The 46174-nt window shown below is 72.7% G+C and carries 45 protein-coding genes and 1 pseudogene (1 of these 46 only partly in view); 18 read left to right on the forward strand and 28 right to left on the reverse strand.

Annotation, left to right across the window (positions count from 1 at the left end; all coding sequences use genetic code 11):
• The 3 genes from AB9M23_RS17850 to AB9M23_RS17860 form a co-directional block, all read right to left on the reverse strand.
• Positions 1-798, reverse strand: partial view of a peptidoglycan L,D-endopeptidase MepK gene (locus AB9M23_RS17850; protein ID WP_372425934.1) — the 5' portion only. 1071 nt of this gene lie to the left of the window's left edge; only the first 798 of its 1869 coding nucleotides appear in the window; it begins with the start codon at positions 796-798; the stop codon falls past the left edge of the window.
• 294 nt (positions 799-1092) lie between these two features.
• The gene (locus tag AB9M23_RS17855; protein WP_372425935.1) at positions 1093-2856 is read right to left on the reverse strand and encodes a L,D-transpeptidase family protein; all 1764 of its coding nucleotides are present in this window, start codon (positions 2854-2856) and stop codon (positions 1093-1095) included.
• 114 nt (positions 2857-2970) lie between these two features.
• A complete protein-coding gene (locus AB9M23_RS17860; protein ID WP_372425936.1) occupies positions 2971-4440 on the reverse strand; it encodes a sigma-54-dependent transcriptional regulator in 1470 nt (489 codons plus the stop codon).
• Positions 4441-4660: 220 nt separating this feature from the next.
• Between AB9M23_RS17860 and AB9M23_RS17865 the strand changes: the two genes are divergently transcribed.
• On the forward strand, positions 4661-6523 hold the full coding sequence (locus AB9M23_RS17865; protein WP_372425937.1) for a M3 family oligoendopeptidase: 1863 nt from the start codon (positions 4661-4663) through the stop codon (positions 6521-6523).
• 20 nt (positions 6524-6543) lie between these two features.
• Here AB9M23_RS17865 and AB9M23_RS17870 read toward each other — a convergent pair whose 3' ends face one another.
• Both AB9M23_RS17870 and AB9M23_RS17875 read right to left on the reverse strand, forming a co-directional pair.
• Positions 6544-8409: an ABC-F family ATP-binding cassette domain-containing protein gene (locus tag AB9M23_RS17870; protein ID WP_372425938.1), complete on the reverse strand. Its 1866-nt coding sequence runs from the start codon at positions 8407-8409 to the stop codon at positions 6544-6546.
• A gap of 186 nt (positions 8410-8595) precedes the next feature.
• Positions 8596-9087 carry a DUF6101 family protein gene (locus AB9M23_RS17875; RefSeq protein ID WP_372425939.1) on the reverse strand — a complete coding sequence of 164 codons (492 nt, stop codon included), beginning with the start codon at positions 9085-9087 and terminating at the stop codon, positions 8596-8598.
• Positions 9088-9369: 282 nt separating this feature from the next.
• On the opposite strand from AB9M23_RS17875, the gene AB9M23_RS17880 reads away from it, so the two are divergent.
• From AB9M23_RS17880 to lpxK, 5 genes are all read left to right on the forward strand, one after another.
• A complete protein-coding gene (locus tag AB9M23_RS17880; RefSeq protein ID WP_372425941.1) occupies positions 9370-10206 on the forward strand; it encodes a 3'(2'),5'-bisphosphate nucleotidase CysQ in 837 nt (278 codons plus the stop codon).
• Between the two features lie 72 nt (positions 10207-10278).
• Entirely contained in the window at positions 10279-10563 is a 285-nt protein-coding gene (locus AB9M23_RS17885; RefSeq protein ID WP_372425942.1) for a DUF4170 domain-containing protein, read from the forward strand.
• A gap of 30 nt (positions 10564-10593) precedes the next feature.
• On the forward strand, positions 10594-11334 hold the full coding sequence (locus AB9M23_RS17890) for a lysophospholipid acyltransferase family protein (RefSeq protein WP_372425943.1): 741 nt from the start codon (positions 10594-10596) through the stop codon (positions 11332-11334).
• The gene (locus AB9M23_RS17895; RefSeq protein ID WP_372425944.1) at positions 11331-12623 is read left to right on the forward strand and encodes a 3-deoxy-D-manno-octulosonic acid transferase; all 1293 of its coding nucleotides are present in this window, start codon (positions 11331-11333) and stop codon (positions 12621-12623) included. Before AB9M23_RS17890 ends, AB9M23_RS17895 begins: the two co-directional genes overlap by 4 nt.
• The gene (gene lpxK, locus AB9M23_RS17900) at positions 12623-13615 is read left to right on the forward strand and encodes a tetraacyldisaccharide 4'-kinase (RefSeq protein ID WP_372425945.1); all 993 of its coding nucleotides are present in this window, start codon (positions 12623-12625) and stop codon (positions 13613-13615) included. The genes AB9M23_RS17895 and lpxK overlap by 1 nt, the downstream gene beginning before the upstream one ends.
• On the opposite strand, the gene AB9M23_RS17905 is transcribed toward lpxK, so the two are convergent.
• From AB9M23_RS17905 to AB9M23_RS17915, 3 genes are all read right to left on the reverse strand, one after another.
• The gene (locus AB9M23_RS17905; protein ID WP_372425946.1) at positions 13612-13839 is read right to left on the reverse strand and encodes a DUF2093 domain-containing protein; all 228 of its coding nucleotides are present in this window, start codon (positions 13837-13839) and stop codon (positions 13612-13614) included. The two genes, lpxK and AB9M23_RS17905, sit on opposite strands and share 4 nt — an antisense overlap.
• 96 nt (positions 13840-13935) lie before the next feature.
• Positions 13936-15048, reverse strand: a complete 1113-nt coding sequence (gene hrcA / locus AB9M23_RS17910) for a heat-inducible transcriptional repressor HrcA (protein ID WP_372425947.1) — start codon at positions 15046-15048, stop codon at positions 13936-13938.
• Between the two features lie 99 nt (positions 15049-15147).
• Positions 15148-15987, reverse strand: a complete 840-nt coding sequence (locus AB9M23_RS17915) for a DUF3108 domain-containing protein (RefSeq protein ID WP_372425948.1) — start codon at positions 15985-15987, stop codon at positions 15148-15150.
• Between the two features lie 282 nt (positions 15988-16269).
• On the opposite strand from AB9M23_RS17915, the gene rpmB reads away from it, so the two are divergent.
• Positions 16270-16569: a 50S ribosomal protein L28 gene (gene rpmB, locus AB9M23_RS17920; RefSeq protein ID WP_372425949.1), complete on the forward strand. Its 300-nt coding sequence runs from the start codon at positions 16270-16272 to the stop codon at positions 16567-16569.
• A 92-nt stretch (positions 16570-16661) separates the two neighbouring features.
• On the forward strand, positions 16662-17297 hold the full coding sequence (locus AB9M23_RS17925) for a queuosine precursor transporter (RefSeq protein WP_372425950.1): 636 nt from the start codon (positions 16662-16664) through the stop codon (positions 17295-17297).
• Positions 17298-17345: 48 nt separating this feature from the next.
• Here AB9M23_RS17925 and AB9M23_RS17930 read toward each other — a convergent pair whose 3' ends face one another.
• The 7 genes from AB9M23_RS17930 to pdxH form a co-directional block, all read right to left on the reverse strand.
• Positions 17346-18749: an amidase gene (locus AB9M23_RS17930; protein ID WP_372425951.1), complete on the reverse strand. Its 1404-nt coding sequence runs from the start codon at positions 18747-18749 to the stop codon at positions 17346-17348.
• Positions 18746-19636 carry an ATP-binding cassette domain-containing protein gene (locus AB9M23_RS17935; RefSeq protein ID WP_372425952.1) on the reverse strand — a complete coding sequence of 297 codons (891 nt, stop codon included), beginning with the start codon at positions 19634-19636 and terminating at the stop codon, positions 18746-18748. Before AB9M23_RS17935 ends, AB9M23_RS17930 begins: the two co-directional genes overlap by 4 nt.
• Positions 19633-20682: an ABC transporter ATP-binding protein gene (locus tag AB9M23_RS17940; RefSeq protein ID WP_372425953.1), complete on the reverse strand. Its 1050-nt coding sequence runs from the start codon at positions 20680-20682 to the stop codon at positions 19633-19635. Before AB9M23_RS17940 ends, AB9M23_RS17935 begins: the two co-directional genes overlap by 4 nt.
• The gene (locus tag AB9M23_RS17945; protein ID WP_372425954.1) at positions 20679-21533 is read right to left on the reverse strand and encodes an ABC transporter permease; all 855 of its coding nucleotides are present in this window, start codon (positions 21531-21533) and stop codon (positions 20679-20681) included. Before AB9M23_RS17945 ends, AB9M23_RS17940 begins: the two co-directional genes overlap by 4 nt.
• On the reverse strand, positions 21530-22483 hold the full coding sequence (locus AB9M23_RS17950) for an ABC transporter permease (protein ID WP_372425955.1): 954 nt from the start codon (positions 22481-22483) through the stop codon (positions 21530-21532). Before AB9M23_RS17950 ends, AB9M23_RS17945 begins: the two co-directional genes overlap by 4 nt.
• A gap of 242 nt (positions 22484-22725) precedes the next feature.
• Complete coding sequence (locus AB9M23_RS17955) at positions 22726-24213, reverse strand: ABC transporter substrate-binding protein (protein WP_372425956.1); 1488 nt, start codon at positions 24211-24213, stop codon at positions 22726-22728.
• A 188-nt stretch (positions 24214-24401) separates the two neighbouring features.
• Positions 24402-25013: a pyridoxamine 5'-phosphate oxidase gene (gene pdxH, locus AB9M23_RS17960; protein WP_372425957.1), complete on the reverse strand. Its 612-nt coding sequence runs from the start codon at positions 25011-25013 to the stop codon at positions 24402-24404.
• A 211-nt stretch (positions 25014-25224) separates the two neighbouring features.
• On the opposite strand from pdxH, the gene AB9M23_RS17965 reads away from it, so the two are divergent.
• A complete protein-coding gene (locus AB9M23_RS17965; protein WP_372425958.1) occupies positions 25225-25734 on the forward strand; it encodes a hypothetical protein in 510 nt (169 codons plus the stop codon).
• A 135-nt stretch (positions 25735-25869) separates the two neighbouring features.
• Positions 25870-26859, forward strand: coding sequence for a DnaJ C-terminal domain-containing protein (locus tag AB9M23_RS17970; RefSeq protein ID WP_372425959.1), 990 nt, complete (start codon positions 25870-25872; stop codon positions 26857-26859).
• A gap of 32 nt (positions 26860-26891) precedes the next feature.
• On the opposite strand, the gene AB9M23_RS17975 is transcribed toward AB9M23_RS17970, so the two are convergent.
• Positions 26892-27761 (reverse strand): DUF1206 domain-containing protein, encoded by an 870-nt coding sequence (locus tag AB9M23_RS17975; RefSeq protein WP_372425960.1) that lies wholly within the window; start codon positions 27759-27761, stop codon positions 26892-26894.
• A gap of 214 nt (positions 27762-27975) precedes the next feature.
• Between AB9M23_RS17975 and AB9M23_RS17980 the strand changes: the two genes are divergently transcribed.
• The gene (locus AB9M23_RS17980; protein ID WP_372425961.1) at positions 27976-28107 is read left to right on the forward strand and encodes a hypothetical protein; all 132 of its coding nucleotides are present in this window, start codon (positions 27976-27978) and stop codon (positions 28105-28107) included.
• Between the two features lie 10 nt (positions 28108-28117).
• Here the strand turns inward: AB9M23_RS17980 and AB9M23_RS17985 are convergent, their stop codons facing one another.
• A complete protein-coding gene (locus AB9M23_RS17985; RefSeq protein ID WP_372425962.1) occupies positions 28118-28714 on the reverse strand; it encodes a septation protein A in 597 nt (198 codons plus the stop codon).
• Between the two features lie 134 nt (positions 28715-28848).
• Between AB9M23_RS17985 and AB9M23_RS17990 the strand changes: the two genes are divergently transcribed.
• Entirely contained in the window at positions 28849-29097 is a 249-nt protein-coding gene (locus AB9M23_RS17990; protein WP_372425963.1) for a FitA-like ribbon-helix-helix domain-containing protein, read from the forward strand.
• A gap of 101 nt (positions 29098-29198) precedes the next feature.
• A pseudogene (locus AB9M23_RS17995) lies at positions 29199-29519 on the forward strand (PIN domain-containing protein); the annotation flags it as partial.
• Between the two features lie 22 nt (positions 29520-29541).
• Here the strand turns inward: AB9M23_RS17995 and AB9M23_RS18000 are convergent.
• The gene (locus AB9M23_RS18000; protein ID WP_372425964.1) at positions 29542-30867 is read right to left on the reverse strand and encodes a bifunctional folylpolyglutamate synthase/dihydrofolate synthase; all 1326 of its coding nucleotides are present in this window, start codon (positions 30865-30867) and stop codon (positions 29542-29544) included.
• Between the two features lie 41 nt (positions 30868-30908).
• Entirely contained in the window at positions 30909-31943 is a 1035-nt protein-coding gene (gene accD, locus AB9M23_RS18005; protein WP_372425965.1) for an acetyl-CoA carboxylase, carboxyltransferase subunit beta, read from the reverse strand.
• Positions 31944-32173: 230 nt separating this feature from the next.
• Between accD and AB9M23_RS18010 the strand changes: the two genes are divergently transcribed.
• Together AB9M23_RS18010 and AB9M23_RS18015 are read left to right on the forward strand one after the other, a co-directional pair.
• Entirely contained in the window at positions 32174-33064 is an 891-nt protein-coding gene (locus AB9M23_RS18010) for a helix-turn-helix transcriptional regulator (RefSeq protein ID WP_372425966.1), read from the forward strand.
• Positions 33065-33224: 160 nt separating this feature from the next.
• A complete protein-coding gene (locus AB9M23_RS18015) occupies positions 33225-33803 on the forward strand; it encodes a DUF1579 family protein (protein WP_372425967.1) in 579 nt (192 codons plus the stop codon).
• Here the strand turns inward: AB9M23_RS18015 and AB9M23_RS18020 are convergent.
• Positions 33790-34713: a LysR family transcriptional regulator gene (locus AB9M23_RS18020; RefSeq protein ID WP_372425968.1), complete on the reverse strand. Its 924-nt coding sequence runs from the start codon at positions 34711-34713 to the stop codon at positions 33790-33792. The two genes, AB9M23_RS18015 and AB9M23_RS18020, sit on opposite strands and share 14 nt — an antisense overlap.
• Positions 34714-34832: 119 nt before the next feature.
• Between AB9M23_RS18020 and AB9M23_RS18025 the strand changes: the two genes are divergently transcribed.
• From AB9M23_RS18025 to AB9M23_RS18035, 3 genes are all read left to right on the forward strand, one after another.
• Positions 34833-35498 (forward strand): SDR family NAD(P)-dependent oxidoreductase, encoded by a 666-nt coding sequence (locus AB9M23_RS18025; protein WP_372425969.1) that lies wholly within the window; start codon positions 34833-34835, stop codon positions 35496-35498.
• 91 nt (positions 35499-35589) lie between these two features.
• Positions 35590-37245: an FAD-dependent oxidoreductase gene (locus AB9M23_RS18030; protein ID WP_372425970.1), complete on the forward strand. Its 1656-nt coding sequence runs from the start codon at positions 35590-35592 to the stop codon at positions 37243-37245.
• 151 nt (positions 37246-37396) lie between these two features.
• Positions 37397-38626, forward strand: a complete 1230-nt coding sequence (locus AB9M23_RS18035; protein ID WP_372425979.1) for a site-specific DNA-methyltransferase — start codon at positions 37397-37399, stop codon at positions 38624-38626.
• Between the two features lie 104 nt (positions 38627-38730).
• Here the strand turns inward: AB9M23_RS18035 and mnhG are convergent, their stop codons facing one another.
• From mnhG to AB9M23_RS18075, 8 genes are all read right to left on the reverse strand, one after another.
• On the reverse strand, positions 38731-39966 hold the full coding sequence (gene mnhG, locus AB9M23_RS18040; protein ID WP_372425971.1) for a monovalent cation/H(+) antiporter subunit G: 1236 nt from the start codon (positions 39964-39966) through the stop codon (positions 38731-38733).
• The gene (locus AB9M23_RS18045; protein WP_372425972.1) at positions 39963-40256 is read right to left on the reverse strand and encodes an MrpF/PhaF family protein; all 294 of its coding nucleotides are present in this window, start codon (positions 40254-40256) and stop codon (positions 39963-39965) included. Before AB9M23_RS18045 ends, mnhG begins: the two co-directional genes overlap by 4 nt.
• Positions 40253-40597: a Na+/H+ antiporter subunit E gene (locus AB9M23_RS18050; RefSeq protein WP_372425973.1), complete on the reverse strand. Its 345-nt coding sequence runs from the start codon at positions 40595-40597 to the stop codon at positions 40253-40255. The genes AB9M23_RS18045 and AB9M23_RS18050 overlap by 4 nt, the downstream gene beginning before the upstream one ends.
• A complete protein-coding gene (locus tag AB9M23_RS18055) occupies positions 40594-42150 on the reverse strand; it encodes a Na+/H+ antiporter subunit D (protein ID WP_372425974.1) in 1557 nt (518 codons plus the stop codon). The genes AB9M23_RS18050 and AB9M23_RS18055 overlap by 4 nt, the downstream gene beginning before the upstream one ends.
• Entirely contained in the window at positions 42143-42559 is a 417-nt protein-coding gene (locus AB9M23_RS18060; protein WP_372425975.1) for an NADH-quinone oxidoreductase subunit K, read from the reverse strand. Before AB9M23_RS18060 ends, AB9M23_RS18055 begins: the two co-directional genes overlap by 8 nt.
• Positions 42556-42963, reverse strand: coding sequence for an MnhB domain-containing protein (locus tag AB9M23_RS18065; RefSeq protein WP_372425976.1), 408 nt, complete (start codon positions 42961-42963; stop codon positions 42556-42558). The genes AB9M23_RS18060 and AB9M23_RS18065 overlap by 4 nt, the downstream gene beginning before the upstream one ends.
• Positions 42964-42966: 3 nt before the next feature.
• The gene (gene mbhE, locus AB9M23_RS18070) at positions 42967-45303 is read right to left on the reverse strand and encodes a hydrogen gas-evolving membrane-bound hydrogenase subunit E (protein WP_372425977.1); all 2337 of its coding nucleotides are present in this window, start codon (positions 45301-45303) and stop codon (positions 42967-42969) included.
• A gap of 224 nt (positions 45304-45527) precedes the next feature.
• Positions 45528-45986 carry a hypothetical protein gene (locus AB9M23_RS18075; RefSeq protein WP_372425978.1) on the reverse strand — a complete coding sequence of 153 codons (459 nt, stop codon included), beginning with the start codon at positions 45984-45986 and terminating at the stop codon, positions 45528-45530.
• Positions 45987-46174 lie beyond the last annotated feature (188 nt).

Genomic DNA, 46174 nt, shown 5'->3' on the forward strand with positions numbered 1-46174 from the left:
GCCCTCGTCGTCGCCGAAAAGGGCGGACCACAGGCTGCGGCGCTGACCGCCGCCGCCCGCCACCGCGGTACCCTGCTCGCCGTGGACGATGCCGCCCGCGGCGAGGATCTGGCGACGGGCGTCGTCGTAGCCCGCGAGCGGGCGCCCGTCCGACGGCAGGTGCACGGTGCGGCCGTCCGGGAAGAGCTGGGCGAGCTGCGAACGCGTCATCCGCGGCCAGTGCCGCACGGAGCCGACGTCGATGTGCACGAAGGGCGTGTTCGCCCGCGGGTAGAAGCCGACGCCGCCGCGCTGGAGCCGCATGCCGATCGTGCGCAGCCGCGAGGCGGGAACGTCCGGCAGGTAGAAGTCCGTCGCGCGGCCCTCGACGTGCTGGCTCGTGCGCGCCACGCCGCGGGAGCGCGAGCGCAGCATCTCGTTGGTCGCCGGCGAGCGATAGGCGGAGACCACGTGAAGCGGCTGGCGCGAGCCGGACTGGCGATGCACCTCCCAGAGCGCGTCGTACAGGCGCGGGTCCATGTCGCGCTTCTGGTCGCGGCGCCAGTCGCGCATGATCCAGTCGAGCTGCCTGAGCGCGTCGCGGTCGTAGCGCCCGTTGCGGCGGAAGGTCACCGTGATCTGCTCGCGGGTGTGCATCTGCTTGACGGACAGGGTGCGGGTGTCGCCGTTGGCGATCGCGTCCTGGGTCCCGGAGGTGCCCGCGACGAGGAGGCCGAGGGTCACGGCGAGGCAGGCGAGCCCATGAGAAAGCCCACGGGAGAGGCCACGACGGATCCGGGAGGGGCGCTGAACGGTCAAGAGCGTCTCGTCTCTCTCATTCGGCGGTTGAAGGGACCGCGGCATCTCGGGTTCCGGCTGGCCGGCGAGGGCGAACTCGCCCGCGACCGCGTCGCATCCGGATGTTTCGAGGCAAACCGTTAAGGGGTCGTGAACCGAGCCGAGCCCGCTGCGCGAAGCAGCGACACCCGACTCGCCGCCTCGCGCGGACCGGGCGCCCCGGATTGGGAGCCGAATGCGGCGACGATGCGGCCGTCGGGAGACGCGCCCGAACGGCGCCGCGGTTTCGCCACCGCCGTGGCTTTCGTGTCACGGCTAGAGCCCGAGCGCCTCCCGCGTCCTGGCGTCGAAGCCGTAGATGTCCTCGTGGGGGACGACGCGCCCGTCCGCGTCGGCCTCGAGCGTGAAGTAGGCGAGATGCACGGGGACGTGCTCGTCGAGGTGCACGTAGCGCTCGCGCGACCCGATCAGCGCCCGCAGGCGCGCCTCCGGCCAGCCCTGCTCGGCGAGCAGCAGGTCGGCCAGCGCGAACGGGTTCTCGACGCGCACGCAGCCGTGCGAGTAGGCGCGGCGCAGCGTGTCGAACAGGCCGCGGCTCGGCGTGTCGTGCAGGTAGACGTGATGCCCGTTGGGAAACATGAACTTGATGTGGCCGAGCGCGTTGCGCGGCCCCGGCGGCTGGCGCACGGTGACGTGGTTGCCGGTGCGGATGACCTCGTACCCCCGCGCGGCGGCGTAGCCCGGATCCGCCCGCAGCCCCGGCAGGATCTCGTTGCGCATGATCGAGGGCGGGATCGTCCAGGACGGGGAGACGACGACGTACTCCATCTCGTCGGAGAAGATCGGCGTCTCCTGCCCCGGTTTGCCGACGATGACGCGCGACTCGTGCACGACCACGCCGGCCTCGCGCACCTCCATGCGGTAGGCGGGCACGTTGACGAAGACGGCCTTCTTCGCGCCGAGCTCCCGCGGCAGCCAGCGCCAGCGTTCCATGTTGGCGACGAGGTCGCCCTCGCGCCGCGTCGGGTCGGCGGAGGCGAGGGCGGCGATGGTCTGGTTGCCGACGATGCCGTCGACGACGAGCCCGTGCTCGCGCTGGAAGCCCTCGACCGCCTCGGCGAGAGCGACGTCGTAGACCCGCTCGTCCGTCTCGGCCGGCGCGTCCATGCCGAAGCGGGCGCGCAGGAGCGGCACGCGCGCGTCGCGGGCGCCGACGCGCAGGACCGGGCCGGGCGGCACGCTCACCATCGGCTCCGCCGGCGCGACGGCGGCGCGCTGCTGCGCCAGCGCCGCGCGCAGGCGGCGATAGCCCTCGTGCGGCGGGTTGTGGTCCGCGAGTGCGGCGGCGGGGTCGGCGGCGGCGGTGAGCCCCGAGAGGACGGCCTCCGCGCCGGGGATGTCGAGCGTCGGCGTGATCAGCCGGTGGAGGCGCGAGGGCTCGAGCCGCCCGCCGCGGGCGTCCTGCGCGTAGCGCACGAGCACGGCCGAGAGCGCGATCTCCGCGTCCGCCGCGCCGGCGGGATCGAGGCCCGGCCCCGCGGGGAGCGCGGGCGCGGGATAGGCCGAGGGGTCGAGACCCTCCGCGGCCGCCGCGGCGAGGACCCTCGTCAGAGCGCGCGCCGCGGGCGTCCAGGCGAAGGTCCCCTCGGGGGCCGGGGCGATCCACGCGGGCGAGAAGCCGCGCGCCTCGTAGAAGGCGCGCAGGCCCGCGACGTCCGCGGCGCCGTGCTCGAGCCCGAGATCGTCCGCGAGCCCGGCGAGCCGCCCGGCGAGCATCGGGCCGACGAGCGCCTCCGCGCCGATCGTCGGCGGCAGCGCGATCTGCGGGATAGAGCCCGTGCGCGGCGGGTATTCCGGCATCGCGTCGAGCGGGGAGGGCACGACGTCGGGGCGCGGCGTCGACACGACCTCGGCGGGCGCCGTGAGAGTCGGCACGGCGAGGGCCGCGAGCCGTGCCGGGCCGTCGTCCGGCTGCGCGTGGGCCGGCGTCGAAAGCCCCGGCGCGGCGGCCAGGAGCGCCGCGAGCGCCAAGGCCGGTGCGGCGGGGTACCGGGGGGGACGTGAGGCGAACGCGTTCATGCGGAGAATCCTGCCAACCTCGGCCGTCGTCATCAATCGCGGCGTGGGGCGCGCACGCGTTTTCCCGCGCGCTGTTGCACCGGCGCCGCAAGCGATCGGGCGCGAGGGCGCCGCTCAGGCGGCGGCCTCGTCCTCGAGCCCGAATTCCTTGAGCTTGCGGTAGAGCGTCGAGCGCCCGATCCCGAGGCGTCGCGAGACCTCGGACATGTGCCCGCGATAATGCCTGAGCGCGAAGCGGATGATCTCGAGCTCGAGCGCCTCCAGCGTGCGCGCCTGCCCGTCCTCGTCGAGGAGGGGCAGTGCGCTCGGGTCCTTCACCTCGACGTGGACGACCTCCCGCACCGGCGCCTGCGCGGTGCCGGTCTCGGCGAAGACGGGGGCCGGGGGGATGCGCACGTCGTAGCCGGCGACCTGGGCGGCGATCTGCGGGAACTCGTCCACCCCGAGCTGGTCGCCGTCGCACAGCACCACCGCGCGGAAGATCGCGTTCTCGAGCTGTCGCACGTTGCCCGGCCAGTCGTAGCGGGTCAGCAGCTCCATCGCCGCGGGTGCGACGCCACGCACGCGCTTGCCCTCCTCCGCCGCCACCCGCGCCACGAAGGAGCGCACGAGGTCGGGGATGTCCTCGCGGCGCGCCCGCAGGGGCGGCAGCGTCATCGGGAAGACGTTGAGGCGGTAGTACAGGTCCTCGCGGAACCTGCCCTGCTTGACGAGCTCTAGCAGGCTCTTGTTCGTCGCCGAGACGAGCCGGATGTCGACGCGCACGGAGCGCTTCGCGCCCACCGGATCGACCTCGCCCTCCTGGATGGCGCGCAAGAGCTTCACCTGCGCGTCGAGGGGCAGCTCGCCGATCTCGTCGAGGAAGAGCGTGCCCCCGCTGGCCTCCACGAACTTGCCCAGATGCCGCTCGGTGGCGCCGGTGAAGGCACCCTTCTCGTGGCCGAAGAGGGTCGATTCGACCAGGCTCTCGGGGATCGCCCCGCAGTTCACGGTGACGAACGGCTTGCCGCGCCGGTCGCCCGAGCCCTGGATGGCGCGCGCCAGCACCTCCTTGCCGACCCCCGATTCGCCCTCGATCAGCACGGGGATGGTCGACTTCGCGGCACGCTCGGCGAGGCGAATCACCCGCAGCATGTCCGGCGAGCGCGAGGCGAGGTCCTTGAAGCTCAGCGTGCCCTCGGCGCGGCGCTTCATGCGCCGGATCTCGTCCTCGAGCTGGTCGACCCGCAGCGCGTTGGTGAGCGAGACCTGCAGGCGCTCGGCGCCCACGGGCTTGACCACGAAGTCGATCGCGCCGGCGCGCATCGCCTGCACCACGGTCTCGATCGAGCCGTGGGCGGTCTGGACGATCACCGGCGCGTCGAGGCCGGCCTCGCGCATGGCGGCGAGCAGACCCATGCCGTCGAGATCGGGCATGACGAGGTCGAGCACGACGGCGCCGATCCCCGGCTCGGCGCGCAGCGTCTCCAGCGCCTGCGCCCCGCTCTCGGCGACGCGCACCTCGTACCCGAACCGCCGCACCATCGCCTCGAGCAGGCGCCGCTGCACGGGGTCGTCGTCCACGATCAGGATCGTCGAGGTCATTACAGGGCACCTGGATGTGGGCTGGCTCGGGGGATGTGTCGTTTCGGGGCACCTTGGGGCCAAGGGGTTAAGAGGGTGTTGACGCGGCGGCGCATGGTCGTGGACGGCAGCGGCGCCGTGACGCCCGGGGTCGCTCGACGGCGACGGTTGCGCCCGCGCGCCGAGCGGCCAATATGACGGCTCGCGCGTTGCCACCGTTTCCGACGAGGACCCCTCCCGCATGACCATCGATCGCTCGACCGTCCGCACGCTCCCCCGCGCCCCGAAGGCCGCCGCCGGGGGCGCCGCCGGGACGACCGACTTCGGCGCGCTGCCCGAATGGGACCTCACGCATCTCTACCCGGCGATGGACTCCCCCGAACTCGCCCGCGACATGGCCGCGGCCAAGGACGAGTGCGCCGCCTTCGCGCAGGCCTATCGCGGCAGGCTCGCCGGGATCGCGGCCGGGGAGGGGGCGGGGCAGGCGCTGTTCGAGGCCGTCGCCCGCTACGACCGGCTGGAGGACCTGCTCGGCCGGCTGATGTCCTACGCCGGCCTCGTCTATGCCGGCGACACGACGGACCCGAAGCGGGCGAAGTTCTACGGGGACACGCAGGAGCGGCTGACCGCCGCGACCGCGCAGCTCCTGTTCTTCCCCCTCGAGCTCAACCGGCTCGACGACGCGCGGGTCGACGCGCTCGTCGCGCAGGCGCCGCTGTCGCACTACGGGCCCTGGCTCGAGGACCTGCGCAAGGACAAGCCCTTCCAGCTCGAGGACCGGATCGAGGAGCTGTTCCACGAGAAGTCCGTGACCGGCCGCGGCGCCTGGAACCGTCTGTTCGACGAGACCATCGCCGCCCTCCGATTCACGGTTCGCGGCGAGGAGCTGCCGATCGAGCCGACCCTCAACAAGCTCCAGGACCGCGACGAGACCGTGCGCCGCGACGCGGCGGCGGCACTGGCCGCCACCTTCCGCGAGAACCTGCGCACCTTCACGCTGATCACGAACACCCTCGCCAAGGACAAGGAGATCTCGGATCGCTGGCGCGGCTTCACGGATGTCGCCGACCAGCGCCACCTCGCCAACCGCGTCGAGCGCGAGACGGTGGAGGCGCTCGTCGCGGCCGTGCGCGAGGGCTACCCGCGGCTGTCGCACCGCTACTATGCGCTCAAGGCCAAGTGGTTCGGCAAGCCGGCGCTGGAGTTCTGGGACCGCAACGCGCCGCTTCCCAGTGTCGAGCAGCGCACGATCCGCTGGGAGGACGCCCGCGCCACCGTGCTCGACGCCTATGCCGGCTTCTCGCCCAGGATGGCGGACATCGCGAGGCGCTTCTTCGACGAGGGCTGGATCGACGCGCCGACGCGGCCGGGCAAGGCGCCGGGCGCCTTCGCGCATCCCACGGTCCCCTCGGCGCACCCCTACGTCCTGCTCAACTACCAGGGCAAGCCGCGCGACGTGATGACGCTCGCCCACGAGCTCGGCCACGGCGTCCACCAGGTGCTCGCCGCGCCCCAGGGCGCGCTGATGGCGCAGACGCCGCTGACGCTCGCCGAGACCGCGAGCGTCTTCGGCGAGATGCTCACCTTCCGCCGCCTGCTCGACCAGACGACGAAGCCGGCCGAGCGCCGCGCCATGCTCGCCGCCAAGGTCGAGGACATGATCAACACGGTCGTGCGCCAGATCGCGTTCTACGAGTTCGAGCGCAAGGTCCACGTCGCGCGCCGCGAGGGCGAGCTGACGACCGAGGACCTGAACGCCGCATGGATGTCGGTGCAGGCGGATTCGCTCGGGCCGGCGATCCGGCTCTCGGAAGGGTACGAGACCTACTGGGCCTACATCCCCCACTTCGTCCACTCGCCGTTCTACGTCTACGCCTACGCCTTCGGCGACTGCCTGGTGAACTCGCTCTACGGCGTCTACGAGAACGCGTCGGACGGCTTCGTCGACCGCTATTTCGAGCTCCTCGCGGCGGGTGGCACGAAGCACTACGGCGCGCTCCTCGAGCCCTTCGGTCTCGACGCGACGACGCCGGAATTCTGGAAGATCGGCCTGTCGATGATCGAGCGGCTGATCGGCGAGCTCGAGGCGATGGAGGAGGGCTGACGCGGGGGAGGTGCGGGCGCTCAGGCGCCGCCTCGGCCGTCGAGCTCCTCGCGCAGCATCTCGAGCTCGAGCCAGCGCTCCTCGCTCTGCGCGAGCTTCGCCTGGGCGTTGCCCATCAGCGTGGTCAGCTTCTCGAAGCGGGCCGGATCGCGGGCGTAGAGGTCCGGGTCGTCGAGGGCGCCCTGGAGCTTGGCGATGTCGCGCTCCAGCGCGGCCATGAGCCTCGGCAGCGTCTCGAGCTGGTGCTTCTCGCTGCCCGACAGCTTGCGCTTCTTCTCCCGCGGGGCGGCGGTCTCGGCTCCGCCCTCCGGCGCATGCTCGGGCGAATCCTCGGGCGCGCGCTCCTTCACGGAAGCCGTCCTGGGCGCCGGCGAGACCGTGCGTGGGCCTATGCCGTGCCCCCGCTGGGCGACCATGTCCGAGTAGCCGCCGGCATACTCGACGAAGCGCCCGTCGCCCTCCGCCACCAGGGTCGAGGTCACGACCCGGTCGAGGAAGTCGCGGTCGTGGCTGATCAGGATCAGCGTGCCGGCATAGTCCGCGATCAGCTCCTCGAGCAGGTCGAGGGTCTCGAGGTCGAGGTCGTTCGTCGGCTCGTCGAGGACGAGCAGGTTAGAGGGCTGCGCCAGCGCCCGCGCCAGCATCAGCCGCCCGCGCTCTCCGCCGGAGAGCACGCGCAGGGGGGTGCGCACCTGCTCGGGCGAGAACAGGAAGTCCTTCATCCAGCTCGCCACGTGCTTGGGCTGCCCGCCGACCATCACGTAGTCGCCGCGCCCGCCGGTCATCGCCTCGGCGAGCGTCCAGTTCGGGTCGAGGCTCTCGCGGCGCTGGTCGAGGGTGACCATCTCGAGCGTGGCGCCGAGCGTCACCGACCCCGCGTCGGGCGCGAGCGCGCCGGTCAGCATGTTCAGCAGCGTCGTCTTGCCCGCCCCGTTGGGGCCGACGATGCCCAGCCGGTCGCCCCGCGCGATGCGGATCGAGACGTCCTTCACCACGTCGCGGCCGCCATAGGCCTTGGAGACGCCCTTCGCCTCGATCACGATCTTCGAGGAGGTCTCGCCTTCGGACGCCGTCATCTGCACCTGGCCGACGGCGCGGCGCTCCTCGCGCAGCCGCCGGCGCATGTCCTGGAGGAGACCGACGCGGCGCATGTTGCGCTTGCGCCGCGCGGTGACGCCGTAGCGCATCCAGTCCTCTTCCGCCGCGATCTTGCGGGCGAGCTTCTGCCGGTCGCGCGCCTCCTCCTCCAGCACGGAGTCGCGCCAGGCCTCGAAGCCGGAGAAGCCCTCCTCCATGCGCCGGGTGACGCCCCGGTCGAGCCAGACGGTGGCCTTCGACAGCGTCTCGAGGAAGCGCCGGTCGTGGCTGATCAGCACCAGCGCCCCGCGCAGCGCCTTCAACTCGGTCTCCAGCCATTCGATGGCGGGCAGGTCGAGGTGGTTCGTCGGCTCGTCGAGGAGCAGGATGTCGGGGGAGGGGGCGAGCGTGCGGGCGAGCGCCGCGCGGCGCGATTCGCCTCCCGACAGGCTCGCGGTGGGCTCCTCGCCGCCGAGGCCGAGCTCCTCCAGCAGATACCGTGCGCGATAGGGGTCGTCGCCCTCCGCGAGGCCGGCCTCGACGTAGCCGAGCACGGTCTCGAAGCCCGAGAAGTCCGGTTCCTGGGGCAGGTAGCGGATCGTGGCGCCCGGCTGCACGAAGCGCCGCCCCGCGTCCGCCTCGATCAGCCCCGCCGCGATCTTCAGGAGGGTCGACTTGCCCGACCCGTTGCGCCCGACGAGCGCCACGCGCTCGCCGGCCGCGACGGACAGCTCCGCCTTCGTGATCAGCGGCGTGCCGCCGAAGGTGAGGGCGACGTCTTGGAGGGTGAGCAGGGGAGGGAGCGCCATTGGCGGGATGTATGGGGTTTTGCGGCGTGGGTGAAGGGGGCACCTGTGGACGAGGACCCCGTGCCGCCGACGGACGCCGCGCCCGTCTCCCTGCCCATCTCCCACCCCGACCCCGACCGGAAGACCCTCTACGACGCCATCGCCGGCGGGCGCATGCGCGAGGGCCGACGCTCGGCGCGGCCGGACTCAGCCGCGGCCCGCGGCGATCTCGCGCTCGCGGAAGACGAGGGGGCGCGCCGTCGGGCGGCCGGTCTTGCGGCGGGTGAGGAAGCGCGGCCGGCGGCCCGAGAGGAGCCCGTGGCGGCGGCGCTGGCGGACCTCGCCGAGCGCCAGCGGCCCGATCTGCGGGTAGGGCGCGCTCAGGCTGCCGTCGGGGTTCTGGATCATCAGCGGCAGGCCGCTCTCCTGGCCGAGCCGGCGCCACACGGCGACGATCTCTTCCTCGTCGAAGCGGCCGAGCACGGTCGCGATCTCGCCCGTGCGGGCGATCGCCGCGATCTCGAAGGCCGGCGCGCCGGCGTGCTCGTCCGCGCCGCGCTCGGCGATGCGCATGGCGAGCCCCGCGAGCCGGCCCGGGGGCACGCACAGGCCCAGCGTGTCGCAGGCGCTCTCGTCCCCGTCGTGGAGGCCGGAGCCGTCCAGGTGGACGGCTCCGGCACCGTGTGATCTGTCCGCCATCATGCTCGACGCCCTGTCAGCGTTGGGTGGCCGGCGGCTTGTTCTTGGATGATCGCCGCTCGTTCCATGAGCCGATCATGCGGATGCTTCGCGTTCGGGGGCTTAAGCTTTTCGGTTAAAAGACGCTCAATCCCGGCGATGCTGAACGAATGCTTGCGGCGTTTGTGGAAAAGCGCGGCATCGACGCCGCCACGCTGGTCGCGGCGCTTGCGCCGGCCCCCCGTGGTCCCTACCTTCGTCCGGAGCGGACGTGCCGTCGCGGCCGCCGCGGACGAGACCCCGATGCCCCTTTCCCCACAGACCCGCGCCGATCTCGCCTCCGCGCTGGAGGAGGCCGCCCGCGAGGCGGGCGACATCGCCCGCGGCTGGTTCCGCGAAGGCGACAAGACCACCGCGCGGGTCTGGAACAAGGCCGGCGGCTCGCCGGTGACCGAGGCGGACGTCTCCGTCGACGCCTTCCTCAAGGTGCGGCTCTCGCAGATCCTTCCCGAGGCCGGCTGGCTCTCCGAGGAGACCCGCGACGATCCGGCGCGCCTCGACAGCCGCCTCGTCTGGATCGTCGACCCGATCGACGGCACCCGCGCCTTTCTCAACGGCATTCCGGACTGGTCGGTGGCGATCGCGCTCCTCGTCGACGGCGTGCCGACGCTGGGCGTGGTGCACGCCCCGGCGCGGGAGGGCTTCTACGAGGCGCAGGCCGGCGCCGGCGCGCGGCTCAACGGCACGCCGATCGCGACGGGGACCCGACAGGCGCTCGCGGGTGCGAACGTCGCGGGTCCCAAGACCATGGTCGACGCGCTCGCCCGCCGCAGCGGCCCCTTCGGCGCCGTCACCAAGGTGCCCTCCCTCGCCCTGCGGATCGCCCGGGTCGCGTCCGGCGAGCACGACCTCGCCCTCGTGACCGCCAATGCGCGCGATTGGGATCTCGCCGCCGCCGACCTCGTTCTCGCCGAGGCGGGGGGAACGCTGTCGGATTCCGCGGGCGCCGCGCCGCTCTACAATCGGCCGGAGCCGGTGCACGGGGTCCTCGTCGCGGCCTCGCGCGCCTTGCATCCGCGCCTCGTTGAGGCCATGACGAGCGACGATACCGACGGGCGGCGGCCCGCCGCCGCGGGCTGAGCCCGCGATCGCGGCACGCCCCGTGCTTCCCGACGACCGCGAGGCCCCGTTCCCGAGCGCAACGAGAGCAGCATGACCGAGATCGACACCCGCGCACCCACGCCCGCCCAGGCCGCGTCGCAGAGCGCCGCCGGCAAGGACGCGCAGCTCCTCCACCTGGTCTTCGGCGGCGAGCTGGACGCCCCCGAGCACGTCCGCTTCCGCGACCTCGACGGGCTCGACATCGTCGGCATCTACCCCGACTATGCGACGGCCTTCGCCGCCTGGAAGGGGAAGGCACAGGCGACCGTCGACAACGCGCACATGCGCTACTTCATCGTCCATCTGCATCGCCTGCTCGAGCCGCCGGTCGGCTGAACGACGGGCGGGCCGGGAAAAGTCACGGGCATGTCCCTCCTCAAGCGCATCGGCAGGCATCCGCGTGTCCAAGCCGCGGCGGGCTTCGCCTTCGCGCGCTATCTCGGGCTCGTGCGCCTGACCAACCGCTTCACGATGGACCCGCCGGACGCGCACGCGCGCGTCGGGCCGTTGATGCCCGTCATCGCGGCGATGTGGCACGGCCAGCACTTCCTGGTGCACCTCGCCAGGCGGCCGCAGGACCCGACCGCCTGCCTCGTCTCGCGCTCCGGCGACGGCGAACTGAACGCGATCGCGCTCGAGCATCTGGGCGTGCGGCCGATTCGCGGCTCGGGCGATCGTGGGCGCGGGCGGGTGCGCGAGAAGGGCGGCGCGCAGGCCATGCGCGCCATGCTGCGCGCGCTCGCGGGCGGCGAGAGCGTGGTGATGACCGCCGACGTTCCGAAGATCGCGCGCCGGGCGGGCGAGGGCATCGTCACCCTGGCGCGGCTCTCGGGCCGGCCGATCGTCCCCGTCGCGGTGGTGACGAGCCGGCGCAAGGTCTTCGACAGCTGGGACCGCGCGGCGCTCGGCCTCCCCTTCGGGCGCGGGGCCATCGTCATCGGCGACCCCGTCTACGTGGCGCGCGACGCCGGGCCGGATGCGATCGAGGCCGCGCGGCGCGCCGTGGAGGCGGGCCTCGACGGAGTCCACGCCCGCGCCTACGCGCTGATCGGTGCGGCGGACCCGGGCGGCGCGTTGCGCGCGGAGCCCTCGGGAGGCGGCGCATGAAGCGAGGCTCTCCGCTGCTGGCGGGTTACCGCCTGGGCGTGTCGCTGCTGACGCCCGCGGCCGCGGGGCTGCTGCTGTGGCGGCGCGGCAAGGGCAAGGAGGACCCCGAGCGCCTCGGCGAGCGGCGCGGCCATCCCGGTCGCTCGCGGCCCGAAGGCCCGCTCGCCTGGCTCCACGGCGCCTCGATCGGCGAGACGCTGGCGATCCTCCCCCTCGTCGAGCGGCTGACGCGCCGCGGCGTCGCCGTCCTCGTGACCTCGGGCACGCGGACCTCGGCGCAGCTCGTGGCGCGGCGCCTGCCGCCGGGCGCGATCCATCAGTTCGTGCCCCTCGACGTGCCGCTCTACGTCAAGCGCTTCCTCGACCATTGGCGGCCCGATCTCGCGCTCTTCGCCGAATCGGAGCTGTGGCCGAACTTCGTCCATGCGCTCGATCGGCGCGGCATCCCCCTCGTCCTGGTCAACGGGCGGCTCTCCGAGCGCTCCTTCCGGCGCTGGATGCGTGCGCCGAAGGCGGCGGAGGCGATCCTGTCGCGCTTCGCCTTCTGCCTCGCGCAGACGCAGGCGGACGCGGAGCGCCTGGCGCGGCTCGGCGCGCCGCGGGTCGCGGTTGCGGGGAACCTCAAGTTCGATTCGCCCGCGCCGCCCGCGGATCCGCGCACGGTGGCGAGCCTCCAGGCGCTCACCGCCGGGCGTCCGATCTGGATGGCGGCCTCGACGCATCCGGGCGAGGAGGAGATGGCGATCGCGGTGCACCGCGCGCTGTCCAAGCGCTACCCGAGCCTCCTGACCATCGTGGCGCCGCGCCATCCCGACCGCGGTCCGGACATCGCGGCGACGGCGCTCGAATCGGGCCTCGTCGCCGTGCGGCGGGCGGACGGGATGCAGCCGGACCGGTCGGTGGATCTCTACGTCGCCGACACGATCGGCGAGCTCGGCCTGTTCTATCGCCTCGCGCCGGTCGTGTTCATGGGCGGCTCGCTCGTGCCGCACGGGGGGCAGAACCCGATCGAGCCGGCGAAGCTCGGCGCGGCGATCCTGCACGGAACGCACGTGCACAACTTCACCGACGTGTACGCCGCAATCGACCGCGCCCGCGGCGCGCTGCCGGTCGAGGACGCGCGCGCGCTCGCGGCGGCGCTGGTCCAGCTCCTGTCGGACCCGGGGCGCATGCGCACGATGGGGCGCGCCGGCACGGCGGCGGTCGATGCCCTCGGCGGGGCGCTGGAGCGCACGATTCGGGCGATCGACCCGTTCCTCGTCGATCTGCGCGCGGGCGCGTCCGGCTGATGCGGGCGCCGGGCTTCTGGACGGCGGGCACGCCGAGCCTCCCCGCCCGCCTGCTGGCGCCCGCCGGCGCCCTGTACGGTGCCGTCGCCGCCCGGCGGATGGCGCGGGACGGTGCGCGCGCGGGCCTCCTTGTGATCTGCGTGGGCAACTTCACCGCGGGCGGCGCCGGCAAGACGCCGACCGCCGTGGCCCTCGCCGCCCTCCTCGTCGAGAACGGCTTCTCGCCGGCCTTCCTGACGCGCGGGCACGGCGGGCGGGCGCGCGCGCCGCTCCTCGTCGATCCCGCCCGCCACGACCATCGCGCGGTGGGCGACGAGGCGTTGCTCCTCGCCCGCGCCCGGCCGACGATCGTCTCGCCGGACCGCGTCGTCGGCGCCGCGATGGCCGCCGAGGCGGGGGCCGACGCGATCGTCATGGACGACGGCCTGCAGAATCCCGCGCTCGCCAAGGACCTCGCCTTCGCCGTCGTGGACGGCGAGACCGGAGTCGGCAACGGGCTGTGCCTGCCCGCGGGGCCGCTGCGCGCGCCGCTCGCCGCGCAATGGCCGCGGGTCGACGCGCTCGTGCTGATGGGTCGCGGCGCGGCCGGTGCACGGCTGGCGGAGGAGGCCCGCGCACGTGGCAAGCCCGTCTTCCAGGCGCGACTCGCTCCGGACCCGGTGGTGGGCGAGCGGCTCGACGGTGCGCGCGTCCTCGCCTTCGCCGGGATAGGCCGGCCGGAGAAGTTCTTCCGAACGCTCGAGGATTGCGGCGCGAGCGTCGTCGAGCGCGTCGCCCTTCCCGACCACCATGTCTACCGCCGCGGCGAGGCGGAGGCGCTCCTCGACCATGCCCGCGCCCGCGGGCTGGTGCCGATCACGACCGAGAAGGACGCGGCTCGCCTCCCGGCGCTGGAGGGGCTCCTCGCGCTGCCGGTCGCGGCGCGGTTCGAGGACGTCGAGGGCGTACGGGCGCTGCTCGCCGCGCGCCTGCGCGTCGCGACGTCGGTCTAGCCCTCCGCCGGGGGGGCGTTCTTCGCGTAGCCGAGACGCACCAGCGCCGCCTGAGGGCTCGCGTAGGCTTCCTGGCGCGGGACGCTCCAGTAGCGCAGCCGCTCGAGCGGGATCGCCTCTCCGGTCACGCCGCAGCGCACGAAGGTACCGGGCTTCACCACGCGGAAGCTCGAATCCAGGTACTCGACCTCCGCCTCGCCGCCCGGCCGCTCGATCTTGTTCATCGCGTCATCCGTTCCGCGGGCGGGGGGGCCCGCCGCTCCTCGGAGCAATAGCGGAAACCCGGGTGCGGGTTCAACTCGGCGCCGCAGGCGGGCGGACTACCTCCCGCCACCCTCCAGCATCCGCGAGAGCACCTTGGCCGTGTAGTCGACCATCGGCACGATGCGCGCGTAGTTGAGCCGCGTCGGGCCGATGACGCCGAGCACGCCGACGATCTTCTGCCCGCCGTCGCGGAAGGGCGCGGCGACGAGGGAGGAGCCCGACAGCGAGAACAGCTTGTTCTCCGAGCCGATGAAGATGCGCACGCCCTCGCCCGCCTCGGCGCGGCCGAGCAGGTCGATCACGTCGGTCTGGGTCTCGAGGTCCTCGAACAGGAGACGGATGCGCTCCAGGTCCTCGAGCGCCTGCAGGTCGGCGAGCAGGTTCGCCTGGCCGCGCACGATCAGGTGGCGCTCGACGGCGCCCTCCGTGGGCAGCGCCACGCCCGCCTCGATCAGCCGGGCGGTGAGCGCGTCGAGCTCGCGCTCCATCGCCTCGCGCAGGGCGCGGGTCTCGTCGCGGACCTCCGCGAGCGTCTTGCCGCGGATGCGCGCGTTGAGGAAGTTCGCGGCCTCGGTCAGGGCCGAGGCCGGCAGGCCCGGGGGCAGGTCGAGCAGGCGGTTCTCGACCGAGCCGTCCTCCGAGACCAGGACGACGAGGGCGCGGGCGGGGTCGAGGCGCACGAACTCGATGTGCTTGAGCCGCGGGTCCTGCTTCGAGGTGACGACGACGCCCGCCCCGCGCGAGAGGCCCGAGAGCATGGCGGAGGCTTCCGCGAGCGCGCTCTCGAAGTCGCGCGCCTGCGCGGCCGCGCGCATCTGCGCCTCGATGTTGCCGCGCTCCTCGAGCGAGAGGTCGCCGAGTTCGAGCATGGCGTCGACGAAGAAGCGCAGGCCCGTCTCCGTCGGCAGCCGCCCGGCGGAGGTGTGCGGCGCGAAGATCAGGCCGGCCTGCTCGAGGTCGGCCATCACGTTGCGCACGGAGGCCGGCGAGAGCGGCGCGTGGAGAAGCTTGGAGATGTTGCGCGAGCCCACCGGCTCGCCGGTGGCGAGGTAGCTCTCGACGATCTGCCGGAAGATCTCGCGCGAGCGCTCGTTGAGTTCGGTCAGCGCCTGCGCCTGGCCGGGAGGACGGCCGACGAGGTCGGCGCGGGATGGGCTCTCGCCTGTCATCGCGAGTGATCTTGCATCTGATCGTGCATGGTGTCGGTCATGCACGATTATGTGACCCGCCCCTCGCCCATGCGCAAGCGGCGGATCGGCGCGGTCGCGTCAGTTCGAGGCGCGCCGTGCCACCCCACCGCCGTCGATCGACACCCGCGAGGCCTCGATGATGCTCATGCCGATCTGCGTGCGCACCTCGATTCGCATCGGCAGCAGCACGCCCCCCGCGTCCACCGGGGCGAGCCAGACCGCCATGTCGCGGTTGTCCTCCATGAAGCGCACGGCCTCCTTGCCCTGGCGATGGCCCGAGACGGCGCGGAAGCGCGCCGTGCAGATCAGCACGGGGCCGGAATAGCCCGGCTTGTCGAGGTCGCGCGTGCCGCCGTAGCTCAGCACGATGTCGAAGCGCGAGGCGCCGTCGAACACCGGCAGGGTGCGCTCGCACTGGCCCGGGTCGGTCGGCGCGAGTCGCCCGCGCGCGGGGAAGAGAAAGGCGCTCACCGGGTCGACCACGCCGCGGCGATGGGCGGAGCGCACCGGCACCCGGTCGGGGTGCTCGGGGAGCGGGGGCAGGATCTCGACCGCCGAGACCGCGCCGCCGGAGAGGCCCATGCGCACGGTCCGGCTCGCGCGGCTCGACGCCGAATTCACCGCGAAGCTCGCGGGCGTCACCCGCTCGCCGTCGACGCGGCCCGTCGCGGTGGCCGCCCCGCGCCCGTCGGTGATCAGGCCCGCGAGCCCGACCAGGCGGGCCTGGACGGAAATCTCGTAGCGTCGCCCGTCGGAGGCGGACGTGACGTCCGCCTCGCCGATGGGAAATCCCGCGAGCCAGATGCCGTAGGTGGCGTCGAAGGACGAGCCGCTCGCGGCGGCCCCGCCCGGTGACGCGGCGAGGGCCGCCCCGAAGGCGGCGGCGAGCAGGGCTTGTGCGAGGCGGCGCGCGCGCATGGCGTTTCCTTGGGTCCCGTCGGGTCCCGTCGGCGCCGGGAGCCGGCGCACGACGTCGTCGTGAGAGGCTCCCCGGCGAATCGGGCGTTGTCGAGGCGATCTCGACCATCGAGCCGGAAGGTTAACGCTCTCCTATCCTTGACGCGCCGGGGGCTTTGCGCCTATAGGCTCCAACCTTCCAGGGACACCGGTGTCCGGTCGCCCCGCATCGGCGCGCGTCGCGCGCGGGAGCGTGGGGGAGAGACGCGGCCGCACCTCATCGACGATAGGACGTAAGAGATCATGTCGCGCCGTTGCGAACTGACCGGCAAGGCCGTTCTGACCGGCCACCTCGTGAGCCACTCGAACCGCAAGACGAAGCGCCGCTTCCTGCCCAACCTCGTCAACGTGACGCTCCAGTCCGACGCGCTGGGCCGCTCGGTGCGCATGCGCATCTCGGCCGCCGCGCTGCGCACGGTCGAGCATCGCGGCGGGCTCGACGCCTTCCTCGCCAAGGCGAAGGACGTGGAGCTGTCGCAGACGGCGCTCGGCGTGAAGCGCGAGATCGCGAAGAAGCAGATGGCGGACGCCGCCGCCGGCTGACCCGCGGCCCACGTTCCATCTCTCGCCGAGACGACATCGACGGGCGGCCTCGCGGTCGCCCTTCGCCGTTTCCAGCATCCGAAGGCCCGCCCATGTCCGCCCTGCGCAGCGACGACCGCAGCCCGATGCTCCTCGCCGTCGCGGCGATGGCGCTCGTGGTGGTCGCCTCGAACATCCTCGTGCAGCACCCGATCCAGGCCTTCGGCCTGCAGGACTGGCTGACCTGGGGCGCCTTCACCTATCCCTTCGCCTTCCTGGTGACCGACCTCGCCAACCGCCGCTTCGGCCCCGCCGGCGCACGCCGGGTGGTCTATGCCGGCTTCGCGCTGGCGGTGGCGCTGTCGATCTATTTCGCGACGCCGCGGATCGCGATCGCGTCGGGCGTCGCCTTCCTCTCGGCCCAGCTCCTCGACGTGGCGATCTTCAACGGGCTGCGCGCAAAGGCCTGGTGGATCGCGCCGCTCACCTCCTCGGTGCTGGCATCGGCGCTCGACACGGCGATCTTCTTCTCCCTCGCCTTCCATTGCGGGCCCGTCCTCGGCGACACGACGATCACCGGGATGCTCGGCGTCGTCGGTATCGCCGACGACTGCATCGCGCTGCCCTGGCAGACGCTGGCGCTCGCCGACTGGACGGTGAAGCTCGCCGTCGCCGCGGTCGCGCTCGTGCCCTACGGCGCGCTCGTCTCGCGCATGCGCCGGTGGGAGGACGTCCACGGCGCGGCGTGAGGCGCCACCTCCCCACTGGTCCCCGCGGGGAGGAAGCAGCGCGGGCGTTCACCCCACCGTCGGCCAGGCCCGCTGCGGCCCGCGCAGGCGCTCGAACGCCGCCGCGGCGCGCAGCACGGCCGTGTCCGCGAAGCGCGCGCCGGCGATCTGGAGGCCGATGGGCAGGCCGCTCGCCGTGTAGCCGCAGTTCACCGAGATCGCCGGCTGCTCGGACATGTTGAAGCCCACCGTGAAGCCGATGTGCTCGAAGGGGCGCCGCCAGTCGTTGGTCGGCGAGGCCCAGTCCGCCGGGTAGGTCGGCATCGGGGCCGTCGGCGAGATCACGAGGTCGTAGGGCGCGCTGGCGGAAAGCGTCGCCTTGCGCATGGCGTCGATCTGCGAGAAGCCGCGATAGACCGCCTCGCCCGACAGCTCCGCGCCGCTCTGCGCCCAGGCGTGGATGTAGGGCAGGATCGCCGCGCGCTTCTCCTCCGGCAGGCCGGCGATGTCCGCCCACGCCCGAGCGCGCCAGAAGCGGTCGAGGCCGTCGAGCATCTCGCGGGTCAGGAACGGCCCCGCCTCCTCGACGATCGCTCCCGCCTCGGCGAGGGCGGACGCGGCCCGCTCCACCGCCGCGCGCACCTCCGGCTCCACCGCGGCGCCCACCCCGCAATCCAGCACCAGGCCGATCCGCAGGCCCGCCACGCCGTGGTCGAGGTCGAGCCAGGGCAGGTCCGCCGGCGGCAGGCACATGGCGTCGCGCACGTCCGGGCGCGCGAGGACGCTCATGTAGAGGGCGGTGTCGGCGACCGTGCGGGTCATCGGCCCGGCGACGCGGCCGAGGAAGGGCGGGTCGATCGGCACGCGCCCGAAGCTCGGCTTGAAGCCGACGACGCCGCACCAGCCCGCAGGCAGACGGATCGAGCCGCCGATGTCGGTGCCGATGTGGAGCGGCCCGTAGCCCGCCGCCGCCGCGGCGCCGGCACCGGCCGACGAGCCTCCGGGGTTCAGGTCCGTGTTCCAGGGGTTGCGCGCGAGCGCGTGGAAGCTCGACAGGCCCGACGACAGCATGCCGTAGTCCGGCATGGTGGTCCGCGCCAGGATCACGCCGCCCGCCTCCCGGGTGCGCGCCGCCGGCGGCGCGTCGACGGCGGAGGGCACGATGTCGCGTGCGGCGGTGCCGAGCGGCATGCCGAGCCCCTTGGTCGCGATGTTCTCCTTGATCGTGACGGGCACGCCGTCGATCGGCCCCGCCGGCTCGCCCCTGGCCCAGCGCGACTCGGACGCCTTCGCCGCCTCCCGCGCCGCCTGCGGGTCGAAGGCCCAGAGCGCGTGCAGGGTGGGCTCCGACGCCTCGATGCGCGCGATCACGGCGTCGGTCACCTCGACGGGGGACAGGCGCTTTCCCTCGTAGGCGGCGACGAGGTCGCAGGCCGAGAGGTCGGCGAGGTCGGTGGCGGCGGCGGCGGTCATCGGAGCTCGTCCTTCTGGGTGGGTCGTCCGGTCGCCCGCGCCCGTCCTCCCGCGCGGGCGCGGCGATGGCGGCCCGGGACGGCGTCGAGGAGCGTGCGGGTGTAGTCGTGGGCGGGCGCGTCGAAGACGGCGTCGGTCGCCCCCTCCTCCACGATCCGGCCGGCCTGCATGACGCAGACCCGGTCCGTGATCACGCGCACGACCGAGAGGTCGTGGCTGATGAAGAGGTAGGCGAGGCCCAGCTCCTCCTGCAGGTCCATCATCAGGTTGAGCACCTGCGCCTGCACCGAGACGTCGAGCGCCGAGACCGGCTCGTCGCAGACGATCAGCGCGGGGCGGGTGACCAGCGCCCGCGCGATGGCGATGCGCTGGCGCTGGCCGCCGGAGAACTCGTGCGGGTACTTCTCCGCGGCGGATGCGGGCAGGCCCACCTGGTCGAGCGCCTCGCGCACGCGCCGCTCCCGCGCCGCGCCGTCGACGCCGTGCTCGAGCGAGCGGATCGGCTCGGCGACGATGCGACCCACGGAATGGCGCGGGTCGAGCGAGCCGTAGGGATCCTGGAAGATGGCCTGGAAGTGCCGGCGCTCGGCCCGCAGCTCGCCGCGCGAGAGCGCGAAGAGGTCGCGCCCGCGAAAGCGCACGCTGCCCTCCTGCGGCGTCTCCAGCGCCATGACGGTGCGCGCCAGCGTGGACTTGCCGCAGCCCGATTCGCCGACGATGCCGAGGCTCTCGCCGGGTCGGAGCGTCAGGCTCACCCCGTGGAGCGCGGTGAAGGTCGGTGCCGGCTCGAGCAGCGTGCGCCGGGGAAGGCGGTAGCGGCGCACGAGGTCGCGCACCTCGACGAGGGGCGCCGTCTCCTCGATCTCGCCGATGGCGGGGACGGTCATCGCGCGGCCTCCGGGGCCGCATGCCCGACGTCCGGCGCCGCCGCCGGCGGGTGCGGATGCAGGCACGCGGCGGCGTGGTCCGCGCGGTCGGGCCCGCCGAGCGGAACGAGCGGCGGCGGCGCCGCGCGGCAATCGTCCTGCGCGCGCGGGCAACGCGGGGCGAAAGCGCAGCCCGGCGGGCGATGGCGCGGATCGGGCACCTGGCCCGGGATCGCGGCGAGGCGGCGTTTGCGCCCGCTCGCGTCGCGCGCGCTGGTCAGGAGCGCCGAGCGCGGCGAGGCGGCGAAGAGCCCGCGGGTGTAGGGATGCGCCATGTGGGCGAACACGTCGTCCGTGCGCCCGCTCTCCACGACGCGCCCGGCATACATCACCATCATCCGCTCGCAGGTCTCCTCCACGACGCCGAGATCGTGGGTGATCAGGACGAGGGCCATGCCCATCTCGGCGACGAGATCCTCCAGCAGGTCGAGGATCTGCGCCTGGATCGTCACGTCGAGCGCCGTGGTCGGCTCGTCGGCGATGAGCACGTCGGGCCCACAGGCGAGCGCGATGGCGATGACCACGCGCTGGCGCTGCCCGCCCGAGAGCTGGTGCGGATAGAGGTCCAGCGAGAAGCGCGGGCCGGGCAGCCCGACGCGGTCGAGCAGCGCCCGGGCGCGCTCGGCGGCCTGCGCCTTCGAGAGGCGCAGGTGCAGGATCACGCTCTCGGCGATCTGCGCGCCGATGGTCTTCACCGGGTTGAGCGCCGTCATCGGCTCCTGGAAGACCATGGCGATCCGCCGCCCGCGGATCGCCTGCATCTCGCGCTCGGCGGCCGCCAGCAGGTCGCGCCCGTCGAGGCGGATCGCGCCCGACGCCCGTGCCGCGCCGGGCAGGAGCCCCATGATGGCGAGCGCCGTCATCGACTTGCCGCAGCCCGATTCGCCGACGATGCCGAGCTTCTCGCCCCGGTCGAGGGCGAGGTCGACGCCCTCCAGGATCGGTGCCGCGCCGGCGAGCGCGGGGATTTCGACGCGCAGGTTCTCGATCTCGAGGAGCCGGCTCATCGCGCACGCCTCACCTTGGGGTCCAGCGCGTCGCGCAGGCCGTCCCCGAGCAGGTTGAGGCCGAGAACCGCGATCGTGATGGCGAGGCCGGGAAAGATGGCGAGCCAGGGTGCGGAATAGATGTAGGTCTGCGCGTCGAACAGCATCTTGCCCCAGGACGGCTGCGGCGGCTGCACGCCGAGGCCCACGTAGGAGAGCCCCGCCTCGGCGACGATGGCGAGCGCGAATTGGATCGTCGCCTGCACCACGAGCACCGCCGTGCAGTTCGGCAGCACGTGCTCGATGGTGATGGCGAGATCGCTCTTGCCGGCGCAGCGCGCGGCGAGCACGAAGTCGCGCTTCCACAGCCCGAGCGCGGCGCCGCGGGTGAGGCGCGCGAAGACGGGGATGTTGAAGATGCCGATCGCCACGATCGCGTTCACCGCGCCCGGCCCGGCGAGCGCGGTGATGATGACGGCGGTCAGGAGGGCCGGGAAGGCGAAGGCGAGATCCGTCGAGCGCATGACGACGTCGTCGACGAGCCCGCCCCGCGCGGCGGCGAGCGCGCCGAGCGGCACCCCGATGCCGGCGCCGACCAGCACCGCGACCACCGCCACGACGATGGAGACCTGCGCGCCCGCCATGATCTGCGAGAGCACGTCGCGCCCGAAGAAGTCGGTGCCCAGCGGATGGGCGAGCGAGGGGGGCTTCAGCTTGTTCAGGATGTTCAGCGCCGTCGGCTCCCAGGGCGTCCAGACGAGCGAGAGGAGCGCCATGCCGACGAAGATCGCGGTGACGACGAGGCCCACGACGAGGCTCGGGCTCGCCGCCGGGACGAGCCGCGCGCGGGGTTTCCGAATCGCGCCGCTCATCGCGCGCCTCCCCGCGAGAGCCGCGGATCGAGGGCGGCGTAGGCGAGATCGACCACGAAGTTCACGACGATGACCGAGACGGCGAGCAGGGTGACGAGGCTCTGCACCGTGACGAGGTCGCGCTGGGCGATGGCCTGGAACACGAGGCGCCCGAGGCCCGGCAGCGTGAAGACGTTCTCGATGATGATCGTCCCCGCGAGCAGGAAGGAGAATTGCAGGCCCATGATGGTGACGACGGGAATGAGCGCGTTGGGCACCGCGTGGCGCCAAAGCGCCGCCTCGCCCGAGAGGCCCTTGGCCCGCGCCGTGCGGATGAAGTCCTCGCCCAGCGTCTCGATGACGGCGGAGCGCGTCACCCGCGCGAGGATCGCCGCCTGCGGCAGCGCCAGCGCGAAGGCGGGCAGGATCAGCGCCTCGAGCCCGGCGACGAGCCCCGCCTCCCAGCCGGGGAAGCCCGAGGCCGGCAGCCAGCCGAGCGTCAGCGAGAACAGGATGACGAGCATGAGCCCCAGCCAGAAGTTCGGCACCGCGACGCCCACCTGTGCCACGCCCATCGTCGCGATATCCCCGGTGCGCCCGCGCCGCGAGGCGGCGTAGACGCCGACGGGAATCGCGATCAGCGTGGAGAGGACGAGGGCGAGCACCGCGAGCGGCAGGCTCACCGCGACGCGCTGGGCCACCAGATCGGCGACGGGGACGGAGTACGTGTAGCTCGTGCCGAGATCGCCGACGAGGAAGCCGCCGATCCACTCCAGGTAGCGCCACGCGACCGGCTGATCGAGCCCCATCTCGGCCCTCAGCGCGGCGAGCGTGTCGGGCCGCGCGCCGGTGCCGAGGATGATCGCGGCCGGATCGCCGGGCAGCACGGCCATGGCGACGAACACGACGAGGCTCGCCGCGAAGGCGGTGAGCACGAGCGCGATCGTGCGGCCGAGGAGATAGCGGGGCACGGGGTGTCGATCCTCTCCAAGGATGTCATCCCGGACGCCGAAGGCGATCCGGGACCCCAACAGAACCGCAGGTGCCCGATGGAGCGGCGTGCCGACGTCGCGGCCACCGAGCGCCTGCATCGGCCTCACGTGGACGGACGCGCTCCCGCGCGCCCTGAGCCGAGCGGCACGTGTTCCGGGTCACGGCCTTGCTTCGCAATCCGCGATCACGTGCGGCGCCCTCCGAGGACTGCCGATCGGCATCACTGCGTCCAGCGCGCCTCGGTGACGTCGTTCGCCGGGATCGGCTGGTTGGTCCACAGGCCTTCCAGGCCCGCGCGCCAGACGCCGATCTTCGGCAGCACGTAGAGGAATACCGCCGGCTGGTCCTCCGAGAGGATGCGCTGGAGCTCGCCGGCGATCGCGGCCTGCTCGTCCGGATCTGTGGCGGCGAGGTAGCGCTGGTAGGTCTCCTTGTACTCCGCGCTGTCGTAGTTGAAGTAGTAGTCGTCGCGGGCGAAGATATCGAGATCGCGCGGCTCGGTGTGCGCGATGATCGTCGCATCGAAATCGTAGCCGCGGAAGACCTGCTCCAGCCACTGCGCCCACTCGATCGGCACGAGATCGACGTTCAGGCCGACCTGCTGGAGGTAGGCCGCGGCCACCTCGCCGCCACGCCGCGCGTAGGCCGGCGGCGGCAGGTGGATCGTGATCGAGGCGCCAGCCGCGCCGGCCTCCTCGAGCAGCGCGCGGGCGCGCTCGGGATCGAAGGGATAGGCGTCGGCGAGGTCGACATAGCCCGGGCTCGCCGGCGTCGAGAACGAGCCGATCGGCGTGCCGAGCCCGTTCTGCACGGCGTCCACCATGGCGTTCTTGTCGATGGCGTGGGCGAGCGCCCGGCGCACGCGCACATCGTCGAAGGGCGCGCGGGAGTTGTTGAGGGAGAGGATCACCTCGCCCTGCGTGGCGCCGATCGCCACCGTGAAGCGGTCGTCGTTCTCGAACTGGGCCAGCGCCTCCGGCGCGGGGAAGTTCGGAAAGGCGTCGAGATCGCCGGCGAGCATCGCCGCCGTGGCGGCGGAGGGGTCGGAGATGAAGCGGACGACGAGGGTCTCGATCGCGGGCGCGTCGCCCCAGTAGCCGTCGTAGCGCGTCATCTCCACCCGGTCGCCCTGCACCCAGCGCGCGAAGCGGTAGGGACCGGTGCCGATCGGGGTCGTCTTGTTGGTCTCGGCCGTGCCCGGCGCCACCATCACGGCGTCGCCCCAGGCCATGTTGAACAGGAAGCGCGAGGACGGCTGGCTCAGGGTCACCACCGCCGTGTTGGGATCGGGGCACTCGGTCGAGGCGATCGGCTCGAACAGCCCCTTCTGCGCGTTCGTCGACTCGGGCGCCACCGCCCGCTCGTAGGAGAACTGCACGATCGCGCAGTCGAACGGCGTGCCGTCGTGGAAGGTGACGCCCTCGCGCAGATCGAACGTGTAGACGAGCCCGTCCTCGGAGATGTCCCAGCTCTCCGCCAGCGCCGGTACCACCGAGCCGTCGCCGGCGATCCGGACGAGGCCCTCGAAAATGTTGGCGTAGGTCACCTCGCGGATCGCCGCGGCGGCGCCGGCGGTCGGGTCGAGCATCGGCGGCTCGAGCTGCATGCCGAGCCGCAGCGTATCGCGATCCTGCGCCGGCGCGCCGCCGGCGCCGAGCGCCAGCAGGCTCGCGGCGAGGGCGAGGGTGTTGAGACGCGAGGAACGCATCGGCCGATCTCCTTCCCGAGTTCGTTTGCCCGTTTTCGTCGGCCGGCAAGGGGCCGGCTGTGGCGGCGATCCGCCGAGGCTGCATCGACAATGCCCGAACCGCGGCCGTTCAAGCTAGCCGTCCGGCTCGTGCAGCCGCGCCCGATCATCCTGCGCGTCGCGCCACGGACGTCAATCGGGCGCTCCCCTCACGGATACAGCCGCTCCCGTGTCCAGCCCCCTCCCTCCACCGGCGTGAACACCACCCGATCGTGGAGGCGGAACGGGCGGTCGGCCCAGAACTCGATGCGCATGGGCAGGATGCGGAAGCCCGTCCAGTGCGGCGGGCGGGGGATCTCGCCCACCGCGTACCGCGCCGCGTTGGTCGCCACCGCCTTCTCCAGCGCGAATCGGCTCTCGAGCGGGCGCGACTGGCGGCTCGCCCAGGCGCCGATACGGCTCTGGCGCGGTCGCGAGGCGAAGTAGGCGTCCGCCTCCGCATCGGTCACCCGCTCGACGGCGCCGCGCACGCGCACCTGCCGGCGCAGGCTCTTCCAGTGCAGGCACAGCGCCGCCTGCGGGTTGGCGGCGAGCTCCTGCCCCTTCTGCGACTCGGTGTTCGTGTAGAACACGAAGCCGCGCGCGTCCCACCCCTTGAGGAGCACCATGCGCACGTTGGGCAGGCCGCTCGCGTCCGCGGTGGCGAGCGCGATGGCGTTGGGGTCCTCCGGCTCGGAGGCCGTCGCCTCGGAGAACCAGGTCTCGAACAGGGCGTAGGGCTCTTCCGTCTGCGTGAAGTCACCAGCCGTTAACTCGTCCACGGTTCACTCTCCAAGCCAGGAGCATCGTTCCGGCGGGCCGTCGCGGCCGCCTGGGGAACGATGCGGGACACGGGCATCCGGCGCGGCGCGCCGGCCGGCCGCGCGAGAAGGACCCGACATGCCCCTCCCGCACGGGGTCTCGTGCCGACATGATAGGGCGAAAGCGCGCCGTGGCACAGGCGCCGCGCGCGTCCTCGCGGTCGCGGGGACGTTGTGGCTCGGCGCCTGTGCCGGCCAGGGGCCGCTCGCGACGCTCGCGCCCGGCCTGCTGCCCGGCGAGCCGCTGACGACCGGCTCGCTCGCCGCGCCTCCGTCGGGGCGCGACCTCGCGCTCGGGCTCCGCGGCGGCGCCTTCGCCCGGGCGAGCCTCGCGCTCGCGGACGCGCTCGACCCGATGGGTGGCGGCGAGGTCGTCTCCTGGAACGATCCCGAGAGCGGCGCGCGCGGCACGATCGCCGCGGCGGGGCCGCCGGGCGTCGAGGGTGCGCTCGTCTGCCGGCGCTTCGACGCGCGCACGCTGGCTCCGGGTGGCGTCGCACCGACTCCGCGAGCCGTCCGCCACGAGGGTCGCGCCTGCCGCGTCGCCGCGCGGAGCTGGCGCATCGAGGAAGCCGTCCGGGCCGACGACGCCGACGACGTCGACGGTGCGCACGCGGACGCGGCGCCGGCGGGCCCGCCGATCGATCTGCAGATCGATCTCCCGCAGCGTCCGTCCGGGTGAGTGCGCAGGCGTGCGCGGCGACAGTTGCGTGCGCGCAACACCTCTCCCATATCGTCCCGCAGGGCGGGGCCGCGCGGGCCGCGCCCGCGAGACAGTCTCGACCCGAGCCGCACGAACCACCACCAGGCAAGAGCGATGCGCGATCCCTACGACGTCCTCGGCGTGTCACGCCAGGCGAGCGAGGCCGATGTCAAGAAGGCCTTCCGCAAGCTCGCCAAGCAGCATCACCCCGACCAGAGCAAGGACCCCAAGGCGGGGGCCAAGTTCGCCGAGCTGAACGCCGCCTACGAGATCCTCGGCGACGCGGACAAGCGCAAGCAGTTCGACCGCGGCGAGATCGACGCCGAGGGCAAGCCGCGCTTCCGCGGCTTCGAGGGCTTCGGCGGCGGCGCCCGCGGCCCCGGCGCGGGCGCGGGCGCTCACGGCTTCGAGGGGTTCGAGGGCTTCGCGCGGGCGCGCGGCGCCGGGGCGGGGGCGGGCGACGACCTGTTCTCGCAGATCTTCGGCGAGGCCTTCCGCCAGGCGGAGGCGCGGGGCGCGGGCGCCGGGCCGGGAGGCTTCGGCGGCTTCGCGGGCGGGCGGGGACCGGGGGCGGGCGCCGGAGCGGGCCGGCGCACGGCCGCCAAGGGCGAGGATCTCGAGGCCACGATGAGCGTCACGCTCGAGGAGATCGCGGCGGGTGCGACCAAGCGCGTGAAGCTCCCCACCGGTCGCGAGGTCGAGGTGATGGTGCCCAAGGGCGTCGCCGACGGCCAGGTGATTCGCCTGCGCGGGCTCGGCCGCGCGAGCCCGATGGGCGAGCCGGGAGACGTGATGCTCACCGTCGAGATCGCCCCGCACGAGCGTTTCTCCATGGAGGGTGCCGACCTGCGCGTGCGCATCCCCGTCCCTCTGGAGGACGCCATCCTCGGCGCCGCGGTGCGCGTGCCGACGCTGACGGGTGCCGTCGAGATGAAGATCCCCGCGATGTCGTCGGGCGGCCGCACCTTCCGCCTGCGCGGCAAGGGCCTGCCGACGAAGACCGGCACCGGCGACCTGCTGGCCGTGCTGGAGATCCGCCTGCCGGAGGAGCCCGACGAGGCGCTGATGGAGTACGCCCGCAGGAAGCGGGGGGTGAAGGCGTGAGCCCGGTGAGCGCGTAGAGACGTGCGTCGGCGTCAGCCGATCTTCCGTGCCCCGCGCTGCGCCGCGCGCTTCGCCTCGCCGGCCGCGTCGTCGACGTCCGGCGCGTCGATGTGCCGGTAGACCGCCTGGACGACGCCGAAGGCGCCGAAGGCGAACAGGCCGGCGGCGACGAGGCCCAGGAGCACCCAGCCGTAGGGCTGCTCCTGGAGCGTTCGCAGCGCCCCGCCGAGGCCCCGCGCCTCGCTCGACTGCGCCTGCCAGCCGGCCAGGACGAGAAAGCCGCCGATGATCAGGAACACCACGCCGCGCGCCGCGAAGCCCGCGCGCCCCAGCGGCACGACCCAGCCGCGCTGCTCGGGCGCGTAGCGCAGGTGCTTCGTCACGTCGCCCTTCCAGGCCCGACCGAGGAAGCCGATCCCCACGCCGGCGACGACGAGCCCGACGAGGCCGAGCAGCCAGCGGCCGAAGGGCTGCGCCAGGAGCCAGGCGGACCAGCCCTGCGCGCCTTCGTCGCCCGAGCCGCCGCCCGAGCCGCCGCCCGTCGCCCAGCCGAAGGCGAGGCCGGCGGCGTAGACCGCGAGCGAGAGGTAGGCGAACCCGCTGATCACGTGCGCACCGCGGATCGCGAGCCCCTTTCCGGACGAGCCGCGGTGATCCGCGTCGCTCACCGCCGCGACCTCCCGCCAGACGGCGAAGGCGAGGAGGCCGAGCGCGATCACGGCGAGCAGCACCTTGCCATAGGGCTCGTCGAGAAGGCTCGCGAGCGCGTCGCGGCTGCCGCCGGTGTCGCCGCCGGCGCCGACGGCCGCCATCAGGGCGAGCCCGCCGACGAGCATGTAGACGATTCCGCGGGCGGCGTAGCCGACCCGGGCCGTGGTCTCGAGCGTGTTCGTGTTCGCCATCGCGGCCTCCCCTGCGTCGCTTCGCCGAGAAGGAAGTCCGCGGCCGCGCGGCGGTTCCGGGCGCGGTGGGTCCCCGGCGGCGGACGCGACGACATCTTCCGGCCACGGCGGCGCCGCAACCGTCGACGACCTCGTGCGCGCGGGGCCTCGAACCCGATCGCGGCGCGTACCGACGAACCGGCAGGCGCACCCGTCGCCTGTGGGAGAGACGTCCATGAAGAATGGCGCGAACGATCGTCTGGAACTCTTCATCGGCGCCTGCGCCACGACCATCGGCGCCGCGTCCTACGCGATCCTCTTCACGCCGCCATGGCTGGAGCGGCTGGTGAGCGCGGTCGTCGGCTGAGGTTTCGGCTTCACGCCGCGCTCTCGCCGTCGCCGCTCTTGTCCTCGTGGCGCATGATCAGCGGCGTCTGGGCGAGCGCGAAGGCGAGCGTGATCGGCATGATGCCGAAGACCTTGAAGCTCACCCAGAAGTCGGTCGTCTGCGTGCGCCAGACCACCTCGTTGATCGCGGCGAGCACGAAGAAGAACAGTCCCCAGCGGAAGGTGAGCTTGCGCCAGCCCTCCTCGGTGAGCTTGAAGACGGAATCGAGCACGATCGTCAGCAGCGACTTGCCGAAGAAGAGTCCCCCGAGCAGCACCGCGCCGAAGAGGGAATTCACGATCGTCGGCTTGAGCTTGATGAACAGCTCGTCGGCGAGGATCAGCGTCAGGGCGCCGAAGACGACGACCACCACGCCCGAGACGAGGGGCATCATCGGCAGGCGCTTCACCAGCGCGTAGTGGATCGCCAGCGCGATCACCGTCGCCACCACGAAGACCGCGGTCGCCGTCATGATGTCCCAGCGCTGGTTGGCGAAGAAGAACAGCCCGAGCGGCCCGAGCTCCAGAGCGAGCTTGGCGATCGGGTTCAGGTGCGCCGGGTGGGCGGGATCCTCGGTCTTCAGCATGGCCCGGAACCTACGCGGCGCGGGCGCGCGGGGCAAGCGCCCCGAGGGTCGCGAACCCGAGACCGGCCGCGTTGCTCGCACAGCCGACGCGATCTATCTTGGTGAGGCCCGAGTGAACGAGGAAGGAGGCGCCGATGACGACCCTGACCCTCCACGACATTCCCGACGAAGAGACGCGGGCGCTCAGCGCGCGCGCCGCGCGCAACGGTCGCTCGCTCGAGGCCGAGGTCCGGGCGATCCTGCGCGAGGCCGCGCGGGGCGAGCCGAAGCCGGACGAAGGAGGGCTGGCGACGGCGATACGCCGCCGCTTCGCGCCTTACGGGGGTGTCGAACTGTCGTTGCCGACGCGATCGGAAGCGCGTGAGCCCCCGAGCTTCGAGTGATTATTCTCGATACGAACGTCGTCTCTGAGCTGATGCGGCCTGAGCCGGCTTCTGCAGTGTTCGCATTCGTCGACGCGTGATCCCGATCATCGCTCTTCACGACGACGATCGTGCAGGCGGAGATCCTCTCGGGCATCGCATTCATGCCGAGAGGGCGGCGGCGGGCTTCACTCCATGCCGACGCACAGAAGCTCTTTTCCTTCGATTTCGCGGAGCGAGTGCTTCCTTTCGACGACGCTGCCGCCGTTCATTTCGCGGAATTGCGCGCGCGACGTCGCGCGCAGGGCCGCCCCTTGATCGGTTTCGACGGGCTCATCGCAGCGGTCGCCCGCTCTCGCGGTGCAATCGTGGCGACCCGTAACGTCCGCGATTTCGAGGCCTGCGGGATCGATGTGATCGATCCGTGGACCCCCGCCGGCTGAATGTGCCGCATCGCCACCCTCTTCAAGCCGGCAGCGACCCGTTCGCCGCCAGCACGCTCCCCGCGAGATACAGCGACCCGCAGATCAGCACCCGCGGCGGCGCCTCCCACACCGTTTCGTTGAGGACGGCGAGCGCCGCCTCGACGCTCGGCGCGGTCGAGGTGACGAGGCCCACCGAGGCGGCGATGGCGGCGACCTCCTCCGGCGGGCGCGCGGCCATCTGCGAGGGGATGGGCACGCAGATCACCTCGCGCGCGAGGCCCGCGAAGTTCTCGAGGAAGCCGGCCGCGTCCTTGGTGCCCAGCATGCCGACGATCATCACGAGCGGCGCGTCCGCGCGCTCGGCCCGGTCGGCCATGGCGGCGGCGACGGCGCGGCCGCCGTCGGGGTTGTGGCCGCCGTCGACCCAGACCTCCGCGCCCTCCGGCGCGAGCGCCGGCAGCACGCCGCGGGTGAGGCGCTGGAGGCGCCCGGGCCATTCGACCGCGACCATCCCGCGCTCGAAGGCCTCCGTCGGCAGGCGTGCGAAGCCGGCCGCGCGCAGGCCGGCGATGGCGGCGCCGGCGTTGACGAACTGGTGCGCGCCGGGCAGCCGCGGCATCGGCAGGTCGAGGAGCCCGTCGTCGTCCTCGTAGACGAGCCGGCCGCCCTCCTCGTGAGTCGAGAAATCCTGCCCGCCGACGCGGATGCGCGAGGCCCGCGCGCGCTCGGCGGCGGCCACGAGCGTGCGCTCGGCCGCCTCGTGGTCCTGATGCGCGATCACCGCCGGGCAGCCGCGCTTGAAGATGCCCGCCTTCTCGCCGGCGATCTTCTCGATCGTGTCGCCGAGATACTCCGCGTGATCGAGGCCGATCGAGGTGACGATCGCCGCCGCCGGCTCGGCGATCACGTTGGTCGCGTCGAGCCGCCCGCCGAGGCCGACCTCGAGCAGGAGCACATCCGCCGGCTCCTCGGCGAACAGCGCCAGCGCGGCGGCGGTGGTGATCTCGAAGACGGTGATCGGCTCGCCCTCGTTCGCCGCCTCGCAGGCACGCAGCGTCTCGACGAGCCGCTCCTCCGGCACGAAGACGCCGCCGCCGGGACGACCGAGCCGGATGCGCTCGTGGAAGCGCACGAGATGCGGCGAGGTGTAGACGTGCACGACGAGCCCCGCCGCCTCCAGGATCGCGCGCATGAAGGCGATGGTCGAGCCCTTGCCGTTCGTGCCCGCGACGTGGATCGTCGGCGGCAGGCGCTTCTCCGGGTGCCCGAGCCGCGCGAGGAGCCGCTCGATGCGCACGAGCGAGAAGTCGATCGACTTCGGGTGAAGCGCGAGAAAGCGCGCGAGGATGGCGTCCGACGACTCCATGGGCGGCGGCCTGTGTCAGCGTTGGGGGTGCGGCGCGCGCGTCAGCCGCGCGCGGTCTCGGGTGCGGCGGGCTCGGGACGGCTCTCGGCGAGGCGCTCGACCCGGCCCTCCGCGTCCGCCGCATCCGTCTCGCCCGCATCGCCCTGCGGCCGCTCGATGGCGAGCGGCGCGTCGCCCGCGCGCTTCTCGAGCGACACGGCCTGCGGCGCGGCGGCGGTCGCCGCCTCGAGCGCGGGCGCCTTGGTGAGGAGGCGCAGGAGCGTGACGAGCGTGCCCTTCAGCTCGCGCCGGTCGACGACCATGTCGACCATGCCGTGCTCCTTGAGGTACTCGGCCCGCTGGAAGCCCTCCGGCAGCTTCTCGCGGATCGTCTGCTCGATCACGCGCGCGCCCGCGAAGCCGATCACGGCGCCGGGCTCGGCGATGTGGATGTCGCCGAGCATGGCGTAGGAGGCCGAGACGCCGCCGGTCGTCGGGTGGGTGAGCACCACGACGTAGGGCAGGCGCGCCTCCTTGAGGCGGCGCAGCGCCACCGTCGTGCGCGGCATCTGCATCAGCGACAGGATTCCTTCCTGCATGCGCGCGCCGCCCGACGCCACGAACAGCACGAAGGGCGTCCTGCGGGCATGGGCGGTCTCGGCGGCGGTGACGATCGCCTCGCCCGCCGCCATGCCCAGCGACCCGCCCATGAAGGCGAAGTCCTGCACCGCGACCGTGGTGTCGAGCCCGCCCACCGCACCGACGGCGACGCGCACGGCGTCGGGCATTCCGGTCTTGGCGCGGTTCTCCTTGAGCCGGTCGACGTAGCGCTTCTCGTCGCGGAACTTGAGCGGGTCGGTCGCGACCTCGGGCAGCGCGATCTCCTCCCAGGCTCCGTCGAAGACGCTGGCGAGCCGGTCGCGCGCGCCCATGCGCAGATGATGGTTCGACCCGGGAATGACCCAGAGATTGGCTTCGACGTCCTTGTGGAAGACCATCTGCCCGGTATCCGGGCACTTGATCCAGAGGTTGTCGGGCGTCTCGCGCTTGAACAGCGTCTTGATGCGCGGACGAACGACGTCGGAGATCCAGTTCATGGGCGGCTTTCCTCGCGCGCACGGTCGGGCGCGGTGGGCAGGGCGCTATGGGGTTGGTGCGCGGCTGGCGCCTCTCATAGTCCAAATGGCGGAGGGATGCCAATCCGAGCAGGCGCGGACCCGTGTGGCGAATCTTGCGGTGCCGCACGGATCCCGCGGCGCCCATGGTTGTGACGCATGGGAATTCTGGCACACTCCATGCCTCGCCGCGGCGGAGGAGGCCCGGACGAATGCAGGGCGCAGCCTACGACAGCCTGGAGGCCTTCTACCGGGCCGCCTACGGCGAGACGCTCGTCGAGGTGGCGGCGCCGGTGGCGCTCGGCACGACGCTGATCGCGGCGCGCCAGGGCGCAGGCGACTATTCCGACGCCCCCGTGCCGGACCTCGTCATCACCCGAGGGCTGTCGCGCCTCATTCCCTGCACGCTCGACGTGGGCAGCGGCCGTTTCCGGTCGACCGTGCCCCGCAACGGGTTCGTGGTGGTCCCGCCCGAAACGCGGACGACGATCCTGCTGGATCGGCCGAACATGATCGAGTTCCTGGCCATTCCCTACGCGCCACTGCGCGCGCTCTGCGCGGAGCACCCGCTGCCGGCGGACGGGCATTTCGGCGGGCTTCACAGCCGCGCGCTGGAGAGCCCCGCCTTCACCGCCGCCTTCGTGCGGATCACCACCGAGATCCGCGCGGGCAATCTCAACGGCCCGATGTTCGTGGAGGGGCTGCTCATGCAGATCGTCGCCATGATGATGGCGACGGCCGATCGCCCCCTGCCGATCCCACGCGGCGGGCTCGCACCCTGGCAGCTCGGGCGTGCGACGGACTACCTGCGGGAGCATCATGCCGAGGCGGTCTCGCTGCGCGAGCTCGCGACCCTCGTCGACCTCTCGGTCTTCCACTTCGCCCGCGCCTTCAAGATCTCGACCGGCTTGCCGCCCCACCGCTACCAGACGGCGATCCGCATGGAGCGGGCGCGGCTCCTGCTGGCGACGACGAGCGCGCCCGTGACCGAAATCGCCTTCGCGCTCGGCTACGACAGCTCCCAGAGCTTCGCGCGCGCCTTCCGCGGCGCGCATGCGATCTCGCCGACGCGCTTCCGGCAGGCGCGGGCACGCGTCGGCTGATCGCCGGAGCCCGCCTTCGTCGCACCCCTCCCGTCGTCTCGGGCGCGCGATGCGCGCCGATTTGCGCAAGCGCCGCCACCTCGCGCAATCCGCGGAACGACAGGGGCGCCCGGCATGCCACAGGGTCGGGGCGTCCGATGGACGGACCTGGAGACCTGTCATGAAAGCCCTCTTCGCCGGCGTCGCCCTCGCGACGCTCCTCGCCGTCTCGACGCCCACCGTCGCGGCCGACGACCTCTCCGCCAGCGCCCGCCTCGCCATGCCCGGACCGAGCCATGCCTTGCTCGAGCCGTTGATCGGCACGTGGAACGTCGAAATGCGCGTCTATCCCGGCCCGGGCGCCGAGCCCTTCGTGGCGCAGGGCCTCAGCGCCACGCGGGAATGGATCCTCGGCGGTCGCTATCTCCAGGAGCATCTCTCCGGCGACGTCTTCGGCGTGCCGTCCGAGCGCATCGCGATCCTCGGCTACAACAATCTCGAGCAGCGCTTCGAGCTCGCCACCTTCGACACGTTCGAGCCGGGATCGATGATCTACCAGGGCGCCGCGATGCGCGACGGGACGATCAGCGTCCTCGGCGACAGCACCGAGGCGGGCATGGGCGCGGAGCCGACCGGGCGCAAGCGCACCATCCGCTTCGAATTCGAGATGACGGAGGCGGGCTCGGTGGAGCGCATCTTCGTGCGCTATCCGGGCGGGGAGGAATTTCTGTTCGTGGAGCAGATCTTCACGGCGGGCTGACGGGCGTCACCGGGCGCGCGCTCGGCAGCGCGGCGCAGATCTCGACGATCCGCGCCCGCAGCCAGGCCTGCGCCCGGTCGCTTCTGGCGAACGGCGACCAGAGCATCTGCAGCCGCCAGGGCGCCAGCGCCGGAAGCGGCAGCGCGAAGACCCCGAGCCCCGCGCCGAAGCGCGCCGCCGCGCAGGAGGGGACGGCGGCCACGAGATCGCTCGCGCGCAGGATCTCGGGCAGCGCCATCAGGTGCGGGAGCGCGAGCCGCACCCGTCGCGACAGGCCCTGCGCGGCGAGCAGCTCGTCGACGATCCCGGTGGCGTCGCGCCCCTGCGTCACGAGCACGTGGTCGAGCGCGGCGAAGCCCGTCGTGTCGAGCGGGGTGCGCAGGACGGGGTGGCCGGCGCGGGCGACGCCGACGAGCCGCTCCGTGAGGAGCCCGGTGACCACCGTGCGCTCCGGCGGCTCTCCGAAGACACCGATGGCGACGTCGACCGCGCCGCGATCGATCAGGGCGCCGACCTCGCGCTTCTCGTAGCCGACGATGCGGAGATCGGCGCCGGGTGCGGCGTCGGCGAGGCGGGCGACGAGGGCGGGGGCGACGACGGCGCTGCCGTAGTCCGTCATGGCGACGGTGAAGACCGATGCGGTGGTCGCGGGGTCGAACGGGCGCTCCTCGTCGATCGCCCCGCGCAGGTCCGCGAGCGCGGAGAGGATCGTGGGCGCGAGGCGTCGCGCCTTCGGCGTCGGCTCCATGCGCCGGCCGACATAGGAGAAGAGCTCGTCGTCGAACTCCCGACGCAGCCGCCCGAGGGCGGCGCTCGTCGCCGGCTGGCTGAGCCCCAGCATCCGCGCCGCCGCCGACACGCTGCGGGTCTTGTCGAGGGCCTCGAAGGCGAGGAGCAGGTTCAGGTCCATCGGCTCGTCTATCCATGAAGTAGATAGATGCTATTCGACTGAACGAATTGCCGCCAGTCCGGCCCCGCCACATCTGCGCTCCATCGGCGGCACGAGCCGCTCCATCGGAGATCAGACCCATGACCACAACCCCCCTCGCCATCGTCGCCGGCGTCGGTCCCGGCGTCGGCGCCGCCGTCGCCCGCCGCTTCGCTCGCGACGGCTTCCGCGTCGCGCTCGTCGCCCGCGACGAGGCGCGCCTCGCCGACCTCGCGGCGCAGGTCACGAATGCCGGCGGCGTCGCCGCCTCGTATTCCGCCGACCTGTCCGACCACGTCGAGATCCGTCGCGTGATCGCGGCGATCCTGCGCGACCATGGCCGTCCGAGCGTGCTCGTCTGGAACGCCGCGGTGTGGGCGGAAAGCCCCGTGATGGCGCTCGAAGCCGATGCCTTCGACCGCGAGTTGCGGCTCGGTCTCACCGGCGCGGCGACCGCGATGCGCGCGGTCGCGCCCGCGATGAGCGCGGGCGGGGGCACGATCCTCGCGACCGGCGGCGGGCTCGCGCTCGTGCCGCAGTACGGCGGCGCCGTTCCGGCGCTGACCGCGGTGAAGTCCGGCCTGCGCGGCTTCGTCCACGCCGCCGCACCGGAATTCGCCGCGATGGGCATCCGGCTCGCCACCGTGACCATCGCCGGGCAGGTCGCGCCGGGCGGGCCGTTCGATCCGGACCGGATCGCCGAGGCCTTCTTCGCGGCACACGCGGCCCCGACGGCCGAGGTCGAGACGGTCTTCTCGGGCGCCTGACGCGCCCGTTCCGCGCCGGGGGAGCAAGCCGCGCCACGCGGCCGGCCCCGGCGCGCCCCATACAGAGCCTGCACGCCGTGAGGACATCGCCATGGTCACCCTTCCCGACACGATCGCCGCGCGCCGGCAGGCGCAGATGTTCCCGACCTTGACCGAGGAGGAGATGTCCCGCGCCGAGCGCTTCGGCGCGCGGGTCGCCTTCGCCGACGGGGAGCGCCTGTTCACGGCGGGCGAGCCCGGGGCGGGGCTCTACCTGCTCACGAGCGGGCGCGTGCGGATCACCCGCCGCGACGGGCTCGGCCACGTCGCCCTCATCGTCGAGCACGGGCCGGGCGCCTTCGTCGCCGAGGTGGGCCAGCTCTCGGGCCGCGCCGCCCTCGTCGACGGGCACGCGGTCGGACCCGTCGAGGCGGTGCTGCTGGCACCGGAGCGGCTGCGCGCGCTGATGGTGGCGGAGGCCGCGCTCGGCGAGCGCATCATGCGCAGCCTCATCCTGCGGCGTTCGAGCCTGATCGAGACCGGCGACGGCGGGCCGCTCTTCATCGGCCGGAAGGATTCCTCGGACACGGCGCGGCTCGCGAGCTTCGTCTCGCGCAACGGCTATCCCTATCGCATGCTCGACCCCGCCGACGACGAGGACGCGGCCCAGCTCGTCGCGCGCTACGCGCCGCAGCCCGCCGAGCTGCCGCTCGTCGTCACCGCGGACGGGAGCGTCCTGCGCAATCCGAGCGAGGGCGACCTCGCGCGCGCGCTCGGCATGATCGGCTCCCCGGAGGCCGGGCGCGTGTTCGACGTCGCGGTGGTCGGCGCGGGGCCCGCGGGGCTCGCCACCGCCGTCTACGCGGCCTCCGAGGGGCTCTCCGTCGTCGTGCTCGACGCCCGCGCCTTCGGCGGGCAGGCGGGGGCGAGCGCACGGATCGAGAACTACTTCGGCTTCCCCACCGGGATCACGGGCCAGGCGCTCGCCGCGCGCGCCTTCGTGCAGGCGCAGAAGTTCGGCGCGGAGATCGCCATTCCCGCGCGCGTCGAGCGCCTCGTCTGCGGCGCGGGCGAGGCCCCGCACCGGCTCGAGCTCGAGGGCGGCGGCGCCTATCTCGCGCGCACCGTGGTGATCGCGAGCGGGGCGCGCTATCGCCGTCCGCGGCTCGAGAACCTCGCGCACTACGAGAGCCGGGGCGTCTGGTACTGGGCCTCGCCCGTCGAGGCGCGCGTCTGCGCCGGGGCCGAGGTCGTCCTCGTCGGCGGCGGCAATTCCGCCGGGCAGGCGGCGGTGTTCCTGTCCGGCCACGCGGCGCGCGTGCGCGTGATGGTGCGCGGACCGTCGCTCGAGGCGTCGATGTCGCGCTACCTCATCGACCGGATCGAGGCGACGCCCAACATCGCGGTCATGACCCGCACCGAGCTCGTCGCTCTCGTGGGCAGCGACGCCGGGCTCGAGCGCGTGCGCTGGCGCGGCCCCGAGGGCGAGGCCGAGGCGGCGATCCGGCACGTGTTCCTGTTCGTCGGCGCCGAGCCCGCCAGCGAATGGCTCGCGGGTTGCGCCGTCGCGCTCGACGACAAGGGGTTCGTGGTCACGGGTCCGGACGGCGCGCCCACGCTCGCGACGAGCCGGCCGGGGATCTTCGCGGTGGGCGACGTGCGCTCGGGCTCCGTGAAGCGGGTGGGCGGCGCCATCGGCGAAGGCGCGGCCGTCGTCGCGCAGATCCACGCGCACCTCGCGGCTCTCGCCGACGAGCGCCCGGCCTAACGCGCGTAAACCAAGAAAATCGTTCGAAATCAATTGCTAGGCAATATCTGCAGCCCCAATCCGAGACGCATTTTCTGCGTCCCGCAAACGCGATCTTTACCCTGACGGCCGCATCCTCCGATCCGTTCAGTCGAGTACACGGTGCATGGCCATGGGTACCTCGCGTACCGGGGCCGCCGGCGCCGCCGCCCGGAAACTGGTTTCGCGTACCGGGCGAGCCGCGTCGGCGCCTCGGATGGGGATCACGCATCCCTCGAAGAGTCTCGCAATCCCGGGGCGCATCGCGCACGCAGATCCGCGAGAGGCGATCCGGGACACCATTCACGTCGGCGACTGCATCGCCGCCCTCGAGCGGCTGCCTGCGGAGAGCGTCGACCTCGTCTTCGCCGACCCGCCCTACAACCTCCAGCTCGAGAGCGCCCTCACGCGGCCGGACCAGAGCGTGGTCGACGCCGTCGACGACGACTGGGACAAGTTTGCGAGCTTCGCGGCCTACGACGCCTTCACCCGCGCCTGGCTGAAGGCCGTGCGGCGCGTGATGAAGAAGACCGCGACGCTGTGGGTGATCGGCTCCTACCACAACGTCTTCCGCGTCGGCACGACTCTCCAGGACGAGGGCTTCTGGGTCCTCAACGACATCGTCTGGCGCAAGGCGAACCCGATGCCGAACTTCCGCGGCAAGCGCTTCACCAACGCCCACGAGACCCTGATCTGGGCTGCCAAGGGACCGGACGCGAAGGGCTACACCTTCCACTACGATGCGCTCAAGGGCGGCAACGACGACGTCCAGATGCGCTCGGACTGGTTCATCCCGCTCTGCACCGGCGGCGAGCGTCTCAAGGACGAGAACGGCGACAAGCTCCACCCGACGCAGAAGCCCGAGGCGCTGCTCGCGCGCGTCCTCCTGTCCTCGTCCAACCCGGGCGACGTCGTCCTCGACCCGTTCTTCGGCACCGGCACGACGGGCGCGGTGGCCAGGAAGCTCGGGCGCCACTTCGTCGGCATCGAGCGCGACCCCGGCTACGCCGCGGCGGCGCGGGCGCGGATCGACGCCGTCGAGCCGCTGTCGCCCGACGCGATCGCGGCCGCGCCCGACAAGCGGGCGGAGCCGCGCGTACCCTTCCTCTCCATCGTCGAGAGCGGCTTCGTGCGCCCCGGCGAGCGGCTGATCTGCGGGCGGCGCCGCCACGCGGCGATCGTGCGCCCGGACGGGACGCTGGCGCTGGGCGGCATCGTCGGCTCGATCCACAAGATCGGCGCGCTCGCCCAGGGGCTCCCGGCCTGCAACGGCTGGACCTTCTGGCACGCCGAGCGGGAGCGCGCCCTCGTCGTCATCGACGAGTTCCGTAGCCGGGTACGCGCCACGATGGGCGCCGCCTGACGGGCGGCCGCCGAGAACACCCTGCTTCGAACGCGATACGGGCGGGTCCGGCGAGGACCCGCCCGTCGTGATTCATGCGCCCGCTCGGCGCGGGGGAGAGCGCCTCACACCAGCACGTCCCCGCGCCAGCCCGGGACGATCGCGTCCTGCCAGAACGTGCCGTAGCCGCTCGCGCGCCGGGGCAGCGCCGGCAGAACGATCGCGGCGGCGTCGGCGAAGCGCGCCGGGAGCATCGCGCCCGCGGGCGCCTTGGAGGCGCGAACGTGGCCGACGGCGACGCCGGCGTCCGCGGCGATGGCGGCGAGCGCCTCGACCTGCTCCCTCGTCGCCGAGCCCACGACCGTCACAGCCTCGACCGGCCACAGCCGCGTCGCGAGAGCCCACGCGGCGAGGCTCTGGGCGCGCCGCCCGCCGTCGTGCACGACCACGAGCGGGCCGCCCGCGCCGGCCTCGCAGCCGACGAAGAGGGTCGGCCCCTCGTGGCGGCGCGAGACCTCGAACAGCTTGTCGGCGAGCCGCTCCTCGAAGACCGGCAGCGTCACGCACGCGCCGTGATGGCACCAGCCGTCGGTGGGCAGGACGAGGAGTTCGCGGCTCTCCGGCGAGAGCGCCGGGATCAGCGTGAGCGGATCGCCTTCCTCGTAGGCGAGCGAGAGGGGTTGAGGGCGTTCGCGGGTCTCGCGGCGCATCTCCTCGATGGCCTCCGCGAGCTTCGCGCGGACGACGTCGCGGGCGCCGGGGACGCGGGCGCTCTCGACGCAGTCGCGGTCGATCACGGCGACGGCGGTGAGCCGCCACCGGTGCGTTTCGGCCAGCGCGACGGCGCGGCGCGTGACGAGCCCCGCGTGCGGGGCGATCAACGCGAAACGCACGCCGGAGAAGCCCGGCTCGACGGGCTCGACGGGCTCGTCCACCAACGCCGGGGCGGGCTGCGGCGCGACGGCGGGCGTCGCGGCCCCGGCGACCGGCGCGGGCGCGAGGAAGCCCAGCGCCATGCGCTCCTCGAGCGGATGCCGCGCGCGCGGCAGCACCCCGGCGAGCGCGTCCTCCCGCGAGCGCAGCGGCGCACCCGACACGTAGGCGGCACGGCCGAGCAGGTGGCCCGCCACCGGCATCGTGCCGATGAGGAAGACGAGGGTCAGGAACGCGACGACGGTCGCGTCCGTCGAGCCCTTGGCCAGCATGACGCCGATCAGCACCAGGCCGGCGCCCAGCGTGCCGGCCTTGGTCGCGGCGTGCATGCGCTGGAAGGGGTCCTCGAAGCGCAGGACGCCGACCGTCGCGATGACGAGGAAGCCGGTCCCGACGAGCTTGAAGACGAGGGCGAGGAGCGCGGTCATGACGTTTCCCTCTGCTTCTTCTCGAGGAAGGCCGCGAAGGCGATGGTGGCGACGAAGGCGATCAGCGCGAGGCCGAGCCCGACGTCGAGGAACTCGCGGCGCCCGGTGACGACGGCGGTGAGGCCGCAGGCCGCCACCGCGATGCCGGTGAGCATGTCGAGCGCGACGAAGCGGTCGGCATAGCCCGGCCCGACGACCATGCGGAAGGCGGCACCGGTGATGGCGAGGGCCAGCACGACCGTGAGCGCGAGGGCGACGGTGGTGAGGGCGGCGTCGATCTGCTCGATCATCCTTCGATCCTCCGGATCAGTCTCTCGAACGTGTTCTTGATGTCCGCGGCGACCGCCTCGGCGGAGGGGCTGTCGAGGACGTGGACGTAGAGCGTGTCGCGCCCCTCCGAGATGTGCAGCGACGTCGTGCCGGGGGTCAGCGTCACGAGGTTGGCGAGCGTGGCGATGCCGAGGTCGGTCTTGAGCGCGATCGGCACCGCGACGACGGCGGGGTTCAGCGCCGGGCGTGGCGAGAGCACCGCGATGGCGACGCGCACGGCCGACTTCACGAGCTCCACGACGAAGGTGACGAGGAGCTGGGCGAAGGCGAGGAGCCGCGCGGGGGAGAGGAGGATGCTCATTCGACGGCTCCTTCGGTGGCGATGACGGGGAGGGCCGTTTCGACGGTGCGCACGGGCTCCTCGCCGGGGAAGACGGCGGCGATGTAGTCGGTCGGATCGACGAGGACCGCGGTGGCCGTGCGGGCGTACTCGACGAACGGATCGGCGAAGAGGCCGATCGTCAGCGTCACGGCGCCGAGCAACGCGATCGGCACGACGAAGACCACCGGCACCGTGCGAGGCCGGGCGCGCACGAGTACGGGCTTCTTCCAGAACGCCTCCATCCAGATCTTCGACATCGAGAACAGCGTCAGCGCGCCGACGCCGAGCGCCACGATCGCGAGCCACCAGACCTGCTCGCGCAAGGTCGCGTCGATGACGAGGAACTTCGCCCAGAAGCCCGACAGCGGGGGCAGGCCGGCGAGCGAGAGGGCCGGGATCAGGAACAGCACAGCGAGCCAGGGGTGGGACTTGAGGAGCCCCCCCGCCTTGCGCAGGTCGTCGGTCCCCGCCGCGTGCTTGATCGCGCCCGCGAGCAGGAACAGGTTCGCCTTCACGATGATGTGGTGGACGATGTAGAAGACCGCGCCGGCGATGGCGACGGGGGTCGCGATGGCGAGTCCCATCAGCATGTAGCCGATCTGGCTGATGATGTGGAAGGACAGGATCCGGCGCACGTTCCACTGGATCGCCGCGCCGAGCACGCCCGTGATCATCGTCATGGCGGCGACGACGGCGACGATCTCGCGCAGGGCCCCGCCCTCCATCTCGAACATGAGCGTGAAGACGCGGAAGGCCGCGTAGACGCCCACCTTCGTCAACAGCCCCGCGAAGAGCGCGGCGATGGCGATGGGCGCCGTGTGGTAGCTCGCCGGCAGCCAGAAGAAGAGCGGGAACACGCCCGCCTTGATGCCGAAGGCGGCGAGGAACAGGAGCGCGGACGTGGTCAGCCCGGGCGACATCTCCATCTGCGGAAGGATGCGCGCGAGGTCGGCCATGTTCAGCGTGCCGGTCGCCCCATAGAGGAGCGCCACCGCGATCAGGAAGAGGATCGTGCCGAACAGGTTCATCGCGGCGTACTTGAGCGCGCCGTCGATCTGCGCCTTGCCGCGCTGGACCACGAGCAGGCCCAGCGTGGTGATGAGCATCACCTCGAACCAGACGTACAGGTTGAAGATGTCGCCCGTCAGGAAGGCGCCGTTCACGCCGGCGAGGAGCCCGTGGAACAGCGGGTGGAAGCCCGCGCGCTCGTGGCGCTCCTTGATGTCGCCGAGCGCGAAGATCCCCACCGCGAAGGCGAGGATGCCGGAGATGGCGACCATCGCCGCCGAGAGCGGGTCGGCCACGAAGCCGATGCCGAAGGGCGCGGCCCAGTCGCCGAACTGCTTGGCGATCACGCCCTCGTCGATCACCGCCGCGGTGAGCGCCAGCGAGGCGACGAGGAGCAGCGCGAGGCTCGCGAGCCCGATCCGACGCTGCGCCACCGGTCTGTTCCACAGCGCGGCCGTGAGCGCGGCGGTCGCGATCGGGATCAGGACCGGCCAGAGGACGAGGAGGGTGGCGGCGTCAGCCATGGTTGGTCACCGTCTGGGGGTTGGTCACCGTCCGGGAAGAAGACGGTGCGTCCGGCGCACCGAGCGCCTCGGCGGCCTTCATCTCGCGCACGTCGAGCGTGCCGAGGCTGTGGTAGGCCTTCAGCACCAGCGCGATCGCGAAGGCGGTCAGCGCGAAGCCGATGACGATCGCGGTGAGCACGAGCGCCTGCGGCAGCGCGTTCGCGGCGTCGGCCGCGAGCGCGTCCGCGCCCTGCGGGATCACCGGCGGCGTCGACGAGCCGATGCGGCCCGAGAGGAAGATCAGGAAGATCGCGCCGTTGGTCAGCAGCGCGAGGCCCAGGACCATGCGCACCGCGTGCCGCGAGAGCATCATGTAGAGGCCGCAGCCGACATAGGCGGCGATGGTGATGGCGTAGACGAGAGTCATGCCGCGTCCTCCGCGTAGAGCCGGAACATGAAGGAGAGGACCCCGCCGACGACGACCATGTAGACGCCGACGTCGAAGGCGATCGTCGTGCCGAGCTTCAGGCCCGCGAGCTCGCCCCATTGATGGGTGAGGAACGATGCGTCCGTGACGATCCCGGGCACGCCCGAGAGGAAGGCGATCCCGAGCCCCGCGCCCATCAGCACGACGGGATGGAGCACCAGCGCGCGTCGCGCCGCCTCGACACCGAGCGCGAGCGCCAGCACCGAGAAGCCGGCGGCGCCGACGAGCCCGCCGATGAAGCCGCCGCCGGGCTCGTTGTGGCCGCGCAGGAGGACCCAGAGCGAGCCGAGGAGCATGATGACGAAGAAGATCCGCACGACCGCGGTGAGGATGAGCGAGGGCATGGTTCAGGCTCCCTTGGTCGCGTTCTCGCCGGCGCGGCGGCGCGGCCCGCCCGTGCGCAGCAGCGCCCAGGCGCCGAGCGCCGCGAAGGCGACGACCGCGATCTCGCCGAACGTGTCGAGCGCGCGGAAGTCGACGAGGATGACGTTGACGACGTTGCGGCCGAAGCCCTCCGGCACCGAGGTGATCGCGAAGTACTCGGTCAGCTCCGGGTTGAAGGGCTTGGCGGCGATCCACAGCGTGGCGAGAAGGATGCAGGCCGCGAAGGCGGCCGAGAGCCCGCCGTCCAGCCAGCGCTCGCCCGGCGTGCGCGACGACCTCGCCACGATCGGCATCTTGAGCAGCACCGCCATGACGATGACGACGAACAGCGTCTCGACCGAGAACTGGGTGAGCGCGAGGTCCGGCCCGCCGTTGAGCAGGAAGACGAGGGCGAGCCCGTAGCCCGAGAGACCGACCGCGACGATCGCCGAGACCAGCGAGGGCACCGCGGCCGCGACGAGGCAGCCCGCGGCGATCAGAGCGCACACGACGAGGAGCGACGGCCGCAGCGGCTCGCCGCCGAGGGCGGGAAGCGCCAGGCCGCCGCTGGAGAGGAGACCGTAGGCGAGAAGGCCCGTGACCGTCGCCGACACCACGGCGGCGTAGACCCGCAGGTCGCCGTTCTGCAGCACCTTCGTCGACCAGCGCCCGAGCGCCAGCGTGCGCCCGAGCACGAGGTCGTAGCCGCGGTCGAGGAAGACCTCGTCGAGGGCGCGCCGGCGGCGCATGAACAGGTGGATCGGGTCCCAGAACCAGGCGAGCAGGGAGCCGAGCAGCACGACGAGGGCGGAGAGCGCGAGCATCGGCGTGAAGCCGTGCCAGAGCGAGAACGAGACCTCGATGTGGGCGCCGTAGATCGCGATCGCCGCCGGCTCGACCAGCGAGTAGGCGACGAGCGAGGGCACGAGGCCGAAGGTCACGCCCACCACCGCGAGCAGCAGCGGGCCCGACGTCATGCCCAGGCGCTCGCCGTGCTCGACCGTGAAGGGCTTGCGCGCCCGCCCGAAGAACGGGCGCAGTGCCAGGACGCCCGCGATGGCGACCATCACAGCGTTGACGATCACGCCGACGGCGACAGCGACCGTGTTCAAGGACGCCTCGAGCGACGCCTCGAACAGATACTCCTTCGAGATGAAGCCGATGAACGGCGGCAGGCCGGCCATCGAGAACGAGGCGAGCACGGTCGCCGCCGCGGTGAGCGGCAGGAGCCCGGCGAGCCCGCCCAGCGCGCGCAGGCGCGTCTCGTGCGTCGCGTGGATGACGATGCCGGCGCAGAAGAAGAGCGTCGCCTTGTAGAGCGCGTGCGCCAGGATGAAGCCCACGACCGCCACCGACGAGACGGGCCCGTCGAGCCCGATCAGCATGACGAGCGTGCCGAGCGAGGCCACCGTCGAGTAGGCGAGCACGGCCTTGAGCTCGATCGCGCGCAGCGCCTGCACGGCGGCGATCAGCATGGTGAGCCCGCCGAAGAAGACGAGCGTCGCGCCCACCCAGGGCGCGCCGGCGAAGACCGGATCGAGCCGCGCCAGCAGGTAGACGCCGAGCTTCACCATGGTGGCCGAGTGCAGGTAGGCCGACGCCGGGGTGGGCGCCTTCATGGCGTTGGGCAGCCAGAAGTGGAACGGGAACTGCGCCGACTTGGTGAAGGCGCCGATCAGCACGCAGGCGACGATCGCGGGGAAGAGCGGGCTGTCGAGCACGGGCGCGGGGTTCGCGGTGATCGCCGCGAGCGAGAAGGTGCCGGCCTCGACGCCGATGAGGATGATGCCCGCGAGCAGCGCGAGCCCGCCGCCGGCGGTGACGAGGAGCGACTGCAGCGCGGCCTTGCGCGCCTTGGCGTCCTCGCTCTGGAAGCCCACGAGCAGGAACGAGAGCAGGCTCGTCATCTCCCAGAAGACGAACAGCGCGACGAGGTTGTCGGCGGTGACCGTCGCCAGCATCGCCGTCATGAACATCAGGATGTAGAAGAGGAACTGCGCCCGCGCGAAAGGCGGCTTCGCGCTCATGTAGGACGCGGCGTACAGCACCACGAGTGTGCCGATGCCGGTGATGAGCAGCGCGAAGAGCAGCGAGAAGCCGTCGAGGCGGAACGTCAGGTCGATGCCGAGCGAGGGCACCCAGGGCACGACGTCGACGATCGGGCCGGCGCCGACCGGGCCGATCTGCCCGAAGAACCAGGCGAACAGCGCCGCCGGCAGGGCCGCGGCGAGCGGGCCGCCCAGCGCGCCGGCGCGCGCGACCACGAAGGGCGCGGCGATCGAGCCGGCGAGGGCGACGAGCAGGATGGTCGAGAGGTCCACGAGCAGAGCTCCTCCGTGAAATCGGGGAGGGCTCCGCAAACCGCATGCCAGAGACTTAAACTATTGACGAACCACGCCTATCGGCCGACCGTCCGCGGGTGGCGTCCGGGCTTCCGAACGTGCGGCCCGGCCCTGCGTCCGGATTTCCGAACGCGGGGCCGGCGCGTTCGGAGGTCCGGACGTGGGTCGCATCGCCGGGAGCGCGCGTGCCCGCCAGCGCCCCGTCAGTGTCCGCCTTGGCTCATCCGCGCGTCGCGCGGGGCGCCGAGGATCTCGGCGAGCGACTGGGAGATGTGGCGCGCCTCCTCGTCCTGGAGGCGCAGCATGATCGGCGGCAGCCGGCCGGCACGCAGGGAGACCACGGCGTGGCCGTCCTGGTCCAGGCCGATGTCGATCGTCTGGGAGGTCACGTCGACGACCTCCCCCTCGATCGTCTCGGGGCCGTCCTCGCCGTCCTCCTCCGCGAGCTGCCGGGCGAGCTCCTCGGTCAGCTCCTCGTCGGAGAAGGCCTCCTCCAGCTCGTCCTCGTCGAGCGCCTCGTCCATCACGTCGAGCAACTGCGTCAGCGCCGAGGCGAGCGTGCGCGCGGCGCCCGCGTCCATCACGATCGCGGTCGACTGGTCGTCCTTCTGGAACGAGAGCTGGATCTTGTCGCCTTCGACGGAAAGAGAGATTCCGGCCATGATGCTCCTTTCGGCGGTCGGGCATATATGGGAGCGGTGCAGGGCTCCTGTCCAGAGGGCGACGGAAACAGGCCCCGCTCCGGATCGGAGCGGGGCCTGCGTCGACGTTTCGGTGGCGGTCGCCCGCCGGCCCGCGTCCGCGCCTCAGCGGCCGCGGCGCGGCCGCTGCCCGGTGGGGCCGCCGGCGC

Origin of the sequence: Salinarimonas chemoclinalis, from assembly GCF_041514305.1 — a bacterium.
GTDB classification, from domain to species: Bacteria; Pseudomonadota; Alphaproteobacteria; order Rhizobiales; family Beijerinckiaceae; genus Salinarimonas; species Salinarimonas chemoclinalis.

Excerpts from the sequence above, each read along its gene's own strand:
- AB9M23_RS17870 (WP_372425938.1), bottom strand. The coding sequence starts at position 8,409 with ATGGCGCTCCCTCCCCTGCTCACCCTCCAAGACGTCGCCCTCACCTTC.
- AB9M23_RS18045 (WP_372425972.1), bottom strand. The coding sequence starts at position 40,256 with ATGATCGAGCAGATCGACGCCGCCCTCACCACCGTCGCCCTCGCGCTC.
- AB9M23_RS17980 (WP_372425961.1), top strand. The coding sequence starts at position 27,976 with ATGAAGAATGGCGCGAACGATCGTCTGGAACTCTTCATCGGCGCCTGC.
- accD (WP_372425965.1), bottom strand. The coding sequence starts at position 31,943 with ATGAACTGGATCTCCGACGTCGTTCGTCCGCGCATCAAGACGCTGTTC.
- AB9M23_RS17865 (WP_372425937.1), top strand. The coding sequence starts at position 4,661 with ATGACCATCGATCGCTCGACCGTCCGCACGCTCCCCCGCGCCCCGAAG.
- AB9M23_RS18030 (WP_372425970.1), top strand. The coding sequence starts at position 35,590 with ATGGTCACCCTTCCCGACACGATCGCCGCGCGCCGGCAGGCGCAGATG.
- AB9M23_RS17875 (WP_372425939.1), bottom strand. The coding sequence starts at position 9,087 with ATGGCGGACAGATCACACGGTGCCGGAGCCGTCCACCTGGACGGCTCC.
- AB9M23_RS17905 (WP_372425946.1), bottom strand. The coding sequence starts at position 13,839 with ATGAACAAGATCGAGCGGCCGGGCGGCGAGGCGGAGGTCGAGTACCTG.
- AB9M23_RS17925 (WP_372425950.1), top strand. The coding sequence starts at position 16,662 with ATGTCCGCCCTGCGCAGCGACGACCGCAGCCCGATGCTCCTCGCCGTC.
- AB9M23_RS18020 (WP_372425968.1), bottom strand. The coding sequence starts at position 34,713 with ATGGACCTGAACCTGCTCCTCGCCTTCGAGGCCCTCGACAAGACCCGC.
- rpmB (WP_372425949.1), top strand. The coding sequence starts at position 16,270 with ATGTCGCGCCGTTGCGAACTGACCGGCAAGGCCGTTCTGACCGGCCAC.
- AB9M23_RS17860 (WP_372425936.1), bottom strand. The coding sequence starts at position 4,440 with ATGACCTCGACGATCCTGATCGTGGACGACGACCCCGTGCAGCGGCGC.
- AB9M23_RS17990 (WP_372425963.1), top strand. The coding sequence starts at position 28,849 with ATGACGACCCTGACCCTCCACGACATTCCCGACGAAGAGACGCGGGCG.
- AB9M23_RS17975 (WP_372425960.1), bottom strand. The coding sequence starts at position 27,761 with ATGGCGAACACGAACACGCTCGAGACCACGGCCCGGGTCGGCTACGCC.
- AB9M23_RS17970 (WP_372425959.1), top strand. The coding sequence starts at position 25,870 with ATGCGCGATCCCTACGACGTCCTCGGCGTGTCACGCCAGGCGAGCGAG.
- AB9M23_RS17955 (WP_372425956.1), bottom strand. The coding sequence starts at position 24,213 with ATGCGTTCCTCGCGTCTCAACACCCTCGCCCTCGCCGCGAGCCTGCTG.
- AB9M23_RS18015 (WP_372425967.1), top strand. The coding sequence starts at position 33,225 with ATGAAAGCCCTCTTCGCCGGCGTCGCCCTCGCGACGCTCCTCGCCGTC.
- AB9M23_RS17930 (WP_372425951.1), bottom strand. The coding sequence starts at position 18,749 with ATGACCGCCGCCGCCGCCACCGACCTCGCCGACCTCTCGGCCTGCGAC.
- AB9M23_RS18010 (WP_372425966.1), top strand. The coding sequence starts at position 32,174 with ATGCAGGGCGCAGCCTACGACAGCCTGGAGGCCTTCTACCGGGCCGCC.
- AB9M23_RS18025 (WP_372425969.1), top strand. The coding sequence starts at position 34,833 with ATGACCACAACCCCCCTCGCCATCGTCGCCGGCGTCGGTCCCGGCGTC.
- AB9M23_RS17915 (WP_372425948.1), bottom strand. The coding sequence starts at position 15,987 with ATGCGCGCGCGCCGCCTCGCACAAGCCCTGCTCGCCGCCGCCTTCGGG.
- AB9M23_RS17885 (WP_372425942.1), top strand. The coding sequence starts at position 10,279 with ATGACCGAGATCGACACCCGCGCACCCACGCCCGCCCAGGCCGCGTCG.
- AB9M23_RS18060 (WP_372425975.1), bottom strand. The coding sequence starts at position 42,559 with ATGACTCTCGTCTACGCCATCACCATCGCCGCCTATGTCGGCTGCGGC.
- AB9M23_RS18065 (WP_372425976.1), bottom strand. The coding sequence starts at position 42,963 with ATGCCCTCGCTCATCCTCACCGCGGTCGTGCGGATCTTCTTCGTCATC.
- AB9M23_RS17890 (WP_372425943.1), top strand. The coding sequence starts at position 10,594 with ATGTCCCTCCTCAAGCGCATCGGCAGGCATCCGCGTGTCCAAGCCGCG.
- AB9M23_RS17880 (WP_372425941.1), top strand. The coding sequence starts at position 9,370 with ATGCCCCTTTCCCCACAGACCCGCGCCGATCTCGCCTCCGCGCTGGAG.
- mnhG (WP_372425971.1), bottom strand. The coding sequence starts at position 39,966 with ATGACCGCGCTCCTCGCCCTCGTCTTCAAGCTCGTCGGGACCGGCTTC.
- AB9M23_RS18075 (WP_372425978.1), bottom strand. The coding sequence starts at position 45,986 with ATGGCCGGAATCTCTCTTTCCGTCGAAGGCGACAAGATCCAGCTCTCG.
- AB9M23_RS17985 (WP_372425962.1), bottom strand. The coding sequence starts at position 28,714 with ATGCTGAAGACCGAGGATCCCGCCCACCCGGCGCACCTGAACCCGATC.
- AB9M23_RS18050 (WP_372425973.1), bottom strand. The coding sequence starts at position 40,597 with ATGAGCATCCTCCTCTCCCCCGCGCGGCTCCTCGCCTTCGCCCAGCTC.
- AB9M23_RS18055 (WP_372425974.1), bottom strand. The coding sequence starts at position 42,150 with ATGGCTGACGCCGCCACCCTCCTCGTCCTCTGGCCGGTCCTGATCCCG.
- hrcA (WP_372425947.1), bottom strand. The coding sequence starts at position 15,048 with ATGACAGGCGAGAGCCCATCCCGCGCCGACCTCGTCGGCCGTCCTCCC.
- AB9M23_RS18035 (WP_372425979.1), top strand. The coding sequence starts at position 37,397 with ATGGGTACCTCGCGTACCGGGGCCGCCGGCGCCGCCGCCCGGAAACTG.
- AB9M23_RS17935 (WP_372425952.1), bottom strand. The coding sequence starts at position 19,636 with ATGACCGTCCCCGCCATCGGCGAGATCGAGGAGACGGCGCCCCTCGTC.
- AB9M23_RS17945 (WP_372425954.1), bottom strand. The coding sequence starts at position 21,533 with ATGAGCGGCGCGATTCGGAAACCCCGCGCGCGGCTCGTCCCGGCGGCG.
- AB9M23_RS17895 (WP_372425944.1), top strand. The coding sequence starts at position 11,331 with ATGAAGCGAGGCTCTCCGCTGCTGGCGGGTTACCGCCTGGGCGTGTCG.
- lpxK (WP_372425945.1), top strand. The coding sequence starts at position 12,623 with ATGCGGGCGCCGGGCTTCTGGACGGCGGGCACGCCGAGCCTCCCCGCC.
- AB9M23_RS18000 (WP_372425964.1), bottom strand. The coding sequence starts at position 30,867 with ATGGAGTCGTCGGACGCCATCCTCGCGCGCTTTCTCGCGCTTCACCCG.
- AB9M23_RS17940 (WP_372425953.1), bottom strand. The coding sequence starts at position 20,682 with ATGAGCCGGCTCCTCGAGATCGAGAACCTGCGCGTCGAAATCCCCGCG.
- AB9M23_RS17855 (WP_372425935.1), bottom strand. The coding sequence starts at position 2,856 with ATGAACGCGTTCGCCTCACGTCCCCCCCGGTACCCCGCCGCACCGGCC.